General features: G+C 35.3%; 55 protein-coding genes and 2 tRNA genes (2 of these 57 running past the window's edge). 22 read left to right on the top strand and 35 right to left on the bottom strand.

Features of this window, described 5'->3' with window-relative positions:
* Window positions 1-635: the 5' portion of a 3-oxoacyl-ACP synthase III family protein gene (locus tag FQU23_RS08250; RefSeq protein ID WP_147673443.1), read on the bottom strand. The gene continues 373 nt to the left of window position 1, outside the view; only the first 635 of its 1,008 coding nucleotides appear in the window; it begins with the start codon at window positions 633-635; its stop codon lies off the left edge, out of view.
* Window positions 636-876: 241 nt separating this feature from the next.
* Here FQU23_RS08250 and FQU23_RS08245 point away from each other — a divergent pair, with 241 nt between their 5' ends.
* On the top strand, window positions 877-3,288 hold the full coding sequence (locus FQU23_RS08245; protein ID WP_147673442.1) for a prolyl oligopeptidase family serine peptidase: 2,412 nt from the start codon (window positions 877-879) through the stop codon (window positions 3,286-3,288).
* A 47-nt stretch (window positions 3,289-3,335) separates the two neighbouring features.
* Here the strand turns inward: FQU23_RS08245 and FQU23_RS08240 are convergent, their stop codons facing one another.
* From FQU23_RS08240 to FQU23_RS08230, 3 genes are all read right to left on the bottom strand, one after another.
* On the bottom strand, window positions 3,336-4,286 hold the full coding sequence (locus tag FQU23_RS08240) for an ABC transporter ATP-binding protein (protein WP_147673441.1): 951 nt from the start codon (window positions 4,284-4,286) through the stop codon (window positions 3,336-3,338).
* A 142-nt stretch (window positions 4,287-4,428) separates the two neighbouring features.
* Complete coding sequence (locus FQU23_RS08235) at window positions 4,429-5,124, bottom strand: OmpA family protein (protein WP_147673440.1); 696 nt, start codon at window positions 5,122-5,124, stop codon at window positions 4,429-4,431.
* A 29-nt stretch (window positions 5,125-5,153) separates the two neighbouring features.
* Entirely contained in the window at window positions 5,154-5,630 is a 477-nt protein-coding gene (locus tag FQU23_RS08230; RefSeq protein WP_147673439.1) for a lipocalin family protein, read from the bottom strand.
* A 182-nt stretch (window positions 5,631-5,812) separates the two neighbouring features.
* Between FQU23_RS08230 and htpG the strand changes: the two genes are divergently transcribed.
* The 4 genes from htpG to FQU23_RS08210 all read left to right on the top strand — a co-directional run bounded on the left by htpG (window position 5,813) and on the right by FQU23_RS08210 (window position 11,147).
* On the top strand, window positions 5,813-7,699 hold the full coding sequence (gene htpG / locus FQU23_RS08225) for a molecular chaperone HtpG (protein WP_147673438.1): 1,887 nt from the start codon (window positions 5,813-5,815) through the stop codon (window positions 7,697-7,699).
* Window positions 7,700-8,257: 558 nt separating this feature from the next.
* Window positions 8,258-8,851, top strand: coding sequence for a hypothetical protein (locus tag FQU23_RS08220; RefSeq protein WP_147673437.1), 594 nt, complete (start codon window positions 8,258-8,260; stop codon window positions 8,849-8,851).
* A 349-nt stretch (window positions 8,852-9,200) separates the two neighbouring features.
* Entirely contained in the window at window positions 9,201-10,658 is a 1,458-nt protein-coding gene (locus tag FQU23_RS08215; protein WP_147673436.1) for an FAD-dependent oxidoreductase, read from the top strand.
* Between the two features lie 96 nt (window positions 10,659-10,754).
* Window positions 10,755-11,147: a DUF2721 domain-containing protein gene (locus FQU23_RS08210; protein WP_147673435.1), complete on the top strand. Its 393-nt coding sequence runs from the start codon at window positions 10,755-10,757 to the stop codon at window positions 11,145-11,147.
* Window positions 11,148-11,216: 69 nt separating this feature from the next.
* Here FQU23_RS08210 and FQU23_RS08205 read toward each other — a convergent pair whose 3' ends face one another.
* The gene (locus tag FQU23_RS08205) at window positions 11,217-13,334 is read right to left on the bottom strand and encodes an outer membrane beta-barrel family protein (protein ID WP_147673434.1); all 2,118 of its coding nucleotides are present in this window, start codon (window positions 13,332-13,334) and stop codon (window positions 11,217-11,219) included.
* 144 nt (window positions 13,335-13,478) lie between these two features.
* Between FQU23_RS08205 and FQU23_RS08200 the strand changes: the two genes are divergently transcribed.
* From FQU23_RS08200 to FQU23_RS08170, 7 genes are all read left to right on the top strand, one after another.
* A complete protein-coding gene (locus FQU23_RS08200; protein ID WP_147673433.1) occupies window positions 13,479-14,852 on the top strand; it encodes a DUF1800 domain-containing protein in 1,374 nt (457 codons plus the stop codon).
* Window positions 14,853-14,876: 24 nt separating this feature from the next.
* A complete protein-coding gene (locus tag FQU23_RS08195) occupies window positions 14,877-16,043 on the top strand; it encodes a DUF1501 domain-containing protein (protein WP_147673432.1) in 1,167 nt (388 codons plus the stop codon).
* Window positions 16,044-16,113: 70 nt separating this feature from the next.
* A complete protein-coding gene (locus tag FQU23_RS08190) occupies window positions 16,114-17,013 on the top strand; it encodes an EamA family transporter (protein ID WP_147673431.1) in 900 nt (299 codons plus the stop codon).
* Window positions 17,014-17,103: 90 nt separating this feature from the next.
* Window positions 17,104-17,457: a DoxX family protein gene (locus FQU23_RS08185; protein ID WP_147673430.1), complete on the top strand. Its 354-nt coding sequence runs from the start codon at window positions 17,104-17,106 to the stop codon at window positions 17,455-17,457.
* A gap of 88 nt (window positions 17,458-17,545) precedes the next feature.
* The gene (locus FQU23_RS08180) at window positions 17,546-18,382 is read left to right on the top strand and encodes a sterol desaturase family protein (protein ID WP_147673429.1); all 837 of its coding nucleotides are present in this window, start codon (window positions 17,546-17,548) and stop codon (window positions 18,380-18,382) included.
* Window positions 18,383-18,494: 112 nt separating this feature from the next.
* The gene (locus FQU23_RS08175) at window positions 18,495-18,773 is read left to right on the top strand and encodes a DUF2805 domain-containing protein (RefSeq protein ID WP_147673428.1); all 279 of its coding nucleotides are present in this window, start codon (window positions 18,495-18,497) and stop codon (window positions 18,771-18,773) included.
* 243 nt (window positions 18,774-19,016) lie between these two features.
* On the top strand, window positions 19,017-19,736 hold the full coding sequence (locus FQU23_RS08170) for a DUF4369 domain-containing protein (protein WP_147673427.1): 720 nt from the start codon (window positions 19,017-19,019) through the stop codon (window positions 19,734-19,736).
* 140 nt (window positions 19,737-19,876) lie between these two features.
* Here the strand turns inward: FQU23_RS08170 and FQU23_RS08165 are convergent.
* The 6 genes from FQU23_RS08165 to idi form a co-directional block, all read right to left on the bottom strand.
* A tRNA-Thr gene (locus tag FQU23_RS08165) sits at window positions 19,877-19,950 on the bottom strand.
* 157 nt (window positions 19,951-20,107) lie between these two features.
* Window positions 20,108-20,181 (bottom strand) — tRNA-Thr (locus FQU23_RS08160).
* A gap of 78 nt (window positions 20,182-20,259) precedes the next feature.
* Complete coding sequence (locus FQU23_RS08155; RefSeq protein ID WP_132110308.1) at window positions 20,260-20,526, bottom strand: hypothetical protein; 267 nt, start codon at window positions 20,524-20,526, stop codon at window positions 20,260-20,262.
* A 246-nt stretch (window positions 20,527-20,772) separates the two neighbouring features.
* Entirely contained in the window at window positions 20,773-21,231 is a 459-nt protein-coding gene (locus tag FQU23_RS08150) for a peroxiredoxin (RefSeq protein ID WP_147673426.1), read from the bottom strand.
* Complete coding sequence (locus FQU23_RS08145) at window positions 21,231-21,641, bottom strand: 6-pyruvoyl trahydropterin synthase family protein (protein ID WP_147673425.1); 411 nt, start codon at window positions 21,639-21,641, stop codon at window positions 21,231-21,233. The genes FQU23_RS08150 and FQU23_RS08145 overlap by 1 nt, the downstream gene beginning before the upstream one ends.
* Window positions 21,642-21,671: 30 nt before the next feature.
* Window positions 21,672-22,199, bottom strand: coding sequence for an isopentenyl-diphosphate Delta-isomerase (idi, locus tag FQU23_RS08140; RefSeq protein ID WP_147673424.1), 528 nt, complete (start codon window positions 22,197-22,199; stop codon window positions 21,672-21,674).
* A 169-nt stretch (window positions 22,200-22,368) separates the two neighbouring features.
* Here idi and FQU23_RS08135 point away from each other — a divergent pair, with 169 nt between their 5' ends.
* On the top strand, window positions 22,369-22,830 hold the full coding sequence (locus FQU23_RS08135) for a GNAT family N-acetyltransferase (protein ID WP_147673423.1): 462 nt from the start codon (window positions 22,369-22,371) through the stop codon (window positions 22,828-22,830).
* A gap of 253 nt (window positions 22,831-23,083) precedes the next feature.
* Window positions 23,084-25,561 (top strand): ATP-binding protein, encoded by a 2,478-nt coding sequence (locus FQU23_RS08130; protein WP_147673422.1) that lies wholly within the window; start codon window positions 23,084-23,086, stop codon window positions 25,559-25,561.
* A 134-nt stretch (window positions 25,562-25,695) separates the two neighbouring features.
* Here FQU23_RS08130 and FQU23_RS08125 read toward each other — a convergent pair whose 3' ends face one another.
* Together FQU23_RS08125 and FQU23_RS16305 are read right to left on the bottom strand one after the other, a co-directional pair.
* Window positions 25,696-27,270, bottom strand: a complete 1,575-nt coding sequence (locus tag FQU23_RS08125; RefSeq protein WP_147673421.1) for an NAD(P)/FAD-dependent oxidoreductase — start codon at window positions 27,268-27,270, stop codon at window positions 25,696-25,698.
* 317 nt (window positions 27,271-27,587) lie between these two features.
* Complete coding sequence (locus FQU23_RS16305; RefSeq protein ID WP_262887280.1) at window positions 27,588-27,710, bottom strand: hypothetical protein; 123 nt, start codon at window positions 27,708-27,710, stop codon at window positions 27,588-27,590.
* A gap of 216 nt (window positions 27,711-27,926) precedes the next feature.
* Between FQU23_RS16305 and FQU23_RS08115 the strand changes: the two genes are divergently transcribed.
* Window positions 27,927-28,166 carry a hypothetical protein gene (locus FQU23_RS08115; protein WP_147673420.1) on the top strand — a complete coding sequence of 80 codons (240 nt, stop codon included), beginning with the start codon at window positions 27,927-27,929 and terminating at the stop codon, window positions 28,164-28,166.
* 61 nt (window positions 28,167-28,227) lie between these two features.
* Here the strand turns inward: FQU23_RS08115 and FQU23_RS08110 are convergent, their stop codons facing one another.
* Entirely contained in the window at window positions 28,228-30,423 is a 2,196-nt protein-coding gene (locus tag FQU23_RS08110) for a RecQ family ATP-dependent DNA helicase (protein ID WP_147673419.1), read from the bottom strand.
* A gap of 85 nt (window positions 30,424-30,508) precedes the next feature.
* On the opposite strand from FQU23_RS08110, the gene FQU23_RS08105 reads away from it, so the two are divergent.
* The 4 genes from FQU23_RS08105 (at window position 30,509) to lptB (ending at window position 33,543) form a co-directional block, all read left to right on the top strand.
* Entirely contained in the window at window positions 30,509-31,474 is a 966-nt protein-coding gene (locus FQU23_RS08105) for an SIS domain-containing protein (protein WP_165425744.1), read from the top strand.
* Complete coding sequence (gene tatC, locus FQU23_RS08100; RefSeq protein ID WP_147673418.1) at window positions 31,474-32,280, top strand: twin-arginine translocase subunit TatC; 807 nt, start codon at window positions 31,474-31,476, stop codon at window positions 32,278-32,280. Before FQU23_RS08105 ends, tatC begins: the two co-directional genes overlap by 1 nt.
* A 2-nt stretch (window positions 32,281-32,282) precedes the next feature.
* The gene (locus FQU23_RS08095) at window positions 32,283-32,627 is read left to right on the top strand and encodes a carboxymuconolactone decarboxylase family protein (RefSeq protein ID WP_132110288.1); all 345 of its coding nucleotides are present in this window, start codon (window positions 32,283-32,285) and stop codon (window positions 32,625-32,627) included.
* A gap of 175 nt (window positions 32,628-32,802) precedes the next feature.
* The gene (gene lptB, locus FQU23_RS08090) at window positions 32,803-33,543 is read left to right on the top strand and encodes an LPS export ABC transporter ATP-binding protein (protein ID WP_147673417.1); all 741 of its coding nucleotides are present in this window, start codon (window positions 32,803-32,805) and stop codon (window positions 33,541-33,543) included.
* A 256-nt stretch (window positions 33,544-33,799) separates the two neighbouring features.
* Here lptB and FQU23_RS08085 read toward each other — a convergent pair whose 3' ends face one another.
* The 3 genes from FQU23_RS08085 to FQU23_RS08075 all read right to left on the bottom strand — a co-directional run bounded on the left by FQU23_RS08085 (window position 33,800) and on the right by FQU23_RS08075 (window position 35,850).
* Window positions 33,800-34,168, bottom strand: coding sequence for a four helix bundle protein (locus FQU23_RS08085; protein ID WP_147673514.1), 369 nt, complete (start codon window positions 34,166-34,168; stop codon window positions 33,800-33,802).
* Between the two features lie 112 nt (window positions 34,169-34,280).
* A complete protein-coding gene (locus FQU23_RS08080; RefSeq protein WP_147673416.1) occupies window positions 34,281-35,144 on the bottom strand; it encodes a glycoside hydrolase family 25 protein in 864 nt (287 codons plus the stop codon).
* Entirely contained in the window at window positions 35,125-35,850 is a 726-nt protein-coding gene (locus FQU23_RS08075; protein ID WP_147673415.1) for a CDP-alcohol phosphatidyltransferase family protein, read from the bottom strand. Before FQU23_RS08075 ends, FQU23_RS08080 begins: the two co-directional genes overlap by 20 nt.
* Before the next feature lie 278 nt (window positions 35,851-36,128).
* On the opposite strand from FQU23_RS08075, the gene FQU23_RS08070 reads away from it, so the two are divergent.
* Together FQU23_RS08070 and FQU23_RS08065 are read left to right on the top strand one after the other, a co-directional pair.
* Window positions 36,129-37,115 carry a PorV/PorQ family protein gene (locus tag FQU23_RS08070; protein WP_147673513.1) on the top strand — a complete coding sequence of 329 codons (987 nt, stop codon included), beginning with the start codon at window positions 36,129-36,131 and terminating at the stop codon, window positions 37,113-37,115.
* A 319-nt stretch (window positions 37,116-37,434) separates the two neighbouring features.
* Window positions 37,435-38,601 carry a DUF4105 domain-containing protein gene (locus FQU23_RS08065; protein WP_317165190.1) on the top strand — a complete coding sequence of 389 codons (1,167 nt, stop codon included), beginning with the start codon at window positions 37,435-37,437 and terminating at the stop codon, window positions 38,599-38,601.
* A 285-nt stretch (window positions 38,602-38,886) separates the two neighbouring features.
* Here the strand turns inward: FQU23_RS08065 and FQU23_RS08060 are convergent, their stop codons facing one another.
* The 6 genes from FQU23_RS08060 to FQU23_RS08035 all read right to left on the bottom strand — a co-directional run bounded on the left by FQU23_RS08060 (window position 38,887) and on the right by FQU23_RS08035 (window position 45,599).
* Complete coding sequence (locus FQU23_RS08060; protein WP_147673511.1) at window positions 38,887-40,281, bottom strand: sugar transferase; 1,395 nt, start codon at window positions 40,279-40,281, stop codon at window positions 38,887-38,889.
* A gap of 471 nt (window positions 40,282-40,752) precedes the next feature.
* On the bottom strand, window positions 40,753-42,084 hold the full coding sequence (locus tag FQU23_RS08055; protein WP_147673414.1) for an O-antigen ligase family protein: 1,332 nt from the start codon (window positions 42,082-42,084) through the stop codon (window positions 40,753-40,755).
* Window positions 42,081-43,157, bottom strand: a complete 1,077-nt coding sequence (locus FQU23_RS08050; RefSeq protein ID WP_147673413.1) for a glycosyltransferase — start codon at window positions 43,155-43,157, stop codon at window positions 42,081-42,083. The genes FQU23_RS08055 and FQU23_RS08050 overlap by 4 nt, the downstream gene beginning before the upstream one ends.
* Window positions 43,158-43,161: 4 nt before the next feature.
* Window positions 43,162-44,025: a hypothetical protein gene (locus FQU23_RS08045; protein WP_147673412.1), complete on the bottom strand. Its 864-nt coding sequence runs from the start codon at window positions 44,023-44,025 to the stop codon at window positions 43,162-43,164.
* A complete protein-coding gene (locus FQU23_RS08040; RefSeq protein ID WP_147673411.1) occupies window positions 44,003-45,139 on the bottom strand; it encodes a glycosyltransferase in 1,137 nt (378 codons plus the stop codon). The genes FQU23_RS08045 and FQU23_RS08040 overlap by 23 nt, the downstream gene beginning before the upstream one ends.
* Window positions 45,140-45,386: 247 nt before the next feature.
* A complete protein-coding gene (locus FQU23_RS08035) occupies window positions 45,387-45,599 on the bottom strand; it encodes a hypothetical protein (RefSeq protein ID WP_147673410.1) in 213 nt (70 codons plus the stop codon).
* A gap of 681 nt (window positions 45,600-46,280) precedes the next feature.
* Here FQU23_RS08035 and FQU23_RS08030 point away from each other — a divergent pair.
* Complete coding sequence (locus tag FQU23_RS08030; protein ID WP_147673409.1) at window positions 46,281-47,030, top strand: hypothetical protein; 750 nt, start codon at window positions 46,281-46,283, stop codon at window positions 47,028-47,030.
* 144 nt (window positions 47,031-47,174) lie between these two features.
* On the opposite strand, the gene FQU23_RS08025 is transcribed toward FQU23_RS08030, so the two are convergent.
* The 12 genes from FQU23_RS08025 to FQU23_RS07980 all read right to left on the bottom strand — a co-directional run.
* The gene (locus FQU23_RS08025) at window positions 47,175-48,176 is read right to left on the bottom strand and encodes a glycosyltransferase family 2 protein (protein ID WP_147673408.1); all 1,002 of its coding nucleotides are present in this window, start codon (window positions 48,174-48,176) and stop codon (window positions 47,175-47,177) included.
* A complete protein-coding gene (locus tag FQU23_RS08020; protein ID WP_147673407.1) occupies window positions 48,166-49,710 on the bottom strand; it encodes a glycosyltransferase family 2 protein in 1,545 nt (514 codons plus the stop codon). The genes FQU23_RS08025 and FQU23_RS08020 overlap by 11 nt, the downstream gene beginning before the upstream one ends.
* Window positions 49,711-49,747: 37 nt before the next feature.
* Window positions 49,748-50,902, bottom strand: coding sequence for a glycosyltransferase family 4 protein (locus tag FQU23_RS08015; protein ID WP_147673406.1), 1,155 nt, complete (start codon window positions 50,900-50,902; stop codon window positions 49,748-49,750).
* 5 nt (window positions 50,903-50,907) lie between these two features.
* Window positions 50,908-52,302, bottom strand: a complete 1,395-nt coding sequence (locus FQU23_RS08010) for a UDP-glycosyltransferase (RefSeq protein ID WP_147673405.1) — start codon at window positions 52,300-52,302, stop codon at window positions 50,908-50,910.
* Between the two features lie 20 nt (window positions 52,303-52,322).
* Window positions 52,323-52,652 (bottom strand): polysaccharide pyruvyl transferase family protein, encoded by a 330-nt coding sequence (locus FQU23_RS16175; protein WP_245181085.1) that lies wholly within the window; start codon window positions 52,650-52,652, stop codon window positions 52,323-52,325.
* Window positions 52,653-52,696: 44 nt separating this feature from the next.
* Window positions 52,697-52,798, bottom strand: coding sequence for a hypothetical protein (locus tag FQU23_RS16390; protein ID WP_410503913.1), 102 nt, complete (start codon window positions 52,796-52,798; stop codon window positions 52,697-52,699).
* Between the two features lie 63 nt (window positions 52,799-52,861).
* A complete protein-coding gene (locus tag FQU23_RS16170; RefSeq protein WP_245181084.1) occupies window positions 52,862-53,143 on the bottom strand; it encodes a hypothetical protein in 282 nt (93 codons plus the stop codon).
* Between the two features lie 3 nt (window positions 53,144-53,146).
* Window positions 53,147-54,022, bottom strand: a complete 876-nt coding sequence (locus tag FQU23_RS08000) for an N-acetylneuraminate synthase family protein (protein ID WP_147673404.1) — start codon at window positions 54,020-54,022, stop codon at window positions 53,147-53,149.
* A complete protein-coding gene (locus tag FQU23_RS07995; RefSeq protein WP_147673403.1) occupies window positions 54,015-55,175 on the bottom strand; it encodes an acylneuraminate cytidylyltransferase in 1,161 nt (386 codons plus the stop codon). Before FQU23_RS07995 ends, FQU23_RS08000 begins: the two co-directional genes overlap by 8 nt.
* Window positions 55,176-55,248: 73 nt before the next feature.
* Complete coding sequence (locus FQU23_RS07990; RefSeq protein ID WP_147673402.1) at window positions 55,249-56,142, bottom strand: glycosyltransferase; 894 nt, start codon at window positions 56,140-56,142, stop codon at window positions 55,249-55,251.
* Window positions 56,143-57,282, bottom strand: a complete 1,140-nt coding sequence (locus FQU23_RS07985; protein WP_147673401.1) for a glycosyltransferase — start codon at window positions 57,280-57,282, stop codon at window positions 56,143-56,145. It lies immediately after the preceding gene.
* A gap of 85 nt (window positions 57,283-57,367) precedes the next feature.
* On the bottom strand, window positions 57,368-57,671 hold the 3' end of the coding sequence (locus FQU23_RS07980) for a hypothetical protein (protein WP_147673400.1). The gene runs 1,175 nt beyond the window's last position; only the last 304 of its 1,479 coding nucleotides appear in the window; its start codon lies off the right edge, out of view; its stop codon occupies window positions 57,368-57,370.

The raw sequence follows: 57,671 nt of genomic DNA, 5'->3' as shown, positions 1-57,671 counted from the left end.
GCAATAATATCACTTACCCATCTTGCTCCCATACCTGGTGCAATAAGCGCTAGTTCTTCAGCGTGCTGTCCTTCTGAATGTAGGTGCGTAGAAAGAATTCCTTTTGTCAAGTCTTCTTCTCTGCTTAAAACAGCAGCTCCAGCTCCATCGCCAAAAATCACCGATACACCGCGTCCACGAGTGGTCATATCTAATCCAGTTGAATGTACTTCGGAACCAATTACCAAAACGTTTTTATACATTCCGGTTTTAATATATTGATCAGCAACAGACAAGGCATAAATAAATCCTGAACACTGATTTCTAACATCTAATGCACCTACAGTTCTCAAACCTAAATCACGCTGCACTAAAACTCCTGGACCAGGAAAATAATAATCTGGACTTAATGTTGCAAAAACAACAAAATCAATATCTTCTTTAGCAACACCAGAGCGCTCGATTGCAATTTCGGCAGCTTTAACTCCCATTGAAGTTGTTGTGTCTTCTCCTCTTATAATATGTCTCCTTTCTTGAATTCCAGTTCGCTCTTGAATCCACTCGTCGTTAGTATCAATGAGTTTTGACAAATCATCGTTAGTAACCACATTTGAAGGAACATAATATCCTAATCCAGCTATTTTTGAATGGTACATATATTACTATTTTATTAAAAATAAGAAAGCAAATTTAAACATAGTTTAACTTCTAATTCACAAATAAATGATTTTTTATCTAATTATCATTTTAATAATTACTTTTAATTTTCCAAACCTAAAGAATATCTAAATCCTAAAACATTAAAAAAAAATATTTTTTGAGCCATGTAACTATTTTGATTTACTTTAGTCTAATTATAATTCAAATCAATTTACAAAAACTAAAACCAAATTAACTATGAAAATAAATGGGTATATAATTTTATTTTTATGCTTCGGACTTAATGCTTTTGCGCAAGAAAACCTGAGCTATCAAAAACCCTCCAAGTCAATTCTTGACTTAGTAGACTACGAGAGAGCACCCTCTGTAAGCATGGATACAAAAAAGGAGTACATGTTGTTAACCTACAGAAACACCTATAAATCTTTAGACGATTTAAATCAAGATGAAATGCGATTAGGTGGTTTAAGGATCAACCCAGTAACTAACATTTCAAGTACGGTTACCTACACTAACAACATCAAGCTTCGCAAAATCAAAGATAAAAATGAAATTCAAGTTAGTGGATTGCCTGCTAACCCACAAATTTCTAATATCTCTTGGTCCCCTAATGAGAAGAAAATTGCTTTTTCAAACACCACAAATTCTGGCGTTGCGCTATGGGTTATTGATATCGCTTCCGCGAAAGCGACTCAGCTAACAGAAGATAATGTTAATGCCAATCTTGGAAATCCATTTAGCTGGTATAGCGACAACGAAAATATTTTAGTGAAAATGCTCCCAAAAAACAGAGCCGCTTTATTAAACGATAAGAAAGATCTACCTACAGGTCCGATTGTTTCAAATGCAAGTGGATCGATTTCTCAAAACAGAACCTATCAGGATTTATTAAAAAACAAAACTGACGAAGCTAATTTTGAGAATATCGTAACTGCTGAATTGTACAAAGTAAACCTCAACAGAACTAAAACTTTATTCAAATCGGCGGATATGTATGCTGGGGAGAATTTTTCTCCTGACGGAAATTACCTAATGATAAGCACTATTCAAAAACCATTTTCATACATCGTACCTTTAAATCGTTTTCCTTCTAAAACGGTTGTTTATGACAAAGATGGAAAAGAAGTTAAAGTGGTTAACGAAGTTCCTTTATTCGAAATCATGCCAAAAGGTTTTATGGCTACCCGCACCGGTAAAAGAAGTATGAACTGGAGAAACGACGAAGCTGCGACATTGTACTATGTGGAAGCATTGGATGGAGGAAATCCAGAAAACAAAGTAGACTATAGAGACGAAGTATCTCAATGGAAAGCTCCTTTCGATAAAAATCCATCCCTTATCCTAAAAACAAAACAACGTTATGGCGGTATTATTTGGGGGAATGAAAACACAGCAATCGCATTCGATCAATGGTACGACACTCGTAATACTAAAACCTATTTATTCAACCCGTCAGACGCTACACAAACTCCAAAAGTAATTAGCGATAGAAACTCTCAAGACATCTACTCTGATCCAGGGAATTTTGAAACGATTAAAAATGCCTACGGAAAACAAGTGCTAGCAATGGAGAACAACAATCTTTATTTGTTAGGAAATGGCTTCACTAAAAGTGGACAGTTTCCATTTATAGATGAGTTAAACCTTAAAAGCTTAAAAACGAATAGGCTTTATACTTCAACATTTAAAGATAAAAAAGAAGATTTACTTTCTATTGAGGATTATAAAAAAGGAGAAGTTCTAGTTCGCATACAATCGAAAAATGAGTATCCTAATTATTACTTTAGAAACATCAAGAAAAAAGGACAATTAACTCCAATCACCACTTTTAAAAGTCCTTTTGAAAGTATTAAAAATGTTCACAAAGAAGTAATTAAATACAAAAGAAAAGACGGTGTTGAATTATCGGGAACTTTATACTTGCCTGCCGGTTATGACAAAGTAAAAAAAGAAAAATTACCGTTATTGATTTGGGCTTACCCTGCAGAGTTCAAAGACCGAAATTCAGCTGGACAAAGTGATCAAAACCCAAATGAGTTTACTTTTCCTTCTTATGGTTCATTCGTATATTGGGTAACTAAAGGATATGTAGTTTTAGATGATGCTGCTTTCCCAATTATTGGTGAAGGAACTACTGAGCCAAACGATAATTTTATTACACAATTAGTAGATAATGCTGAGGCTGCAATTAATGCTGTAGATGCTTTAGGATATATCAATAGAAAAAAAGTAGCCGTGGGAGGACATTCATATGGAGCGTTTATGACAGCTAACTTATTGACACATTCTGATCTTTTTGCCTGTGGTATCGCTAGAAGTGGCGCATATAACAGAACATTAACTCCTTTTGGTTTCCAGTCAGAACAACGTAATTACTGGGAAGCACCTGAAGTTTACAATGCGATGTCTCCATTCATGAATGCTAAGAAAATGAAGACTCCAATGTTATTAGTACATGGTGAAGCCGATAATAATCCGGGAACTTTCACCTTACAAACAGAGCGTTATTTCCAAGCGTTGAAAGGTTTAGGAGCACCGGCAAGAATGGTAATCTTACCTAAGGAATCACATGGTTATGCCGCCAAAGAAAATATCTTACACCTATTATGGGAACAAGATCAATTCTTAGAAAAGCATTTAAAAAACTAACTAAAAAAAACAAAGTCCCGAAATTTAAAACTTCGGGACTTTGCTTTTTAGGAAATCATTAAACTTACCTCTTGATTCAATTCTAAAGGAACATCGTGCTCAAAGAAAATCACTTTTCTATCAAAAACAGCTTTAATTAAATAATGACTTCCTTTAAAATAAGATTGTTTCACGATGGCTAATAACATTCCGTTGTCTACTACTTTTAATTGATGCGGATATAATAAAATAATTTGGTCTTCGTCATCGTCTTCCATCGAAATTAGATTTGATAATTTCAACTCATTTACTTCTCCAAAGAGTGAGGCCACATATTTATTGATAGGATTCCTATACAAATCATTTGAAGCGGCTTTATCCACCAACTGGCCTTGTTGAAGCACAATTGTCTCATCAGCAAACGAAAGCGCATCCGTGCTATCGTGTGTCGCAACAAGACAAGTAACCCCATTTGATTTTAGATAGGCGAACAAATTTCGGCGAAGCGCATTTTTCCTAAAATTATCAATATGACTAAACGGCTCATCGAGCAATAAAATTTCAGGCTCTAATGCTAGCACACGAGCCAAAGCTACACGCTGCTGCTGACCTCCGCTTAAGTATTTTGCTTTCACGTTTGCAAATTCAGTCATCTCAACGATTTCTAGTAATTCGTTTATTCGTGCGATTTTCCGCTCCGGAAAAGTATTCGAAAGAAACTTACCTACATTTTCAGCAACTGTAGTATAAGGCATCAAGTCAAAATCCTGAGATAAATACTTTATAAAAGGCATTCCTGGCACTAAATTGAATTTTGGCCCTAAAACCGCTGTTTCATTCCAGAAAATCTGCCCTTGTTGCAAATCATATAAGCCATAAATCAGTTTCAACAGCGTGCTTTTCCCGCAGCCACTTTCTCCAATTATGGCAATATTCTGGCCTTTTTCAATTGTGAAATTTATATTTTGAATAACGGTTTTCTCTGTATAACCGAATGTGATGTTTTTAACTTGAAGCATTTTATATGGACTGAAATTTTGAGACTGCAAAGATAGATTTCTTTGTCAAAAAGATTTTAATGAAAGTAAAATTTATGAAAAAAAGAAAGCCGTTTCGTTGTTAAAACGAAACGGCTTTCAATATATTTAAAACAATTTTGTTTTAGTTTCCTGATTCTTTTTTAGCATCTTCACGCATTTTATCATTTGCAGTAATAGCAAACTCAACACGACGGTTTTGAGTTCTTCCTTCAGCAGTTGCATTAGTAGCAATTGGGTCAGCAATACCTAAACCAGTAACATTAAATCTAGCAGAAGCTACCCCTCTACTTACTAAGTAATTTTTAACTGAAGCTGCTCTTTCTTTAGAAAGCTTTAAGTTATAAGCAGCAGCACCTGTGCTATCTGTATATCCAAAAATAGTAATATCAGTATCAGGATATTCTGCAAATACTGGAACTAATTTATCTAAGTTCGCTTTTGCAGTAGCAGTCAACGATGATTTATTAGTATCAAAACGTACTGCATTTTCATTCAATACTAATTGAATACCTTCACCTACTCTTTTTACTTCAGCTCCAGGAATTGCTTCATCAATTTGTCTGGCTTGTTTGTCCATTTTATTACCGATCACTCCACCGGCAACACCACCAACAACACCACCAAGAACAGCACCCATAGCTCCCTTACCGCCTTTCCCAACATTATTTCCTAAGATACCTCCGATTATTGCACCACTAGCTGCTCCAATTCCAGCACCTCTTTGTGTATTATTTGTATTTTTTAACGCTTCACAACTTGTAAATAACGTTCCCATTGCCATTATTAAACCTAATGTTAGTATAGAAATCTTTTTCATAATTCTTGTTTTTTAAAATTTATTTAGTTTTAGTTTACTTTTTGAAATTGGTAAACTACACTGATGCTTTTACCTCCAACATTTCCTTTATCTACTAATTGAAACGATGTTTCTGTTTGATTTTCAACAGCTAAAACATAACCTTCTCTTACTTTTTTTGCTTTAATATCAGCATCTAAGACTTTCAAAACAAACTCTCCACTTTTATTTACAAACCAAGTAATTGGTGAACTAAATGGTGCACAATCACTTTTTGTTAAAGCCATTGTTCCCTTGTTATTATTAGAAACTAATTTCCAATTACTTCCAACAAAACATTGCGAATCTGCGATTTCAAAAGAGTTCACTTTAATATATTCTGATCCAGGATAAGAAACAGAGCTAATTACCCAGTTCCCTTTCATTGCCACCTGAGACCCTTTATTTAATTTTGTGTCCGTAGCAGAAGTCGATTTACACGAAAATAACACTAAGGTTATTGCTGTTAAAAATAATATTTTTTTCATTTTGTTTTGGTTTTACAATTAAACTCCTACAAAGATACAATCCATTTCAGGAGTTTTAGTTGCAACATTTATGAAATTTGTTTCAAAATTAACAGTTACGACAATTTGTCACTATGGATAGTATTGGTATCTTATTTGAAAGATTGACCTAAGATTGTAAAACCATTAAAAAATATTTAAATATGACAACAGGAAAAATTAATGTTTCGGTAGAAAACATCTTCCCTTTAATCAAAAAGTTCCTATACAGCGATCACGAAATATTTTTACGTGAATTGATTTCAAATGGGACTGACGCAACATTAAAATTAAAACATCTTACTAATATTGGCGAAGCAAAAGTAGAATATGGCAACCCAACTATTGAATTAAAAATAGACAAGGAAGGAAAAAAACTTCACTTGATCGATCAAGGAATTGGTATGACTGCTGCCGAAGTAGAAAAATACATCAACCAACTAGCTTTTTCTGGTGCTGAAGAATTCCTTGAGAAATACAAAGACTCTGCTAAAGATTCTGGAATCATTGGCCATTTTGGTCTTGGTTTCTACTCTGCCTTTATGGTCGCTTCCAAAGTGGAGATTATCACTAAATCATACAAAGACGAGCCAGCGGCACACTGGACATGCGACGGAAGTCCTGAGTTTACCTTAGAGCCGGCTGACAAAACTTCACGTGGTACCGAAATCATTTTGCATATCGCCGAAGATTCATTAGAATTCCTTGAAGAATCTAAAATCAAAGAATTACTGAACAAGTACAATAAGTTTATGCCTATTCCAATTAAATTTGGAACAAAAACAGAAACTCTACCTAAACCAGAAGACGCTCCCGAAGATTACAAAGCAGAAACAGTTGAAGTAGATAATTTCATCAACAACCCAAATCCAGCTTGGACAAAATTACCTACAGATTTATCTGATGAAGACTATAAAAAGTTCTATCATGAATTGTATCCAATGCAATTTGAAGAGCCTTTGTTTCACATTCATTTAAATGTAGATTATCCGTTTAACCTAACCGGTATTTTATATTTCCCAAAATTAGGTTCCGACTTACAAATTCAGAAAGATAAAATTCAGTTGTACCAAAATCAGGTTTATGTAACTGACAATGTAGAAGGAATTGTTCCTGAGTTTTTAATGATGCTAAAAGGTGTTGTTGATTCGCCAGACATTCCTCTAAATGTTTCTCGTTCTGGATTACAGGCAGATGCAGCGGTTAAGAAAATTTCAAACTACATTACTCGTAAAGTAGCTGATAAATTGAAATCACTATTCACTGAAAACCGTGAAGATTTCGAGAAAAAATGGAATGACATTAAAATCGTTCTAGAATACGGAATGCTTTCTGAAGATAAATTCTACGAAAAAGCAGGTGCTTTTGTATTATACCCAACCGTGGACAACAAATACTATACGCTTGAAGAATTAAAAGAAAACCTTAAAGAGAAACAAACAAACAAAGACGGAAAACTAGTTGTTTTATATGCAGGAAATAACGATGCACAGCACTCTTACATCGAAATTGCACAAGAAAAAGGATATGAAGTGCTATTATTAGATTCTCCTATTATCTCGCATTTAATTCAAAAAATCGAAGGTGATAATAGCGATCTAACTTTTGTACGTGTGGATTCAGACCATATTGATAATCTTATCAAGAAAGACGAAGACGCTATTTCTAAATTATCTGAAGAAGAGCAAACTAGTCTAAAAACAGTTCTTGAAACTATCGTTCCAAAGCAAACTTACACCGTTCAACTGGATGCTTTAGACAGCCAAGCGGCTCCATTTATTATCACGCAACCAGAATTCATGCGTAGAATGAAAGAAATGAGTCAGTCTGGTGGTGGTGGAATGTTCGGAATGGGTAACATGCCAGAAATGTACAACCTTGTGGTAAATACTAATTCACCACTAGCAACTACTATTCTAAACACTACTGATAAACCAGCTCAAGAACACCTTGTAAAACAAGCACTTGACTTAGCTAAACTATCTCAAAACTTATTAAAAGGAGAAGCATTGACTGCTTTTGTTAAGAGAAGTTTCGAAATGATAAAGTAATATTAGCATAACCCCGCCAAAGGAATGGGCACTAAAGACCTGCGAGTACGAACTTGCGGGTCTTTTTTTTAGAGCAGAATGATTGGTCTTCATACATACTCCCTCCCGCTCCCGACGATTCGGGACACTTTATCTTTTACTTTATTAAAGAAAAAAAGTAAAAGGATGACGTTGCAATCGGGGCTAATTAGAACGTTTTGTTAATTATAAGTATATTTAGAAAAAGAAGTCTACAACGATATGACGGATTTCTATATCACAGTATCGGGAATTTTAATGTAAAAAGACACTGTGTCTCTCAGAGTTTCCTCCGAGAATCTTTGCGATACAAAACTGAGATGCGCTTTCATAAATAAACAATTTCAATGAAAATATATAGAACAAAAACTTATATGACTTATATGTTAAAAAAAACGCTCTACTTCCTCCCTGTATCACTGTAAAACAAAAACTATTTCAGTATCAAAGTAAATTTAATTGTAATTTTGAAGTTCATTGATCAGATATATAAAATTAGCACTACTTGTTAAATTAACTTATCAATAAAATTCCAAGCAAATGTGGTGGCAATATCTATTAGTTTTTTTTGGTGCGGTATTATTTGACATCGTACCTTTTCCTTTTGCTCCAGCATTTACAATAATGATGTTTTTTCAAATTCTATTTGATCTAAATGTTTGGGCCGTGATTGTCATTGGAGTATTAGGATCCGTTTTGGGTCGGTATATTCTTCTTTTGTATGCTCCATTAATGGCAGACAAATATTTAAAAGCATCAAAAAATGAAGACATTAAGTTTCTTGGAGACAAAATGAACGAAAATAAATGGAAAGGTGTTTTAGTGGTACTTGCATATTCTTTGTTACCGCTTCCTACCACACCCCTTTTCTTAGGTGCGGGTATTTCAAAAATAAAGCCCATTTATATCATACCGCCTTTTTTGGTAGGGAAATTCACTAGTGATTCCATCGCTTTGCACTTAGGGAAATTTGCCGCAGAAAACCAACAGAGTATTATTGACAACATTTTTTCGTGGCAGTCAATCGCTAGTTTTATATTGGGTTTTGCAATGTTATTTTGTTTATTTTTCATCAATTGGCGCACCTTAATTCATACTAAAAAATTAGCCTTTGATTTTAAAATCTTAAATTAAGCTCTTCCACCCAACCTTGCGAATTACTTCAATCAAAAATATTTTACCCAAACGATATCACGGATTTGCAAACCCTAATTTCGAAGATTTTAAGGCACGAAAAAACTCTGTGAATCTTTGCGAAACAAAACCGCGATGCGCTTCCATAAATAAACAATTTTAATAAAAATACATAGCACAAAAACTTATATGACTTATAGGTTAAAAAAAACGCTCTACTCCGTAACGTTGAAACAAAAACCTATTCAAGCTACCATTCCTAAAATAGATATTATCTTTGCCTAATTTCATTTCTAAAAACAGATATAATGACTCCAGAACTTCCTAACTATTATTTAAATAAAAAGAAGTGAAAAAGCTAAAAAGCACAACCACTGGCTGGACTATTTGTCCTGAATGTAAAGGACGTGGTAAAAAAAGCCGGAGAATCAACAAAAAAGTCCGACTCCTTTACCAGAAAGCACTAGAACAATTTGAAAATTCGAATAGTGAAGGCATAACTCCTGTCCAGCCAAAGGCACATCTAGATTCTTGCTTGAATTGCTCTGGCTCTGGCTTAATTCCTGCCAGAAATCCTCCTGAAGCAGACACAGAAAACTACCCACACCTTGCTATTATTGGTGGCGGAATAGGCGGCGCTGCTCTAGCTGTAGCTTGCCTACACCGTGGAATTCCTTTCACATTATATGAACGCGACAGCAGCTTCGAGGCTCGATCTCAAGGCTACGGACTTACTTTACAACAAGCGAGTAAAGCGATCGAGGGTTTAGGTATTTTTTCTTTAGAAGAAGGAGTGGTTTCTACAAGACATCTAGTTCATACCACTGACGGAAAAGTGATTGGAGAATGGGGAATGAGAAAATGGATGCAGAACGATGAAAAAAAATCTCCCAAGCGCACCAATGTGCATATCGCGCGACAGTCTTTGCGTTTAGCACTGCTGAAACAGCTCGGCGGACATGAGGCTGTGCAATGGGGACACCAATTAATAGATATTCATAAAGCTAAGGACGACGTTGTAAATTTAACATTCGAAGTAAACGGAGAAATTAAGAACACTAAGGCAGATCTGGTTGTAGGTGCTGACGGAATTCGTAGTTCAATACGGAAATTAATTATTGGTGACGACACAGCTCCTTTGCGTTATCTCGATTGTGTCGTGATTTTAGGAATTTGTCCTTTGGCAGCGCTCGAAGGTCTTGAAAGTCCTTTACTTGACTCGGCCACAGTATTTCAAACTGCCAATGGCAATGAGCGAATCTACATCATGCCGTATGATGCAGAGTCGGTGATGTGGCAATTGAGTTTTCCAATGTCAGAAGAACAGGCTAAGGCATTAAGTGCTCAGGGTTCTAAAGCACTTAAAGAGGAAGCCTGCCGCAGAACGCAATGGCACGATCCCATTCCGCAAATTTTAACGGCGACTTTAGAATCACAAGTTTCTGGCTATCCCGTGTATGACCGAGAATTACTCGATAAAGAACTGTTAGAAAAAAACGAACAAATAACGCTGATTGGAGATGCGGCGCACCCAATGAGTCCATTCAAAGGACAAGGAGCAAATCAAGCACTACTGGATGCACTGGCGCTAGCGCGAGCAATCACAAGAGAATGCCGACCTTTATCTAATTGGCGTGAAGCTGGATTGAGAGAAAGCGTTTTAAATCCCTTTGAATCCGAAATGTTAGATCGAAGCGCTATTAAAGTGAAACATTCCGCAGAAGCTGCTCAGTTCCTACATTCTGAGATTGTGCTCCATGCAGGCGACGAACCCAGAGGACGCTGCCTAACGAGAAAGAAGGAATAGCAATGAATGTAGAAAACCGATTAAATGAATAAAAAATCAGTTTTCGAAAAAAAATTATCGAAATTTGGTTATTCAACCCTATCAATAAATCAATAGATGATTCTAAACATAGAAACTCCAACCTTATTATTCTCAGCTACTTCACTTATACTTTTAGCGTACACCAATCGTTTTCTTACTATTGCGACTATCATTAGAAGCTTAAAGAAAACCTATGACGAAAATGAAAATAGGAGTATTTTAATCGAAATTAAAAACCTCAACCTGCGATTAACACTAATTCGATACATGCAACTTTTTGGGGTACTCAGCTTATTTCTATCGGTTTTTGCAATGCTGCTGTTGTTCTTTAATTTCCAAATTGCTGGCCTATACTTTTTTGGCTTTAGCTTATTAAGCCTACTGGTTTCATTAGCGCTTTCTTTTTGGGAAATAAGTATATCTGTAAAAGCATTACAAGTGCACTTAAGTGATTTGGTTCAAAAATAGTATAATTAACAAACAAAAAAGAGCTGTGAAAATCTATTTCACAGCTCTTTTTTATTCTAGTCAAACCAATTATTGAGTCAAAATCCCAGCATCTTCTTTCTTATCTGTATTTAATAAGTTAGGATTTTCTTTGGCCAATTTATTTTTGGTTGGAATCTTATAATTCAAGCTAAAGCCAAATTTCCTCGTATCCATTTTATTACTGATTAACAACGGAGTTTCATACGAATTAAATGCAGTTTCACTCGTATTCAACACATCATCCGCAAAGATTGACAATGTCAGTTGGTCTTTTAAGAACTTTTTTGATAAGTTTAAATCCAAGGCATTTCTGAATGGCTTTACCGCAATAAAGTAAAAATAATTCCCCTTCGGTATACTATAACTATAATTAGCTACGAATTTTATCTTTTGCGGAAGCACAAGTTGCGACATCAAGTTAAATATCCAGAAACCATTTGTGTCTACCTGAGGAATTTGGTGGTATTGATAACCCGCATACACATACATAAAGTTCATGGTATCTGGATTAACATTCATTTTCAATGTTTCTTCCAGCCCTTTGGTAAACAACATATAAGGAATTGGCATCCCAATGTTAAAATTATGAATTTTTATCTCTGGAATATTCTCGTTACTATTAATCACTAAATCATTATTAAGCGTCACTCTATTGATAACTTGATTCTTAGCCGAACTAATATTATAACTGATAAAAGCATAATCAAAGGCGCTTAACTTCACCTCATAATTATCAAAAATAGTAGGCTGCAGGTTTGGATTACCAGAGTAGTCAATGTTCGGGTTTTGATAATTTGTGTTATTAGGGTTCAAGGCTGATGTACTAGGCAGCGTGATCTTTTTATTATAATTCAAATTAAAATTAACCGATTTACTAAAATTATACTGCGCACTTGCATTTGGAAAAAAGCGGAATTGCTTGAATGCAGTTAGTTCAGCAGTGTCTGTTTTGCCTGAAATATTGTAATCTTCGGCGCGACCGCCCACAATAAAACTAAATTTGTCAAATGTAGTTTGCAGTTCTACATAAGATGCCGCAGTTCTTCGTTTATAATCTAAATTCGTAATTCCCTTACTTTCTGCATCGAAAAGTAATTCTTCATACAAACTCCCAAAACTTAACTTCCCTTCGTCCGATAACGGAACGGGCTGCGAATAGTCAAATTTAAAATTATACAAACTTTGGTTTGATCCATTCTCTAAGGTCGAAGCCGAACTATTAATCGGACTTAGTTCAAAATCATTACTATTGTTGTTGTAATTAAATTTAAACTCTAATTTTTTAGCCGCATTATCAAATTTTTTCTGATAAGTAACTACTGCATCTTGGCGCAAGCCAGTGCTTACTGAAGCATCATTAGTACTAAAACCAGGACCGTTTCCTAGAGTATAACTGTCATTATTATTGTGAGTTATATCATAATTCAATAACAAACGGTCTTTACCTATATCAAATGTTAATGCCGATTTTACAAAATTATTTCGCCCTATACGATCAGCATTTGTTCTTGACAGCAAGGTACTTGTACCGTTCTCTTCTTTCTCAAGCGAAGTCCAAATAGCACTTTCTCTATAATTCTGACCTACATTTAATTGCCATCCAAAATACTTATTCTTAGCGCTCAACAATAGACTGTTGTTCATTCTCCAGCGTAGGTCATCATAATTCGTAAAACTTGTACTGTTAGTATACGTAGCACTCAAATAATTCTTTGCGTTTTTATTAGTGATAATATTCAAAATTGCACCACCAGAAGTAGCGGGGAATTCAGCACCTGGTTGCGTAATAATTTCAATTTTTTCAATAGCATTGGCAGGCATTCCCTCCAGGAAAGCATTCAGCTCCGTAGTAGAAATATTCAACGGCCTTCCGTCCATAAAAACGTCCAGTTGTTTTCCTTGATACATCATTCCAGCAATATCTGAGGCAATTAAACCAGGTAATTTTTTAATTCCTTCTAAAACGGATCCCGTATTCAAACTGGCTTGGCCCGCAAAATCAAAGATGGTGCGATCTGCTTTTTGCTCTACCACTTTCTTGGTTTTTATAATTGCAACCTCATTTAATTCTGTTGTCTTTTCGGGCGTAGTCTCAGGAGTTGTTTGAGCAGAAAGCGTAGACAAACTTCCTATTCCCATCAAAGCAATCAAATATATTTTTTTCATTTTTTTTGTATCAGATATTCCATAAGTCAACGTTATCCTTTAGTTGTTACATTCTTACTGAAAATAGTTTTAATCAATTGGAAATTAAACCTTTTTAGATTTCGAACATCTAAATAAACACCCAGCTTATAAAAGTCATTTATTATGGATCAAAACGCATTATGGTCGCTACGATTAGGTTATTCGAATAAGGAAAATAGCAAAATTTCCCAAAAAGGAATACCTTCTTTTGTAGAGGATTCCTTCAAGGTTTCTTTTGATAAAAGCATTCCGGATTTTTTAAATGACAGTCCGAAAACGGTGGCCGAATTAAAGCAATTGCGACAGCTGTTTAAAAATGCTACTCCAGAGGAAAAAAAAGAAGCTAGACAAAAAGAAAATCAAACTTCGGAAGCCATGAAACAATGGTGGATAGAGCGAATTATCGATGCCGAATATCCACTCCAAGAAAAGATGACCTTGCTTCTACACAATCATTTTGTATCTACTTTTCAGAAAGTAAAAGTGAATTATTGGATGTTTCAACACAACCAAATAGTACGTAAAAATGCTTTTGGAAACTTCAAGACGCTAACCAAGGAAATACTAAAGAGCAACGCCATGGTGCGATATCTTGATAATACTGATAACAAAAGAGGGAAGATAAATGAGAATCTCAGCCGGGAACTACTGGAATTATTCACCCTTGGCATAGGAAACTACACTGAAGATGATGTAAAAAATGGCGCAAAAGGACTTGCGGGCCTAAATCTTGGCGAAGACGGAGCCCAATATCGAAAAGCATTTGAAGACAACTCAACGATAACCTATTTAGGAAAAACCGGCGTTTTTAAATCGGATGCTTTGGTAGATATTATTTTCGAACAAAAAAACATTCCTTATCTCATGACTCGCAAAATACTAGAATGGTTTATTTACGACAATCCAAAAGAAGAGTTAGTGCAGTATTACGGTGATTATTTTAGAAAAGTTGATTTTGAATTCAAACCTTTACTATTAAAAATATTCACGGAAGAAGCACTTAAAAACACCGCTGGTTCAAAAATTAAAAATCCTTTAGAATACAGCTTACAGCTGCTAGCTGAATTACAGTTAGAAAATGAAAAAAAGACGTTGATTACCAACTTTTTAAAACAGCAAAGTATGGATTTATTCAATCAACCCAATGTGAAAGGCTGGGAAGGTGGCAAATCTTGGTTGACTACACAAATCTATTTGCAACGCAACACTGTAGCCGATGCTTTTTGTCAAGGCCGCGTAGACAATAACAGAAAAATGGATGGGAAAAACCGGCCTCTTCAAAATAAAATCGTATCATTAAACTGGCAAAAGGGAACAAACAAAACCATCATAAAAGAACTTACGGACCGCTTGTTATTTGGCGTAAGCCCTGAAATACAAAAGGATCTTGAAACCGTTTTAAAATATGATTTTGATGCCAATGCACCCAATGCTGATCAAGCCGTTTTACGATTATTTAATACAATAATCAAAGAACCTGAGTTTCAATTAATCTAATAACGACTCCTAATATCACTAATTATGAACAGAAGGAACTTTTTATCCTTAACAGGTACTTTTACTGCAGGATCGTTGTTATTACCTGATTTTTTATTCTCTTTTAGCAAACAAGAAAGTCTAATTATAGGCGAGCAATGCGTTCTATTTATTCAGCTAAATGGCGGTAACGACGGCTTAAACACTTTTATTCCTTACCTCGACCCATTGTATTATCAAATGCGTCCAAAAATTGCACTTTCTAAGGATGATGTCATCGCTGGAAATAAAGAAATGGCATTTCATCCTGCTCTAAAAGGATTTGCACAAATGCAACAAAACGGCGATTTAGCAGTGATTCAAAACGTAGGCTATCCCGAGCCGAATCGCTCCCATTTTAGAAGTCAAGAAATTTGGCAAACCGCTTCTGATTCTACGGAATATATTAATGAAGGATGGCTGGGTCGCTATCTGGATTTGCAATGCGCCACCCACACTCCTACTGCTGGAATTAATATAGATAACATTGACAACTTGTCTTTAAAAGGCGAAGTGCCGAATGCCATTACTATCAAAGATCCTGAAAGATTTAAAGTGAAAAATAATACGACAGAGCCCAATGCATTATCGGAAAACCCCGTCTTAGATTTTGTTAGAAAAATAGCCAATTCAGCGGTAGAAGGTTCAGAGCAAATCCAGAAAGCGCTAACAAATGCCACTCAAGAAAATTCTTATCCGAAGACAGGATTAGGAAAAAACCTAGCGTGGATAGGCCGATTAATAAAAGGAAATCTGAATTCGAAAGTATATTATACTTCCCTTAATGGTTTTGATACCCATGATAACCAATTAGCTATTCATAGAAATAAACTATCCGAGTTAAACGATGCCGTATTTAGTTTTTACACCGACATGAAAAATGCGAAACTACTTCAAAACGTTACGATTGTTGTTTTTTCTGAATTTGGACGAAGAGTAAAAGACAATGGAAATGGCACAGATCACGGAACAGCAGCTCCAATGTTTGTCATTGGCGGAAGCAATAAAGGAAAAGTAATAGGTGATAATCCCAATTTATCCGACTTAGTTCAAGGGGATTTAAAACATCAAATTGACTTTAGGAGCGTGTACGCTACCTTGTTACAAGATAAGTTAAATTTTGCGCCAAGCTCCATTGGCATTAAGAATCCACTAATAAAAAATCTATTTTAAAAAATCATCCACTATCTAAAGTTGCGTTGCACTTGAAAGCTTACCTTTGCCCTTCAAAAAAAAATATTGAATGTCAAATAATCAGGTTTTAAAAGGAGTATTTCTAGTTGCATTTGGAGCTACGAGTTACGGTATGCTTGCTACTTTTGTAAAGATGGCGTATGATGAAGGTTATACAACTGCCGAAGTTACTACCTCACAATTTGTGTTGGGAATCATAGGGATACTGTTAATCAACTTATTCCAAAAAACAAAAAATAAAAATACAGCTGTAAAGGCTTCAAAACGAAATATATTTCACCTAATGCTGGCTGGAACTTCATTAGGAATGACGAGTCTTTTCTATTATTTGGCAGTAAAATACATTCCTGTTTCCATTGGAATTGTATTATTGATGCAAACGGTATGGATGGGAGTTTTACTCGAAATGATTCTTGAAAAGAAACTTCCTTCTACGCAGAAGATAGTTTCCGTAGCTATTGTTTTATTCGGAACCGTTTTAGCGACTAACTTAATAAACAATGAAGTTCAACTGGACTGGCGCGGTCTAATGTGGGGTTTTTTGGCTGCAGCTTCATTTACCACCACAATGTTTACCGCAAATCGTGTTGCAACTAATATTTCTTCTGCTCAACGCAGCTTATATATGCTGTTGGGCGGTGCAATAATCGTTTTTACATTTTCTATTATCACTCAAGTAACCCCATTTAATTTTGAAATTTTTCTAAAGTGGGGAATTGTATTGTCTCTTTTTGGGACTATTATTCCACCAATGCTTATGACTGCCGGCTTTCCATTAACGGGAATTGGACTAGGAAGTATTGTTTCTGCAATTGAGCTACCTGTTTCTGTGACAATGGCCTATTTCCTTTTGAACGAGACTGTAACCGTAACCCAATGGTTTGGCATAAGTTTAATACTATTAGCTATAATATTAATGAATATTAATAGCAATGGCAAAATAGCATAATTCTGTTTTTATATAAAATTATGAAATTCGACACCAAAAAGAATAATTAGTTGTAAATTCGCATCAAAATTCCATTTAATTTCCTTTATTATGAATTTACCTTGGCATCTTTACCTAATGGCTTTGATTTATACCATTGCAGGATTCAACCATTTTAGATCGCCTCGACTATACAAGAAAATTATACCCCCTTATTTCCCCAATCCTAAATTATTAAATATCCTAAGCGGTGTTGCCGAAATAATTTTAGGAATATCATTATGTATTCCGATGCTTTCCACATATGCAGCCTGGGGAATTATTGCACTGTTAATAGCAGTTTTTCCAACACATATCTATATGTACCAAGACGAAAAAGCAAGAATGGGACTTCCCAAATGGGCTTTATTACTGAGAATGCCAATGCAACTATTGTTGATCTACTGGGCTTATCTGTACACTTAAGACTTCTAATAAAAGGGACTTGACTATTAATGAATTAGGTTGTCATCGTATCTGAAAAATCACTATTTTTGATACATACCCTACTATCATGAATGAAATTGTTTCTTATTTTTCTACCATACCTTCTTCCCACAGAAGTTTGATTCTAGTTTGTGGTATTACTATTTTTTGGTTGATCGAAAATGCATTTCCACTTTTCAACTTTACTTATAAGAAATGGCATCACGCTGGAATTAATATATTCCTAACACTGACCACAATTATAGTTAATTTCTTACTTGCTTTCGTATTACTAATAGCTGCTGATTGGACTATTAAAAATGATTTTGGAATTCTTCAATGGCTTCCTGAAATACCATTATGGCTTTATATACTCATTGGTTTGTTATTACTGGATCTTATCGGAGCCTATCTGGTTCACCTTATCGAACACAAAACTAAATTCCTCTGGCGGTTTCACATCATCCACCATACTGATACCTGGATAGACACCACAACTGCTAACAGACATCATCCCGGCGAAAGCATTATTCGGTTTGCATTCACAACTTTGGGAGTAGTAATCGTGGGAAGTCCTATGTGGATGGTATTCCTGTATCAAACGCTATCTGTAATTGCAACTCAATTTAACCACGCCAATATTGCCTTGCCAAAAAAGTGGGATACTATTATAAGCTATTTCATTGTATCACCAGACATGCACAAAGTACATCATCATTATAAATTGCCTTATACGGACAGTAATTACGGAAATATATTCTCAGTTTGGGATCGTCTTTTTGGAACATTTAAAACATTGCCCAAAGAAGAAATTGTATATGGAATTGATACGCACATGAATATGGAAGAACATAATAAACTAAATAAATTATTGAAAATTCCTTTTCAAAAACAACGATCACCAGAAAAGAATTATACCCCATGAAAAAAAAATGCTTTTATGGTTATAACTAATTATATTTTTATTAATATTGTTCTATCTAATTTAGAATCAATTATATTAATCATTAAAAACAAATTGAATTAATTTTCAAGTGATGAAAAAGAGTAACCGCAAAGAATTAAACTGGGAACAAACAGAAAAACTTGTTACAATGGCCTTAGAGGAAAAAAACCCTTTTGAAATTATTAAAAAGGAATTTGGTCTGGTCGAAAAAGAAGTTTTGGAAATAATGAAAAAGAAAATGCCGGCAGAGAAATTTGAGATGTGGAAAAAGAAAGCTGCTGCAAATAAACCAAAACCAAAACCCGTTAAAATCGATGATTTTGATGAAGACTTGGATGGTAAATACTATATCAAAAACAAATTGGATTAACCGATAAAAAAACACTCTCCTGCAGAGTGTTTTTTTTTTACGAAAATTATAAATTAGTTGGTGCTGCGTAAATTTAGAACAATCAATCCGAGTTTGTTTTATATGCAAATCACTTTCACTTTCGCGAATCAGGCTATAAATCCCAATATAAAAATAGATTGCGATTTTTTTTAGAAAATTACCGCAAAGTAGCGACTAATCTTTCCAACTATTTTCTTTATTTTGCAGCAAAATATTTAACCAATGAAAAAATCAATCCTTGCATTCGTTTCACTGTTGCTTTTGGCATCATGTGCTAAAAATGAATCAAAAACCAACTTGCACATTACTGGAAATATTAAGGGACTAAAAAAGGGAACCTTATATATTCAAAGAGTTGTAGATAGCGCTCTTGTAGCAATAGACACCATTGCAATCGACGGCAGCTCTGCTTTTGAGAGTAATATCGATTTAAAATCACCTGAGATGCTTTATCTGTTTTTAGACAGAGGAGTTAGCAATTCATTAGACAATAATTTATTGTTTTTTGCTGAACCTGGAAATATCAACATTGAAACAAACTTAGATTCCTTCCTTTCGGGAGCTAAAATAACAGGGTCAAAAAATCAAGAATTATACGAAGAATATAAAAAAGTAAGCAGTCGTTTTAGAGATGACAACTTAACTTTATTAGAACAAAAATTCAATGCTCTTAAAAGAAAGAATACAAAAGCGGCAGACAGCCTGAGTGCAAGACAAGATTCTAACACAAAAAGAAGGTACTTGTATGTAACCAACTTTGCTATCAATCATAAGGATTACGAAATAGCGCCTTACATCACTTTATCTGACATCTACGACATCAATCTTAAGTATCTAGACACTATTCAAAAATCAATGACTCCAAAGGTCGCAGAGTCTCTTTACGGGAAGAAACTAACAGAATACGTAACTGCGGTTAAAGCTCAAGAACAAATCAATTAGATCCTTCCGCATTCCAACTTATATTAAATAGGCTCCTTCAATTAAGGCAGCCTATTTTTTTTATCTATAAATCAAATTACCCTTGAATCCTCTGCTAAAATAAAAAACCACCTAACAAAAGTTAGATGGTTTTCACAAAGAGCCGGCGGAGGGACTCGAACCCACGACCTGCTGATTACAAATCAGCTGCTCTAGCCAACTGAGCTACGCTGGCAATATTATGGCTGCAAATATAGTTCTGAATTTTTATTATCCAAATAAAAAAGAGTACTATTTATAATTATTTTTTATTAAAAGACATCAAAAACGATTCGCTCTCTGTTCTCTTTTTATAAAAAAACCACCTAACAAAGTTAGATGGTTTTACAATGAGCCGGCGGAGGGACTCGAACCCACGACCTGCTGATTACAAATCAGCTGCTCTAGCCAACTGAGCTACGCTGGCGTCTCATTACGGGTGCAAAGATACAGATGAATTCGTGTTTTCCAAAATAAATCTGTACTTTTTTATCGTTTTTTTCGACTACAATTCGTTGATTTTAGCAATCAATTGATTTGCAGTTTGTTCCAATTCAATATTGATTTGTTTGAAGTGTGCTTTTTTATCTTCTACTTTTTTAGCGTTCACTTTTGTGATCAAAGTATCAAATGCAGCAATAGCCTCATCAATTAAATTATTAGTTTCTGTTGTCGCTTTTCCTGTAGTTGAAATTTCAAACAAGTAAACTGCTTCAATAATATCTCCTAATACGTAGTTGATGTCTTTTTTTAAATTCTTAATATTTGCCATTTTATTTTTAATTTTAATTTGCGTCTGCAAAAGTACATATAATCTTTCTATTACCGACTATGAAATGTAAATTTCTAAAATAGAAGCTTTTCCAATAGCCAGCTAATCATTTCGCATAGCTGTAATCACAACTGCATTTTTATTTTTTGTTTTCGAAATAAGAATTCTATATCAATATCTGAAATTCTCTATCTATAGTCATTTACACACTAAAGGATAAGCAATTATCTCTAATCGATTAGTACTTTAATAGTCCCCCTTTTTCACAGCTTCCAGCGCTTTTGGAATATGATTTCCGGCCTTAATACTATCAAAAATCATTATTATTTTTCCTTCCTTATCAGCCACATAGGTTACTCTTCCAGGAATCAATCCAAAAACATAGGATGGAACCCCAAAAAGCTTCCTGATTTTTTTATCCCCATCCGACAAAAGAATAAACGGCAATTTATAGTGCGCAGCAAACCTTTGATGAGAATCGACACTATCACTACTAATTCCGATAACCTCTGCTCCTAGGTCTTTAAAATCTTCATATTGATCCCTAAAGCTGCAGGCCTGAGCAGTACATCCCGGAGTATTGTCTTTTGGATAGAAATAAATCACCAAGGGTTTATGACCTACTAAATCTTGACTATCAAAATCATTTCCATCGGTATCTTTCGCTTTAAAATTTGGTATTTTGTCTCCTATTGCTAACTCCATTATTCTCCTCTATAAGTTACAAAATTGCGAGGCGTTTCATATAGCACTACTTCCAAATCAAATTCTGCATTAATCCTCTTTCTTATTTTATTCCAAATCACCACTACAATATTTTCGGCGGTGGGATTGAGATTTTCAAATTCAGGAACATCAACATTAAGGTTTTTATGATCAAACTGATCCTCTACTTCTTCTTTTATAATATCCGATAAAATTTTTATATCCATCACATAACCAGTCTCGGGATCAATCGAGCCAGTAACGCCTACAATTAAATCATAATTGTGCCCGTGATAATTCGGGTTATTGCATTTTCCAAAAACAGCATCGTTTTTCTCGAAAGTCCAATCCTTGCGATACAATCGATGTGCCGCATTAAAATGTGCCTTTCTACTTATAGTTACTCTCATGTTGCGATTTTAGATTTAGAATTCTACTTCTTAAATTTTATGTTCTTCTAAGAAATGATAGAATTCGTCGAAAATAATTTTAAACCAAACCGTGTAGAGTTCAGGATGCACTTGCATATCATTTTTCACGGCATCAATCCCCATCCATTTCCAATCCTCTACTTCCTCTGGATTTATCACTGGCCTTTCATTGGAATACCCAATCATAACATGATCCAGTTCATGTTCGGTTAGACCATTATCAAATGGAGCTTTGTATATAAAATGAAAAAGTTCTTTGAGCTCTGTTTTAAAACCCATTTCTTCAAACAACCTTCTACTACCCGCCTCAATATTAGTCTCGCCCTCTCTTTGATGACTACAACAAGTGTTTGTCCACAACAATGGCGAGTGATATTTATGATGCGCACGCTGTTGCAGCATGATTTCATTATTACTATTCAAAACAAAAACCGAGAAAGCACGATGCAACAAAGCTTTTTCATGCGCTTCTAACTTAGGCATCAATCCAATTTGCTCATCGTCCTTATTAACTAATATTACATTTTCTTCTATCATAATTATTTTTAGCATCACAAAAATACAAAAAAGTTAAGCAATAGTAACTCCTTTAACGTTCTGTTTCGAATTGTTGAAGATACAAGAATACCATGTCATTTCATCTTCATTCCATGAAAACAAATGCTAAATTCTTTCCTACATTTGATATTTTAAAACCATAATCATAATGAGCCAGATAAACATTCGCAAAGCCACACTCGAGGACTTAAGCATACTTCTTGAATTCGAACAAGGAATTATATCTGCCGAACGTCCTTTTGACCGCACATTAAAAGAAGATCCAATTTCTTATTATGATATTGAAAAAATGATTACGGCAATTGATGTAGAAGTGGTTGTTGCCGAAATTGAGTCTGAAATTGTAGGCTCTGGTTATGCTCGAATAGAAACTGCAAAAACCTATTTGAAGCATGACAACTATGCTTATCTGGGATTTATGTACACAGACCCTAAACATCGAGGAAAGCGGGTAAACGCAAAAGTTATTGAAGCCTTAAAAGAATGGTGTCGTTCCCATAAAATTACAGAACTTCGATTAGACGTTTATAACAACAATCCATCCGCAATAAGAGCTTATGAGAAAGTGGGTTTTAAAAAACACTTGCTAAATATGAGGGTTCAATTATAACAGCTATTTCACGAATAAAAACAATACTGAAAAGCATATAGCTTAATTAGAATTTCAGCCAAAAAAAAACACATGCTACATGCCATTATTCCCAGCTAAAGCATAGACAAATCCACTCTGTTTTTTCCAAAAAATATAAAGACTAGCAAATCGTTTTTTATATATCTTTACCTGATTTTTTCTCAAAAAAAGAATCATAAATTATTTCGATTTAAAATCACAAAAACACCCCAAGTCTCTAATTTAGTATTCTATGGAAAGTCGCGATTACATCAGCCTATTTGAGCAATCTCCAGCATTATTAGTAGTGCTAGACCCACATTTTAACATCGTCACTATTTCTGACGCCTATTTAAAAGCAACACTAATCGAAAGGGAAAATGTGATAAACAGAAACATTTTCGATGTGTTTCCTGAGCATCCTAACGATAAATCTTCAGCTGTACATGCTGCTTTACAAATTTCTTTGAATCGAGTTTTAGATCAGCAAGTTGCCGATAAAATGGAGATTCAAAAGCATGCTATTAGAAAACCGCAGTCAGAAGGAGGCGAATTTGTAGAACGTTATTGGAGCGTGCTCAACTCGCCATTATTAGATGACGATAAAAATGTGAAATACATCATTCAGCATATTGAAGATGTAACCAAAAACGAGGAATTGATTGCTAATAACCTTAAACTGAAAAATCATATTGAGCTGTTAGCTGAATCATACGAGTACGCCGAAGAAATAATTGCAACAATCGACGAACCTTTTTTGATACTCAATAGTGAGTTTAAAATCAAATCGGCTAGTAAATCTTTTTACAAAAAGTACAAAATTACGAAAGACGAAGCCGAAGGAGTTGCTCTATTTGACCTGAACAACAAGCAATGGGACATACCAGGTTTGCGTTCACATATAGAAAATATTCTCATATGTAAAACAGCTTCCGAAGACCTAGAAGCTACCCATCCTTTTTATGGCAATGGAGATCAAACAATAGTATTTACTGCGAAAAATATTTTTCAAAAAACACATAGCGAGCAATTAATCCTACTGGCAATAAAAGACATTTCTGAAGTACGCCGATTATCAAATAAACTTCAATTAAAAGAGAAAAAGACATTAGATAAACAGCTTGAAACCGAAAAAATAGCGCTCAAAAAAATTGAAGATAGCGAAAAACGCTATAATATGATGCTTACTAATTCGCCTTATTCCATAGCAATATTGAAAGGAAAAAACATGGTAGTTAGCTTAGCAAATGCAAGTATCAAGGAAATATGGGGAAAAGGGAATGACGTAGAAGGAAAAGAGTTTACCACTATATTACCCGAAATTAAAGACACACAGTTCCCCGCACTACTAAATGAAGTTTACACCACAGGAATTCCTTTTTATGGGAACGAACTTTTAGCACCTTTAGTTCGCAACGGTAAAACAGAGGATGCTTATTTTAATTTTGTCTATCAGCCTTATCAAGAAGCTGATAAAACTATTTCTGGAGTTACCATCATTGCTTACGAAGTCACCGCACAAGTAATAGCAAAAAACGAATTAATTGAATCTAAAATTAATGCCGAGCAAAAAACTTTAATTGCAGAAGAAGCCGTTAGGTCAAAACAGCAATTTTTGTCGAATATGAGCCATGAGATTAGAACTCCTATGAACGCGATTATTGGCTTCACTAATATCATTTTAAAAACGGAGCTAAACAATTCTCAACAAGAATACATCACTGCAATTAAAGAATCAGGTGACGCCTTAATAATCCTGATTAATGACATTTTAGACATTGCAAAAGTCGATGCAGGAATGATCACATTTGAAACGACCATTTTCAAACTTACAAAGTCAATTTCTACAACTTTGCATCTTTTCGAACAAAAGATTTTAGAAAAAAACATAGCTCTAATCCATAATTACGATCCCGCAATACCTAAATATTTGATTGGAGATCCGATGCGTTTGCGCCAAATCATCTTGAATCTAATGAGTAACGCCATTAAATTTACTTCAAAAGGCGAAATAAGTGTAAATGTACGCCAGCTTAGTCAAGACAGCGAATCGGTTACAATCGAATTTATAATAACCGATACTGGAATTGGTATTGCCAAAGATAGGCTCGAACATATATTTAAAAATTTCGAACAAGCTACCAAAACAACTAGTACTTCCTATGGCGGAACAGGACTAGGCCTTGCTATCGTTAAACAATTAGTGGAACGCCAAGGCGGAACGATAATCGCATCTAGCGAGCATGGCGTAGGATCCTCTTTTGGTTTTAGAATGAACTTCAAAAAATCAAACCGACAAGAATTAGTAGCTAATGACGAACTGGGAACAAGCTCTTTCGACACTTATAAAGAAGCAATTACCAAAGGAACAAAAGTACTCGTTGTTGAAGACGTAGTATTAAACCAACTATTGATAAAAATAATATTGTTGGATTTCGGATTTGAAATTGAAATGGCCGACAATGGAAGAGTCGCTGTTGAATTGCTCGAAAAAAACGAATATGATATTATTTTAATGGACTTACAAATGCCTGAAATGAATGGCTTTGAAGCTACAGCACACATTCGTAATATCTTAAATTCTCAAATTCCTATCATCGCTCTTACTGCCGATGTCACTAATGCCGATGTCGAAAAATGCATCGCCGTTGGTATGAATGATTATATATCCAAACCAATTGACGAAAAATTATTGTTCGATAAAATCAGTAAGCATCTTGTTAGAGTTTAAGTACGTTTATGAATTTAGGATAATCGAAAATTTGAACGATTGTAAACTAACGCAAAAGTTAAGAAAAACTCAGTGCTAAAATAGCATACCTCCGTAATAAAATAAAAACAACAAATCCCAACCTCGATTTAAGTCTAAATCGAGGTTTTTTTGTTTAAACTTTCTCCAATCATCAGGGCACATTTCTCACCATCAATAGCAGCCGAAATGATTCCGCCCGCATAACCTGCTCCTTCTCCACATGGATACAAGCCTTTTATCTGAAGGTGCTCATAAGAAATAGGATCTCTCGGAATTCGCACTGGCGATGACGTTCTTGATTCAGGGGCATGTAATATCGCATCATTAGTCAAATAGCCACGCATCGATTTCCCAAATTCAGAAAACCCTTCTCTTAATATCTGAGTTAAAAATCCTGGAAAAACTTCACCCATTTCTACTGATGTAGTTCCGGGAACATAAGATGTTTTAGGGATTTCTGAAGAAACTTTACTATGCGTAAAATCAATCATCCTTTGCGCTGGTACTTTTTGCGATTCCCCAGCCAGCTGCCATGCTTTTTGTTCGATGCTTTTTTGAAACTCCATTCCAGCAAGAGCGCCAAATTTAGCAAATGGCTTAAAATCTTCTAATTTTAATTCAACTACAATACCTGAATTTGCGGTAGCTTGATCTCTTTTTGATGGAGACCAACCATTTGTCACCACTTCGCCAGGACTCGTCGCACAAGGCGCAATCACGCCTCCAGGACACATACAAAAAGAATATATTCCCCTACCTCCTACTTGCTTTACAATACTATAAGGAGCCGGCGGCAACAGCGCGCCACGATAATCACAGCTGTATTGAATACTATCAATTAAGGATTGTGGATGCTCTGCTCGTACACCTAAAGCAAAAGCTTTGGCCTCTATAAATATTTTTTTTCTATCTAATAACTCATAAATATCTCTGGCAGAATGTCCAGTGGCCAAAATCATTTTATTAGCCAAAATCGTTTCTCCTTTTTGAGTTACGATCCCTTCCACTTCATTGTTTTTTACTAGAATATCCGTCACTCTAGTTTCAAACAAAACTTCGCCGCCACATTCGATAATTTTCTCTCGAATATCCTGAATAATTTGGGGCAATTTATTTGTTCCAATGTGCGGATGTGCTTCCACTAAAATATCTGGAGTAGCTCCATAAGCCACAAATAACTCTAAAATACGGAGTACATCTCCTCTTTTTTTGGATCTCGTATATAATTTTCCGTCGGAATAAGTTCCTGCGCCTCCTTCACCAAAACAATAATTAGAATCTTCATTTACAAGATGATCAACATTGATTGCCTTCAAGTCACGACGACGGCCACGAACGTCTTTACCTCTTTCGATCACTATTGGTTTTAAGCCCAATTCAATAAGTTGTAAAGCTGCAAAAAGTCCTGCTGGTCCGGCACCAACAACAATTACTTCTTGAGCAGCGGCCACATTTCCGTAATCAGGAAGTTGAATTTTATTTTCTTCCAAAGGCTCTCCTTTCAAATACACCTTTACTTTCAGATTGATTTTAATTGCTTTTTGGCGCGCATCAATAGAACGCTTTAAAATGGAAACATGCTGAATTTCTTTTGGAGAAATTTTTAATAATTTTCCAACGTGTTCTTTTAGCAAAATTTCATTTGCGGCAATTTCTGGAGATACTTGTAATAGGTGTTCTTGAGGCATTTTTTTTGGGTTATTCTATTTTCAGATAACTGATTGTAGGCTAATTAAATTAAGGAAATAGTCGATAAATAGTTTCTCTTTTGACAAATCTTGCCATTTGGATAGTTTCTCCATCAAAATAAAACCCCAATCTGTATTTGCTAATTCTCATTCTAAAAGCTTCAGGATGAACTTTTAGTTTTTTTTTATATTAGTTAAATCATTAAGATTTTCAGCTTTTTTAAAATTTTCAATCGCTTGAAATAACTGTTCCTTCAGAGATTGGTTGTTGAGTTTTTGAATATCTTTTAGAAAAGATTTTAAGTACTCAACTTTCATTATTTTAAGATTCTAAAAATCTCCTCTTCACTTACTTTATCAGTCAAATCTGCTTCCTGCATTAATAATAACAAACCTAAATCTTCTTTTTCGTCGTCGGTCAATTTATCAAATCGTTCCAATTCTTTATTTTTGACATAAGATTAAACCGCATTTTCTGTCAATGCTTTAACACTTAAATTTTCAAATACTGAAATAAATTTTAATTTCGTAAGGGTTGTCTGATCTAAATCGATTAATTTTTTCATATCAGCTTATTTTAATACAAAGATATACAATATATGTTTTGGATACAAAGTATCAATTAGTTTGATAAATTTGCAGAACAAATTATTACAATGAGACAAATTAAACTAATATGGGATTTCCGTGGTCCTGCCTCCGCAAAAACTGCTGAGCATCACGAAATTCACTTAAAAGAATACATCGCGATTGAAAAATTACCCGTAAACATTACAGGTTTTGAAATTCAAGGCGAGATGCAAGCGATTGCTTTTATGGTCGTTACTGATGAAAACATGATACAAGTACGTGATGCCCTGAAACCGCACCGCGGACAAGTTTATGAAGAAAGTTAGCAGTATTCAGTGATCGGTGATCAGTTAGCAGTATATCTGAATACTGAACACTGACCACTTTCTAATTAGCCACCTCACTAATGAATTTAATTCGCATCAAGCGCAATTCATCAATATCGTAATCACCTTCAAATTCTTTCAGGGCATCTTCAATTTTATCGGTTGTCGATTCCATAAAATAAGTATGAATTTCCTCTTGTTGGTCATCATCAAGCATTTCGTCAATCCAATATGCGATATTCAATTTCGTCCCTGAATAGACAATTTGCTCCATTTCCTTAAGTAAGGCCTCCATAGTCAACCCTTTTGCTTTAGCGATATCATCTAAAGACAATTTACGGTCAACATTCTGAATTATATATAATTTATTGGCTGAATTAAGCCCAGTCGATTTCACAACCAAATCATCTGGACGCACAATTTCATTATCTATTACGTAACGATTTATTAATTCGACAAATTCACTACCGTATTTCTTTGCTTTTCCTTCTCCTACTCCATGAATGTTAATCAACTCCTGCACCGAAATCGGATATTTTAAAGCCATATCTTCTAAAGAAGGATCTTGGAAAATAACAAATGGCGGCACTCCCAACTTCTTAGATGCTTTTTTACGCAAATCACGTAGCATTCCCATCAAAACTTCGTCAATAGCTCCAGCAGATTTTGACGCACTTACGATTGCTTCGTCTCCAGCTTCATTATATTCATGATCTTCAGACATCATAAAGGAGCTTGGACTCTCAATAAAAGCCAATCCTTTCTCGGTGATTTTTACAATTCCATAAGTTTCTATATCTTTGGATAAATAACCCTCTACGAGAACTTGTCTCAATAAAGCCATCCAATATTTTTCGTCAAAGGCTACACCGCAACCAAAAAATGATTGCGAGTCGGTTCTATGCGCTTTTATGACCGCATTAACTCTACCAATTAGCGTAAAAACAATTTCCTTCGACTTATATAAATGCTTAGTATCTCGCACTACCTGTAGCAATTTAACCACCTGATCTTTGGCTTCTACTTTTACTTTTGGGTTTCTTACATTGTCATCCATATCAGCGCCTTCACCTGTAGCACTGTCGAATTCCTCACCAAAATAATGAAGTAAAAATTTTCTTCTCGACAACGAAGTTTCCGCATAGGCAACCACTTCCTGTAACAAAGCAAACCCAATTTCTTGTTCAGCCACAGGTTTACCAGACATAAACTTTTCTAGTTTTTCTACATCTTTATACGAATAGTAAGCCAGACAATGTCCTTCTCCACCATCCCTACCGGCACGTCCCGTTTCCTGATAATAACTTTCCAGTGATTTTGGAATATCATGATGAATTACAAAACGAACATCCGGTTTATCGATTCCCATTCCAAACGCGATTGTCGCCACAACCACATCTACATCTTCCATAAGAAACATATCCTGATGTTTTGCCCGCGTTTTAGCATCTAATCCAGCATGGTATGGCACAGCACTAATTCCGTTGACCTGCAATACTTGAGCCACTGCCTCCACTTTCTTACGGCTAAGGCAATAGATGATTCCTGATTTTCCTTTATGCTGTTTTATAAATCGAATGATATCTGATTCTATATTTTTTGTCTTTGTGCGTACCTCATAATAAAGATTAGGCCTGTTGAATGATGCTTTAAAAGTCGTGGCATCACACATATCTAAGTTTTTCAGAATATCTTCTTGCACCTTCGGAGTAGCCGTCGCGGTAAGACCAATAACGGGCACGTCTCCTATTTGCTTGATTATATTCTTTAGATTCCTGTATTCTGGCCTAAAATCATGACCCCATTCAGAGATACAATGAGCTTCATCAATGGCTACAAAAGATATAGTTACGTTTTTAAGGAAATTGACATTCTCCTCTTTCGTCAACGATTCTGGAGCAACATACAACAGCTTCGTCAAACCCGAAGTGATGTCCTTTTTAACTTGAGCGATCTCGGTTTTTGTAAGGGATGAATTTAAAACATGAGCAATCCCTCTTTCTGAAGACAAACTTCTAATGGCATCTACTTGGTTTTTCATCAAGGCAATTAAAGGAGAAACAACAATAGCGGTTCCTTCTTGAACTAAAGCCGGAAGTTGATAACAGAGCGATTTCCCACCGCCTGTAGGCATAATTACAAATGTATTTTGTTTATTGAGTAAACTTTTAATAACCTGTTCCTGCAGCCCCTTAAATTGGCCAAAGCCAAAATATTTCTTTAATTCTTTATGGATATCAATTTCGTTTGAATTCATTCTTTATTATATGGTATTTTGTATAAATTTGCACCATATAAAGATACAACTTTCTTTTACACTCACAAATTTTAAACATTCTGTTTTGATATCTAAAGAAAACATATTGGCTCTAGCCAAAAAAACCATTTTATCTGAAAGCGAGTCAATTACAAAACTAACTGATTTTCTAGACGAAAATTTCGCAGATGCAACCCAGGCAATCTATAATTCTAAAGGCAGATTAATCGTAACCGGCATCGGAAAAAGTGCAATCATTGCTCAAAAAATGGTAGCCACATTTAATTCTACTGGTACACCATCCATGTTTCTTCATGCCTCCGAAGCCATTCACGGTGACTTAGGAATGCTTCAAAATGACGATATTATTATCTGTATTTCAAAAAGCGGAAACAGTCCGGAGATAAAGGCCGTTGTCCCGTTTCTAAAACGTTTTGGAAATACACTAATCGCCATCACCGGAAACATGACTTCATTTCTTGCCAAAGGATCTGATTTTGTATTAAACACTACTGTTGATGCCGAATCCTGTCCTAATAATCTGGCTCCTACAAATAGTACTACAGCACAATTAGTAATGGGCGATGCTGTTGCAGTTTGCTTAATGGAAATGCGAAATTTCAAACCGGAGGATTTTGCCGTTTATCATCCTGGCGGTGCTTTGGGTAAAAAATTATTACTCCGAGTGCAAGACATGCTGGAACACACTTTAAAACCAATGGTTTCTCCTGATGCGCCTATTAAAAAAGTCATTTTCGAAATCTCAGAAAAACGCCTAGGTGTTACAGCTGTTATTGAAAACGATACCGTTATCGGCATTATAACTGACGGTGATATTCGAAGAATGTTGAATGAAAGAGATTCTTTTGCCGAGTTGACAGCGAAGGACATTATGACCAAAAATCCAAAAGTAATTCAATCCACAGATATGGTTGTTGACGCATTGAATATTCTCGAAGACTTTTCGATCACTCAATTAGTAGTGGTGGATCAAGGCGAGTACAAAGGCGTTTTACATTTACATGACATTTTAAAAGAAGGAATAGTATAATGGCAAAGAAAAATCAAAACGAAATGTCGTTTTTAGATCATCTTGAAGATTTAAGATGGTTACTAGTACGCAGCACGATCGCAATAATTATTATGGCTATCGCCACTTATTTTTTTAGTGGCTTTTTGTTCGACACTATAATCTTCGGACCTACAAGACCTACATTTTTCACCTATCAATTTTTCTGTGAACTATCGCATTCCTTGGGATTTGCAGATAATATTTGCATCACCGAAATGCCCTTCATCATTCAGAATACCTCAATGGAAGGACAGGTAAATGTATTTATCTGGGTTTGTATTCTTGCAGGATTTATTTTAAGCTTCCCTTATATCTTATATGAAATTTGGAAGTTTATTAGTCCAGCCTTATATATGAATGAAAAGAAAAATGCCAAAGTATTTATCTTTTTCTCTTCGCTACTTTTCTTTTTCGGAGTCATATTTGGTTATTTTGTGGTAATTCCCATGTCAATAAACTTTGTCGCGACCTTCACAGTCAGTGAAATTGTATTAAATCAGTTTACACTAGAATCTTATATTGGAATGGTAAAAACATCCGTGTTGGCGAGTGGACTGTTTTTCGAACTGCCCATTATCATCTATTTCTTAACAAAACTAGGTTTAGTAAGCCCAGCTTTCCTAAGAACATATAGAAAATATGCAATTGTACTTGTACTTATTATCGCTGCGATCGTAACACCTCCAGATGTAGTAAGTCAAACTATTGTCGCAATCCCAATGCTACTAATCTACGAAGCAAGTATCTTTATCTCAGTATTTGTATCTAAAAATAAAAAAGAATAATTATGGCTGATATTATCGAAGAATTTAATGAATATCGTTCTCGAATGAACGAAAAATTACTAGCTGACAACAACAAAATAGTGAAACGTATTTTCAACCTAGACACTAATGCGTATGCTGCCGGTGCGCTTGATGTAAAAACGAAAGAACTACTAGGTTTAGTGGCTTCGGCTGTACTTCGATGTGACGATTGTGTAAAATACCATTTAGAAACCAGTCATAAAATTGGTGTAACCAAAGAAGAAATGATGGAAGCAATGGGAATCGCAACCTTAGTGGGCGGAACTATCGTAGTACCACATTTGCGTAGAGCCTATGAGTTCTGGGAAGCACTTGATGAAAATTAGCATAATTTAGTTTTCAGAAGTTAAAATCCAAAATTGAAGTTAAAAGCTAAAGCCAAATAAACGAAATTCGTTTCTTTGCAAGGATTAAAAATGGTTCTCGATGTATCTCACAAAAAAGCGGTACACTTAAACTGTCGATCACCTAATTAAACGCTTAACGTTTAAACCAAAGCACATGATATTAAGAGCCGAGAATTTAATAAAAACATACAAAGGACGAAGCGTCGTAAAAGGCATTTCGGTAGAAGTAAATCAAGGTGAAATCGTTGGTCTTTTAGGGCCAAACGGCGCCGGAAAAACAACTTCTTTTTATATGATTGTAGGATTGGTAAAACCCAATTCGGGCAATATCTATCTTGACGATTTAAATATCACCGATTACCCTATGTACAAACGAGCACAGCACGGAATTGGATATTTAGCGCAAGAAGCCTCTGTTTTTAGAAAACTAAGCATCGAAGACAATATCTTAAGCGTTTTACAACTTACTAAACTAACTAAAGAAGAGCAAGTTGCCAAAATGGAAAGCTTGATTGCCGAATTTAGCTTAGAACACATCCGCACAAACCGTGGTGATTTACTCTCTGGAGGAGAACGTCGTCGTACCGAAATTGCCAGATGTTTAGCAACCGACCCAAAATTCATCTTACTTGACGAACCTTTTGCTGGTGTCGATCCCGTAGCCGTAGAAGACATTCAGAGGATTGTAGCGCAATTAAAAAATAAAAACATCGGAATACTCATCACAGATCATAACGTTCAGGAAACCTTAGCTATTACAGATAAAACCTATCTTATGTTTGAAGGCGGAATCTTAAAAGCCGGAATTCCAGAGGAATTAGTGGAAGATGAAATGGTTCGCCGCGTCTACCTAGGACAGAATTTTGAATTGAGAAAGAAAAAGATCGAGTTTTAAAAGAGTGGTCAGTTAGCAGTGGTCAGTGGTCAGCTTTGAAAGAGTATTCAGTTAACAGTGGTCAGTGGTCAGCGTTAAAAGAGTGGTCAATTAACAGTTAACAGAGGTCAGCTATGAAAAATGGGCTGTTCAATTAATATGAAACTGATCAGTGAATACTGAATAATAGTAACTAATCACTAGACACTGATTACTGATCACTGAATACTGATCACTAAATACTGAATACTGACCACTGATCACTGATCACTAGTCACTAAATATCCACTCCAAATTTCTGCGGATTTAAAATCATATAATTAATTAGTTTCCCAACTTCATTACTTTCATTTAACAATTCATCAAAAGCACTCTCAGAGATATAGTTGCACTTAAATGAAAATTCTAACCACACTTGAGTTTCTGAATTTTCGGCATCTGAATCTGTTAATTTACTATGAAAATTTTTGGGATAGACTCTTTTCCTATAGGATTCTGCAATATTAGCAGGAACACTCCTTGCCGAACGCCTAATTTGATCCGTTAAAGAATACATTTCTTCCTTTGGAAATAGTTTTGTTACTTCAAAGATTTTCATCGCTAATGAAAATGATTTCTTGTAGGCTAATAAGTCTTGAAATTTCATCATTTATAATATTATTTTAAACTGATTACTAATCACTGAATACTGATCACTGAACACTGAACACTGAACACTGATTACTGATTACTGATCACTGACCAATGCTCACTAAAAACTACTCCACAGTAATAAACTGCAGCTGTTGCAAATCACCATTATAAATATTCACATCTACATTGCCTTTTATTCCTGGGACACCGGCTTTTTCAGTAAACTGCCAAAACAGCCAATCTTCCTCCATACTTTCACGGTAAAAATTATAATTGGCGATCCAAAAAAGGTAATCACTGAATTCTTCTTTTAAAAAATCATCATAGTAGCTTTCGCCAGTGTAGATAATCGGTTTTACTTTATAATGATCCTCCACTCTTTTCAGCCATCTTTTTAATCCAATTTTTAATCGCTCGACAGACTGATTTTCAGGTAGTTTTTCAATATCCAAAACTGGAGGTAAATCTCCTTTTCCTAAAGACACCGTTTTAATAAAAAGTTCAGCTTGTTCTATGGAGTTTTCGTTAGGACGATAGTAGTGATATGCACCACGAATCAGTTTATTTTCTTTGGCACCAAGCCAATTCTTCTCAAATTTCTTGTCCAAGCGGTCTTTTCCAACAGTAGCCCGAATGAAAACAAAACGTAAAGGATATTTACTTTCTATAGTATCAACATCGGCCCATTTAATTCTCCCCTGGTACTCAGAAACATCTATTCCCACCGCCTTTCCTAGATGATTGTCTAGAACTTGGTAATTTCGAACATCAGAAATTCGCTTGTCCTCTGCCTCTTGTCGTAAAACTTTATCTGACTTAAAACTAAAATAATAGGCAAGACCATTTCGATAATGATACCCTAGGCCAACAAGAAGAAGTATAAAAAATGAAACTATTGCAAAGCGTGAAACCTTACCAGAAAAAAAAGAAGCTTTCTTTTTAGCCTTACGCCTTACTGGCGGCTTCCTTTTAACGTTTGCTTTTCTCAACTAACGAAAATTTATTGCTCACAACTGACAGCAATACATATCCAATGATAACCATTGGGATTCCTGCAAATTGGAAAAAAACCAGCAATAAAAACGAAAGGAGCAAAAAGACAATTTGAAGCGCATTGTCCTTGAGGTTGAATTTTTTAATCTTTAGAGAAAACAACGGAATCTCGGCATTCAAAATGTAAGCACTAAACAGTGTAACACATAATAAAACCCATTGACTTGTTAGGATTTCGAGAACCAGCAAAGAATCTGAATATTTTAAAACTAGGGGTAAACTTAATATAAAAAGAGCATTGGCAGGCGTTGGCAATCCAATGAAGGAATTTGTCTGGCGGGTATCGATATTAAACACAGCGAGACGGTAACAAGAACCCATGGTGATAATAAAACCAAGATAAGGCAACATATAGTGCGCCGAAATATCTTGCTGACTTTCCGATAGCATGCGAAACATAACATATCCCGGTACAAAACCGCTCGTAACCATATCAGCTAGGGAATCCAATTGTAAGCCTAGCGGACCTGAAACTTTGAATAATCGAGCAAAAAAGCCATCAAAAAAATCTAAAAAGATTCCAAGACACACAAAATAAAAAGCCATTTCAAAATCGGATTTCGTCACAAAGACCATCGCAATACAGCCACAAAGCAGATTAAGTAATGTTATTGAATTAGGGATGTGTTTTTTAATGTTCATTGCGTATCGAATTTTAAAGTCTTATCGGACAAATTTAATATAATAAGTGAATGCAGCAGCCGTTTTTTATAGAGATTATCAACAGTAAAATTTGCAAGACGGTTTATTTAATAAAAGAACCAACTAAGCTCAGCAAAATATTATATTTTTGATAAAAATTAAATTCCGCTTTGGCTTCATAAAAAACAGCACGATTGAAAAAAATTCAGTTCTTTTTATTGCTTTTGGTTTGTACCGCTAATTATGGTCAAGCGGTTAGAAAATATTCCAATGAGTTTATGAATATTGGTGTCGATGCGGCAGCCTTAGGAATGGCAAATGCTGTTACAGCTTCGACTGCCGACGTAAATTCTGGCTACTGGAATCCCGCAGGATTAACCAAATTAGAAGATAGTCAACTGGCTTTGATGCACGCTAGTTATTTTGCAAATATCGCCCAATACGACTACATTGGCTACGCCAGTCCCATTGACGACCGCAGTGCTTACGGTATTTCGTTAATCCGTTTTGGTGTCGATGATATTTTGAACACTACCGAATTAATAGACAGCGACGGAAATATTGATTACAACAGAATTAGCCTTTTCTCCACCGCTGATTATGGTTTTACTTTTTCTTATGCTCGAAAATTAACCGTTCGCGGATTTCAATACGGTATAAATGCTAAAATAATAAGAAGAGTAATCGGGAAGTTTGCTGATTCTTGGGGATTTGGATTTGATGTCGGGCTCCAATTCGAAAAAAACGACTGGCAATTTGGCTTAATGGTTCGCGATATTACCACGACCTATAATGTTTGGAATATAGACGAAAAAGAATATCAAAAAATTGCTGATGCTGTACCAGGACAGAATCAAGAACTTCCTGAAAGCACAGAGATCACAGCTCCAAAAGCACAGCTCGGACTTTCAAAAAAGTTCATTATTCGCTACGATTACAGTATTATGGCTGCCGCCAATGTCAATATGCGCTTTGCTAAAACCAATGATGTATTCTCTTCTGATTTTGTGAGTGTAGATCCCGCCTTAGGACTCGAATTTGGATATACCAATCTTGTTTTTGTACGTGCGGGCGTAGGTAATTTTCAAAATATCGAACAACTAGACAACAGCAAAAAAGTAAGCTTCCAGCCCAATATCGGTTTAGGTTTTAAATACAAAGGCATCCAAGTGGATTATGCCTTAACCGATTTAGGAAATCAAAGCGCGGCTTTGTATTCAAATATCTTTTCATTAAAAGTGGATTTATCGCTTTTTAGGAATTAAGATCTTAAAAAACTGTTTCGCAAAGATTCACAAAGGAATTAAAGAGATACACAAAGTAATGTGTTTTTGAAAGCATTATACTGGAGAGGACACTAATTTAAAAATAACTGTTCGCCGTATTGCTTTTTAGAAATTGCGCAATTTTAAAAAACTGTTACGCAAAAATTCACAAAGGAAATGAAGAGATTCGCAAAGTAATTTATTTTCGAAAGAATTATAAAAGAGAGAATATTGTTTTAAAAACGTCTGTTCGAGTGTCACGCTTTTTTGCGTGATGTATCGAGAACCGTTTTTAAATCCATGATTGAGTTAAAAAAAAATGAAAAATATCAAAATAACAAACCCAATGAATAATTCATTATTTCAAAACATAGTATTCGCTGTCCTGTTAATAGTTACAATGAACTACGGCTTTGCTCAAACCCCAATATTATCAGAAAACGCCCGTGTTAGTGTTTTAACCTGCGGAACTGGTAATGAATCCTATTCGCTTTTTGGACATACCGCCATTCGCATTAGCGATCCAAGTCAATCTATCGATTTGGTGTACAACTATGGTGCTTTCGACTTCAACACACCTAACTTCGTCGCTAAATTCACAAAAGGAGACTTGCAGTATTTTGCCATTACACACCCATACACCGACTTCATAAACCAATACAACTACGAAAAAAGATCCGTTTATGAGCAAGAATTAAATATTCCCAATAACCTAAAACAAAAGTTATTTGAGAATCTGAATACGTCTTTAGCCTCTGGAGACAGCTACTACACTTATAAATTCATCGATAAAAACTGTACCTCTATGGTAGTAGATATTATCAATAAAACCCTCGACACAACCGTTATTGTAAAAAACACCGACACAGATATTACCTACAGATCCATTCTCTATCCTTATTTTGACGGTCATTTTTATGAAAAACTGGGAACAAGTATCATTTTCGGGAAAAAAGTAGATAAGCTAGGAACGCATATCTTTTTGCCTTTCGAATTGAACAAAAACCTAAAAACGGTCCAATTCAACAATCATCTTCTTAGCAAGGAGAACAAAACGCTTCTTGAGTTTAATGAAGCTCCGCCAACATCCTGGTGGAATAATGGCTACACCTACTTAATTCTTTTAGGATTTATAATCCTTATGAATTCCAAAATAATAAACCAAGTATACCTTTTATTTATGGGTATTTTAGGCATCTTCTTTTTGTTTGTTGGTTTCTATTCGAACCATCACGAACTGGCCTACAATTACAATATCTTATTATTCAACCCAGCTTTGCTACTACTAATCTATTTCTGGCATAAAGAAAACAAGAAATGGACCTTCAACTTCACTTTATTCAACTTGCTTTCTCTAGTAGTCTATTTATTCATAATGATCAACAAAGTCCACTTATTAATCGTGTCCCCCCTTATTATTAGCAGTGCAATCATATTGGTCAAATTAGCCCTAAAAAACAAAAAGAAGACTCCAATAATTATCTAGTTAAAGCTATCTAGTACAAAGATTAAATTCATCAAATAGCAAAACAAGACATAACGACACCTATTTTCATAAAAAAATGTAGCTCGCAGCTTTTACAGCATACCACAGGTAAAAAAAATCCGTTTAATCAGCCTCATCCGCCGTCCATTATTATTCTCTAAAATCTTCTAGAGAGCACTTCAAATAATTTAAACAAAATTAACCAGTATTATTTCCGAATTAAATCAGCCGCTTTATAAATAATTATTTTTTGAAATTGAAATTTATATTGTCATTGACCTTTAACTACTGCCCTCTATAAAACAATACCGTTGTAATTGTGCGCAGTGCAATATTCAAATCCAGATAAAAACTTCTGTGCTTGATATAATAAAGATCGTATTGCAGCTTAATCAGACTATCATCAATTGATTCCCCATAAGAATAATTGACTTGTGCCCAGCCAGTAAGTCCCGGTTTTATAATATGTCTCGTCTCGTAAAAAGGCATTATTTCAGATATTTCTTTTACAAAAAAAGGACGCTCCGGGCGTGGCCCTACTAAAGCCATGTCACCCTTCAATATATTTAGAAACTGTGGAAACTCGTCGAGACGGGTTTTGCGCATAAAATTTCCAAATGCGGTTTTTCTAGGATCTGCGGCTGTCGAAAAAACTGCCTTATCACCTTCAGAAGTATTCTTCATACTTCTAAATTTTAAAATCGAGAAAACAACTCCGTCCTTACCGATACGTTCCTGGGTATAAAACAACTCCCCCCTATTACCGATGGCATTGCCCAGTATAATAAATGGTATAAACAACACGCATAAAAGAAGTCCTACAATTGAAATAACTATTTCAAAAAATCGAACAATGGACAAATAAAATTTATTTTGATTGTTTCGGCTAAACGGAAAAAAACGATAAAAATCCCTTTCGATATACTGTACCGGAACGCGATGTGTCTTACTCTCATAAACCTGAGTGTATTCCCGGACTATTATTCCCGATTCTAACAGCTCAATCAATTGCTGGTACAATTCAGAAGTTATCCCTGCGGTATCTTTCGAAGCAATCACGACTTCAGAAATGGCATTTTTTTTAACATAGGAAGCCAAATCTTTTTTCTGTATCGCCTCCATATTTTGATAGGATCTTAAGTCACTATTCTCGGTAGCATTAGCACTCACATAGCCAACAATTTTATAATGCGGATCAATATTCTGCAGTCCTAAAATCAACTCTTCTAATTGTTCCTGCTCACAAATCAACACTGCGTTCTGAAGAAAGCGATTGCTAGCTAGAAAGCGAACATAAAACAGCCTCCAGAGAATCAAAGTGCTAAAAATAATCGCGTAAAAAACTAAAATCTGGATTCGGTTTGAGGGGAGTTCCGGTGAAAAAACAGGTGTCAGCAAATAGACCAAGGCGGTAGTAGATGCTGTTAAAAAAGTGCTTTTAAAGACGGCTAATTGGTTGCTGGCAACCTGCAGATTATACATTTCGAAAATAGCGCCAAAAACACTGAGATAAAATGCCAGAAAAACAATCCAATATCGGTTAGTCACTGCCGCTTCCAAATAGTTCAGCCCAAAAAAAGTCCCAACCAAATACACGGCGATTAAAACAAAAACAACATCAAACAGACGAAGGATCAACTTCCGCTCTGAGATTTCAAAATGCATCTTGGACTTGGACATTACTTTATGTAGATATTCCTGCAATTTAGCAATTTTATTGTGCAATCAACATAAAACCACTTATTTCTACAAACAAAATAACGCTGATTACCGCCAAAACAAAACACCACTTTTTTTTAGTAAAACTGGACTCACTAAGCCGTTTCCTATAAATCTCAACGATACACAAGCCATTGACTTACAACTACAAACCCATTCACATTGACTTTACATAGAAACGAATGAGAAAGAGAGCGACTCTTGATTCGCAACGCCTGTTCGACCTTAGGTCTCGGCTAACAAAGCTATGTTAGGCTTTTAAAAAGTGAAACGCCTCTAAAAATTAATTATATCGATGTAATAATGGATAAATAGCTACACTATAGATCAAAACAGTAATAATGTATGCTCCATTTTTTCTCCTTTGCACACTAAAAAAACTGAACACTGACCACTGCTTCTCACTTCTCACTTCTCACTCCCTACTATCACTCACTTTCTTATTCCCCCCAATTGCACATTCAACAAAGACAAAGAATACACAAAAGCCGGTATAGCCGTTCGCATCGCAGCATGATTTATCGTCAAAAACCAGAACGCCACAAAACACAATAAAAACATATTGAACTTATTTTCTAGGTACAGCACCAAGGGCGTGATAATCAAAATCAATAAACCAACGATACCAAATGATCCGTGCTCCGCCAGCATCCGCGTAACTTCATCATGAGATACAGCAAAATTTCCAGTTACCACCTCGCGAACTTCAGCGCCTTTAGCAACCCCAACCCCAAAAACAGGATTATCCAGAAACATATCAATTTCAGTGGCCGCTATATCCCCTCTACCGCTAAACTGGTTTGGTTTTTCCCTTCCTTTGGCGTCTTGATTGGCATATCTGTTTTTAATTAAGCCACCTGTCTGTACAGAGGTATAAGTCCAAGTCACCATCATCGCCAAAGCAATAACTACCATAATATAATGCAGTTTTACTTTCCCTCTAAAATTAGATTTAAGATACAAGAAGGACAACAATAAAACGATCATCAGGAAACCCGTAATCATCCCGCCACGAGAGAAGGTAACCATCCCTCTAAAACTAATGTTTAAAGCGATAATCAAATTGAGTATCAACATAAATTTTGATCTGGACTCTAATATAATCCTTGAAAAAAAAATAAACATCCCCAACCCTAAAAAGGTAGCCACCTGATTAGGTCCAAATCCTCCCGAGGTCTCAAAATTAGACTGGGTACCTGTAATTACATCCCTAACATTTGGAGTATATAAAGTCAAATAAACGGCGCAACTGAGGATAGGAAGTCCTATGCACAGCAACAACGAATTCATCTGCTCCAATGAAATTTTTCGTCTATAGGTATACAAAGAGGTCACTGCCAGACAGACTGGCCCAGAAATATTAAAGGCAATGGTCTTCCTAATATTAGTATCAAAATTCAAAACAAAACTGGAAATAACCACACCGGGAACTAGCAATAATAAGAAGAGCCAATAGGGAGTTGCGCCTTTGGAGAAACCGCTAAAATACATCCCCATCAAAATAAAAAACATCACCCCGTACTTAGAAAACTCATAACTAATATTTCCTCCTGTCATTCGCAATAACACTTCAGCGCCTGCTATATAAGCCGCCGCCATCAAGGCCTCATTATTACGGTTTTGGGTTTTTATTACAAAATAAGCCCCAACTAAAAACATCGAGTACCCATATAGCTTAGCGGCGAAAGGAACTACGAAAATCCCAATACCAATCGCCACATGAGATAGAATTAAATACAAATAGAATTGTTCTTCTTTTTTCATTTACTATGCTGTTGCAACCACTTTAAATATTGTTTTATAATCTTTTCTTCTGAGTAACTATTTAAAATTGCTTGATAAAGTGCGGCTCCAAAATCATCTCGAAGCGGCTCATTTTCTATCAGTTTAACTAAGGCTGCACAAAACAACTCTGCATTTTGTGGAACTACAAAACCATTCTCACCGTTTTGAACCACCTCAGGTATTTCCCCAACAGCTGTAACTACCACCGCTTTTTTACCCCTTCCATATTCGAGCAAAGCAACGGGCAAGCCCTCTGATTTAGATGTTAAAACACAAATAGCTGCTTGCTGCACTATGTTTTCAACATCATTTTTACTGCCATAAATAAAGACTCGGTCTTTCAGGCCATATTCCACAATCAGCTTCTTAATTTCAGCCGAATAGGCATCTTCAAAATCTTTTCCCACCAAATGAAACGTCCATTCGGGATGTAGTACTCTAAGTATCTTCGCAACTTCCAATAAAAGTAAATGATTTTTTTGCGATCTTAAATTAGCCAAACATACTATCCGTTTACCTACCTCCCCTTTTAAAACGGTGTTCCGTTTAATCCCGTTTTCTTTAGTTGCGAAATTAGCTAAATAAATAGTATTCTTAAAATGCATCTTTTGCTCTACCCACTGTTTTAATTTTTGATTGACACTAATCACTCCTTCAAAAAAAGGAAGTGACAATCTAAGAATAAATGTAGGTCTTAAATTCAAAAACTCACTTTCCCCATAATGATCATGCCATAATACTCTTACCGAAGGATGAACTAACTTTAAAAGAAAAGCTAAAAAGAAAGAGCTGCTGTGTGCATGAACTACAGACACTTGGTTTTCCACAACATAGCTTTTTAAAACGAATAGTGCTTTCAAATCAAAACTTCTTTTCTTATTTAAAAACAAATAAGAAACTTGTGCCTTCAGTTGTCCTTTCAAATCACCTTCTTTTCGAGTTGTTACAAGTCCTGAAAAAGAAATCACTCCTGCCAAGGCATTCGCATAATTGACTGCCATCCGTTCGGCACCACCAGCATCAAGAGAGTCAATGAGTTGAAGTATGCGCATTAGACTATTTTTTTTTTAGAAGAATATTAATACTACCGGCCATTAGTTCTTGCTCATTAAACTTGCTAAAATCTTCATGAATGGCTAATTCACTGAATTTTTTATACTCTTCTGTATTAGTATTAATCGCACTATGTTCAAGAGAAATAATTTCGAAATCACCCTTAAATATTTCTAAGTATTGCGGAAGCCTTAACCTGTTATGGTAATCAAATTTTGTTTGAATATCATCCCAGTCTTCCTGACTATATTTTAAAAAATCTTGTAGGGAAAGTGATGAGTCAGTATAAGAGCGATGATCACTGGGCGAAATTAAATGCAGTATGTAACTTCCCGACATCAAAGCGCAATTGAAAAACTCATGCATTTCAATAATGCTTTCGACAGGCACATGCTCTAAAACAAATCGTGACACCACTAAATCAACATCATCTAAATTACCATCACATATACTTGTTTTAGGGAAATAGGTCAATGTTTTATGCAAAGGGTACTTTGCTCTACTTTCTATTTCAAAGGTCTCAGAATTACTATAGTAATCATTAACTTCCTTTATTTCTTTTGTATTATAATGCTCGTTGATGTCATACGTATCAACCTTTCTTGCTTTACCTTCTAGAATTAATTGATAGGGTAAAATAGGCAGCCAACCTGAACCCAATTCTGCGATTTTCATATTTTCTAAACTAAGATTATTTTTCTCCAAAATTCTACAAATAGTAGTATAGCTTAGCTTTGTTGATTTAATTTTATCTTCAAATGTTTGTTTACTTCCTATATCTTGTAAAAGATGATATAGAGAATATCCTAAGCCGTCAGGAAAAATTGAAAGTATTTTAAATATTCTAGTTTTTAAACGATGATTCATTCAATATTATTTTTTTTATTTCTTGTTCAAAAATATCAACTGTATATTTTGTTGACCAATTTATGGCTCCTTGGCTTTTCAAATCAAAATCAACTTGATTTTCAATAATTAATTGCACGATCTGGGCGTCCTTTTCTAAATCCATAGTTAAAATAGTACCCCTATTGCCATAGTCCAACATAAAAGGGACACAAGAAACAGAAGTTGCCAAAGGTACACAACCCCAGAACATGCCTTCAGCTATCGCTTTCGGCCAACCTTCGCTTTTTGAAGGTAAAACTACAAAATGACTGTCTTGATAGGCCATTTTTACCACCTCTTGATTTTGATTTCCTTTAAAAAAAACAATTTCAGCTAAATTATGCAAAGCAACATAGCGCTCTAAGTGGTCTCGTTCTATTCCTTCACCAAAAACAGTTAACCTAACATCAAACCCTTTTTGAGCTAGTTTTTCGACTAATTGAATTGCATACAAAGTATTTTTTCCAGCTACCAACACACCCACAAAAACGAAATCAAGTGTTCTTTTGAGATCTTTAGTTTTTATTGATTTTTTATCGGCTTCAGCATAGGTTGCTGTAAAAAATGGAACTATATTTTTAGACTGATTTTTCCATTCGCCATAAACCAGCACCTGCATATTACGTGTTATGAATATATTCGATAAAATCCATTTTTGAAGTTTATATGTCCATGGCTGCTTAGCTTTTGGATCCCAATTTCCGGCATATTTAGCTGTCTTTGGTTTAGCTGGAAAAAGGATTTGAACTAAACACCCTAGTAATCCAATATTTCCCGGACAACGCAAATGAATGTGATCGGCTTTTTGCATCGCTTTATAAATCTGCCAGCTTATTTTGGGTATTTTATAAATCGAAAGCAAAATCGTTTTTAGGCTTAAAACATCAAAGCCTGCAATGGGCATCAATTCAATGTTTTCGTGCTTATAACTGGCGTCAATAGGGGTTTTGGCAGACTTCGCTATTGGCGCCACCAGAATCACTTCATCCGCATTCCTGATCCAACTGTTCATTTCCCGCACATAGGGTGCATAGGCAAAATATTGTTTTTTTTGCAGCAGATGGGGCACATGAGTGATGATGGCAAAAATCATTGGCTGATATTGGGTTGGGAATTCGTATTTCTATTGGTAAATATATTACTAAATATACTGATTATCAAGACCACAATTCATTCTAAAACAGATTGATCTGATGCAGTACTTCGAGATTGGGCAGAGATTGAACAGATTTTGGCGAATATCTATACCCCATTTTATGGCTTGATCGATTTATTGGCAGAACCACCCATTATCGCATTTCACTACTTTTTACCCACAATAATATGGCTTGCTACAGTTATTAAGATGCTTTTTGCACGTCGAATTTAGACAAGACTCCCAATACCTCCTCCAGATTTAAACCATAATAATGGCAATATTCCTTTATAGTCACTTTCTGATGCGGTTCTTTGTTGAGGGCTCTTTTCAAGTTTTGAATTTCCTTACGGGCATAGCTTTCACTTTTATCGGTGAGCATCCTGATATCGTTTGGGTAAATTACTATTCTTTTCATTTTAAACAGCTTACACAGCCTTTTATTTTACATCGAATATAAAATTAGAGAAGCTTCGAGTATAAACAAATTTTACTTATTAACAATGCTTTAGCGTACAATTTCCCCTCCTTTCACAAACAATGCAAAACAAACACAAAGAGCATCATTTTAAATTTTAGCACGATCACCACTAAACAAGAAATGATACAAAATGATACAAAGGCAAATTATTCCATTTGTTGATAAGTTATTAGAGCCTTCGATAAAAATGGGATAACCATCGGTGACCGATCACAGTAAATCTAAAGCTAAAATGGTATCCCTTGTATCTATCGCTCAGGGATCAAATATATTTATACCTTTTTTTTGTTTTGGCAACTTCCTAAATGTATTTGCTTTTTATAGCGGTTTGTTGCAAGTATCTTGCGGGATGGTTGCGGGTATCTAGGGGTGTCTCAGATGGGGCGTCTTCCAAAATAAAAAAAGTGATTCTCAAACAGGAGTTAGTAATGGGTCAAAAGTGATCCAAACGGTAAAAACAGCCCTAGTCCGTTTTAGCAGTAAAAACCATAAAAAAAAAGCAGTTACAATCCAATACCTTTAAATGTTTCCAAAGCGCTCCCAACGGTACCCAGTCTTTGTATGTCTGAAAAAAGCAGTCTAGTTTTGGTCCAATATAAATCCATAAAAACAAAAAAAATGGGAAAACTAAAAGGCATTATCAAGTTAGAAGGAACGTTTGACGGTTTGACTTTTTACAAGAGTCCCGATGGTTACATGGTGCGAACCAAAGGCGGAGTGAGCAAAAGCAGAATCATGAACGATCCTGCTTTTGCCAGAACGCGAGAGAACATTAATGAGTTTAGAATGAATGTGCAAGCGGGCAAGCAATTGCGCAATTCGATTGGGCCTTTGCTGAACCGGGCCAAGGATTCGAAGCTATCGAGCAGGATGTTCAAGCTCATGAGCGACATCAAGAATTATGACAGCAGTTCGATACGCGGGCAGCGGGCAGTTCACAAGGGAATTGCCACCATCGACGGCATGCTGCTTTTAAGGGGATTTGACTTTAATGCAAGAGCCCGATTACCGACAGTGCTTCATGCTCCTTATTCGGTGGACACTGCCACGGGAACGATAGCCATTCCGGACTTTGTTGCAGGCGAGCAATTGTCAACTCCCGAAAGTGCCAGCCATGTGAGTTTTCGTTCGGCATTTGTGAATCTGGATTTTGAGACCGGTCTTTTCGAGACTAGTTATAGCCCTGTCAGTAATTTGCCCATTAGCCTTACTGAGAGTTCATTGAATTTGGTTCCGGCAGGAATTCCGGCGGGAATAGGCAGCCAATTGCATCTGTTGTCTATTGAGTTTTATCAGGAAGTCAATGGCGTGCAGTATCCGCTAAACGTTGGTGCCTTTAATGCCTTAAACATAGTGGAGGTGATTTAAATGTTATTGGTTTCAGTTTGGCTGTTATCCGTTTACTGCCAGCTCATAGCTCAGCAGCTGATTTTGGACGGAAGACTGGCTGCAAAGGATTAAGCGACCCCGCTGAAAAAGCGGGGTTTTGTTTTTGACTTAGCTATATGCTCTTTAATTAGTATGTTGTGGTTTATTAATAAACAAACTCCACCAGCCTACTGTTCGTCCTAAAGCTTCGCTCCAAGCCTCTTTTTTCTTATCCGTACTTACTATATTACTAAATCGTACCAGTATCAAAAGTATCGTGATAGCATGCCATTTGAATTGATCTTTCCACATGGGATTGGGGTTCTTGATTCGCCAAACGTACCAGCCATTTCGAACCACCATTTTCCCGTATAGGTATGGATCAGGTCTTCCTGATTCATCATGAAAATGATTTAACTGTACTTTCGTATTAATTACATTTGTCCCAAACTCTAAGGCTCTGATACTAAAATCAGCATCTTCATACAGCCCATATCCTTCAAAATAAGCAGAAAACCGAATAGAATCGAAAACTTTTTTTCGAAAAGCAAATGACATCCCTACCAACAAATCCACTTCATAGATTGTAGCAGTCAAAGGAAACCCACAGGTTCTCCCATGAGAATAATCAGGCATCTTACCTGGCAGAACATTTGACTGCAAACCCAAATAATTACGAAGCACATTTCGCTGTCCTTCCTTATACACAAAACCTTCAAATTGAAAATACTTGTATTTATTGTACTTTCTATGTGCTTCAATTGGCTTCCATCTATTTTCATTAATCGCAACCCCGCCCACTCCTGACACAAAATCATTTTGTTTGAATGTTTGAATCAATTCTTCAAAATAATTAGGCAATAATTCGGTGTCGTCATCCAGAAAACAAACAACATCTGTATTTTCACCGACCCTTTCAATCCCATAATTTCTTTGCCTGGTTAAGCCGCGATGCTCTTTTGGAACATGGAAATAAGTCAAATTTTCGAATGCTTGCTCTTCCAAAATCAAGGCTGCCCCTGAATTTGTAGACCCATCAATTACTAGAATCTCATTTGGATACCATGATTGCTGCTGAACCGATTGCAATAATTGAAGCAAGGGCTTGGGACGCATATATGTGCAAATGATCAGACTAAATTTCATTTTGTTCCTTTAACTGATTAGCCCAGAATACGCTGGAATTCCATTGTTTTTTAAAATTTGAATAATATCGATAAGGATTCTTAATTTTTTGATGTTTAAAATATTTTAAAAACAAGATTGTTTTATAACCCAATATTTGTTCTTTCGTTTTGTGTAAAATATAGCTTAACATTACTGTCGGCGATGGTTTTGGCTGTATTAAATCATTTTGCCATTGTAAAATAGGTTTCGTCCTGAATCCACCTATTGGAGCTTTTAAATGTAAAATATGCGGTTCCGGCAGATAAATAACATCTTGTCCCAAATTACGTAATTGCATTCCAAAATCAACATCTTCACCATATCCGAATTCTAAACTTGTATTAAAGCGTATGTTTTCTAATAGGTCTTTTTGGACAAAACTATTACCTGCACCAAAAGTTGACCATTGCTTAATTTTTAAATGAACTTTAGATTCATGATTTTGTATATAACTGGTTGTTGCCACAAAAACGCCATATTGCCTTATTCTTGACATCACATCAGCTAATAGTGTTTCTTCAAACCGATTATCATCATCAGCTAGAAAAACCCACTCACTTACCACCTCATTCAATGCCACATTTCTGGCGTTGCAAACTCCTGCTTGGTGGGTAAAAATGTGTTTTATTTCAAAAGGCCAACTTTCAGTTTTCAGATAGTCCAATTCACTTGCGGTTCCTTCCTGCGGATTTTGTTCCACAACAATTACATGAACTGGCAAATGAGTTTGTTTGGCTAAATCTTTTAAAACATCATACAAATAATTCTTTCTACCAATTGTGGGAATGATCACATCAATTGTTCCTAACGCTACTACTTTTCTTGAAGATTGAATTTCTATTGAAGTAAAATCAATATGCAATTGATTTCTATTTCTAAATAATACACTTCTAAGTAACGAAAATAAAGGGAACTTCTTTTCATAAACTAATACATTAAAAAATAACAAAAAAGCCCAACGTGTACGATAATGCTGCTTTACAAATTGAAATAGCTTCGCACTGCTGCCACATTTACGGGAAAGAACAACTTCATTTTCAAGCAAAAGTTTTGGTTCCGAATAACAAAATAATCCTTCAGGCATTCCTACTTTAGCTACCGAACTTAAAAAATAATTAAAATCTCCTTTGAAAGATAAACTCCTCTCAAACTGTAGTAAAACAGAAGAATGAATTCCCCCAACATCACTACTCATTCGCCAAGTGGGAAAAGCTATATTTCTATTGATTTTAATAAAAGGGGATTCTTCTACATAACCAATAGCTTCGGGTAAATAACCCTCTACAGTAGTGCAATAAGAGGTCATTATTTTGTGATGGTGAAATATGGAGTCGAAAGCTGTGGTATTCAAAGACACTTGGAGTTCAATAGCGCACCATACCAGCAAATCATTTGGATATAACTTTGCTAACCGAAGTAAAATAGAACCAACAGCATTTGAAGAAAACATTAAGTCTTCACTATCTCGAATTATTTTTACAACTTGATTATTCTTATGGTAAACTACAATCATATTTCGATATATTCTTACTAACTCTTAGCTTCAAAGTTTATACATTCCCAGCAATCACTTGCTGATAAAAATTGATATTCTCTGCGCATTTTTTCTCAATATCAAAAACCTTTTCAACTTGTCGTCTTGCTTTTCTTCCAATTTCTAAAGACAAGTATTTATTCTCAAGTATTTGAATGATTTTATCAGCATACAGGTCATGATTTGATGGATGAACCAAAAAACCACTTTTTTCGTCTTCCATCAACTCTTGAGCCCAACCAATATTACTATTCACTACAGCTTTTTGCATCGCCATGGCTTCAATAGTAACCATGCCCAAGGTTTCGGCATAGCTGGGAAACACACATACATTGGCCTTTTGTATGTAGGCTTGAACACCTGCATATTGAATCTGCCCTAAATAAGTCACTTTGGAGCGCAGTTCTATAGGAAATTCTTGTTCGAGCATTCGCCAGGTTGAATCCTTTCCCGTTTTAATATCGGCAGAGTCTCCCCCTATCAGCACTAAATGCGCGTCGGGCTGTTGCGTCACCACTTTTTTAAATATTTCAGCTAATTCAAAAACGCCCTTTTTTCGGATCAGGGTACCTACATATAAAACCAACCCCTGTTCAAAAACTTCGGGTTGTTCGTTTTTAAATTGCAATAAATCTAAACCATAGTGGATGGTTTGTACTTTTTCTTGTGTTAGGCCAAACAAATCGGCAGAAAGTGTTCCCGCAAATTTTGTAGGTGCAATATAACCTTGTGCATTTCGAACAGCTAGGGTTTCAAACCAGCGATTTTTCCATTTTTGTTTGCGTTTTTCGAGTTTGCAAAAATAAGTATCACTACCATGAAAACGAATTACTAATGGAATCTTGAAACTCATAAAAGCTGTAATCCCAGTCCAATCAGCTGCTTCCATCAGATCGATCTTATTCGATTGTATAATGGCGTTACAATAGTTTTGAATGTGTTTTCGATAAAAAAACCATTTCCCAAAAGCAAATCTTTTATCAGCTATCAGATGGAATGAAATTCCCTTTTCTTCAAATACCTCTGACTGCTTCTGTCCATAAATAAAAACAGTAACTTTCACCTCTTGTTGTACTAAAGCCTGTGCTAAATTCTTGATACTAGTACCTATTCCAGCAGCATGGTGGACTTTATAATGGGGATATTCGGGTGTAAGAAAAGCAATGTGCATGATGATTATTTCAAGATAGTTTCAATTCCTTCCCAAATTTTCTCTGATGCTTTAGTGGGTTCAGTTCCCACCACTATATTAAACCATTTTTTACCAACAAGAACATTGGAACTTTTACCGTCTAAAATAGACTTCACTATTGGCGTCAATTCTTTTTTATCATACACAAATAAAGCCGCTTCTTTACTGGGCATCGAACGGAAATGGATGTATTGGTAGTTTTGACCAATATCTCTAATTCCATTTTTCAATTGGGGTTGCTCATAGTTAAAAAACAAGCACGATTTATTATGTGCGACAAAATCAAACACCATAGAGGAAGCGATGTTTCCCACAAACTCCGTATGATGGCAAATATTAGCTTGTAAGGCAAAATCTTCCTTGGTGGGCATAATTTCATTCCAACTCGTCCCAATAGGTCGCCATAAAGGATCTATAGAGACAATTACATCCCTATATTTTGTTAGGACTGAGTTATAACGTGTCGTAAAATCGACTGGGCACTTTCTATAAATGACTCCTAACTCATAACCTTGTTGATTCAATTCACGCACTGAAAGCGCCAAATCTTCAAGATAATACTGATCTAAAGGCGAAGTCACAATATCATCTCCAGAGAAACAGATGTATCTTTTACCCGCATCTAAATTATGTCGCTTATAAAAATCGGATTTGCTTTGTAATAAGCTGCTATCAAAATGACTTTCAAATTGAGGTGTTCCCGTTACCATTATTTGTTCTGGTCCTACATAAGTGCAATATTGTAGCAATTCCATTTTCATATAATCACTCCAAACGAAGTAATAGTTGGGCTCTATTAAGGTAGTCGCTTTAGGTAAATTATCCCAAGAAAAAATAAAAGTTGCGGTGGGAATCCCTAAATCTTGAGCAGCTAATAGCGGTGCAATCGCTTGCGTAGGTCTGGGATTAGTACAAAACACAATGTCGGGTTGATGCTTTTGCAACTGTTTTTTACAATACGCATACTTTGTTGTCGAACGTTCTATTTCTTTAATTCGTTCTCTAATCATTTTTACACCCTTTTCATTTGATTTTGTAGCTACAAGATAATCTACATATAAACTTTTGAATGCGTTTTTAATTCCCCTATAAGATTGTGGAAAATTATAGGTATTATAAACAATTTCCTTATATTTTTTATCAAAAAGATTTAACTCACATCGTTTTCTGGCACGTGTAAATATAGTGGTTAGCGGATGCAACTGGTGGTTTTCGATTTTGAGTTCTTCAAAACCCAATTCGCTTTTAATTTGAAAAGGTGTATTGTTCCAATACGTAATGTCATACCCCAATGCAGTTCCAATGGCATTAAAATTCGTTAAAGCGAAATTCCGCAATCCGACTCCATCGGGTAAAAACACAAAGACTTTTTTACTCATTATAATACTACTTATATTATTTATTTAAAAGGACATACGTCCATCAGATCGTCTCTTAAATTTTCGATAACTGCTTGACTAGGCAATGTAGGATATTTTTTAAATAATTCTTCTAGCTCACCTTCAGAAAAAGCAGTTGTTTTTATTTCCGATAGGTATACATCCATTTGAACCGATTCCATATAGTCGTGATATTTAACATCGTCCCCAAATACCTTATTTGAAAATTTCTGCCATACAGCCGGAATACCGTATGCATGAGCTACAATAATTCCATGCAAAGAAGAAGAAATAATGCGTTCACATTGCAAAAACTCGATTGTCTTACTTTCAATATCATTGGTTATCATATCAATTAGATGCACCTCTGTATCATCAATAAACCATTCTTGAACTATTTATAATCGTTATAGTGCGGTACCAACCCGTATTTGTATTTCTTTTCAACTTTCGAATTAAAATACCTGGGCAATAACAATGCAGGATCACCATACACTTCAGGAACTTCAAATCCTGAATTCAAAAGGAATTGGCGAGTTTGAGGTCCGCGAACTGCTAACTAAGTAGCATTTTTAATTTTTGCTTTCTTATCGATAATACCGCTTCCCCAAACGATACATTTAGGATTCACATTAGAAAGAATGCTGCCAATGGTCACATAAATTGGACTGCACCAATCGTATATTGAAAATTTCTTCGGCCACGCAAATTGCACTTTCTTAGCTGATATTTTTTCGACCAGGTATTTACCCAAAAGATCTCCATAATTTTCTCTGGATTTGCCTTGGATAATTTTTTCATTCCACCAAAAAAGTCGAATTCTATTTGAAGATCGTGTCAATTATTATGCTTTTTTGTTCTTTAATTTATCACGTTGTACTTGTTCAATAGGCAATATATCAGTTTTTTTAAAACTTAAAGCACTATGAACGGCATTCAAATCACGTGAAAGTTTTCGCAAACCCATAGGTTCTAAGGAAGCGGCATGATCAGTTCCTTTCCACGTTCTGTCTAAGGTATAATGTCTTTCGATGATATTGGCTCCTAAAGTGTATGCTGCAATATCTACCGCAATTCCTAAATGATGCCCGGAAAAGCCTATGTATTTCACTTTGCCACCATATTTTGCTTTTAATAAATTAATGTCCAAAAGACAGACATCTTCAAAAGGAACCGGATAACCAGAGGTGCAATTATACAGTACCAAATCCATGTTCCTTCCCTTTTCAATAAAATAATTCACCAAAATTTCTGTTTCATTTTTGGTGGTCATTCCAGTAGAAATATGAATTTCGCCTCTATAATTATCACATAACCAGCCTAGCATTTGATAGTTGTTATTACAAGCCGAAGGTATTTTAATAAATTCAGGATTTAAAGAAGCAATTTCTTTGGCTGATGTAGTGTCCCAAACTGACGTTGAATACGTAATTCCGATTACGTTGCAATATTCTTGTAATTCGCGATGTTGATCCACATCAAATTCTAGATATTCTCGATGTTCGCCATAAGTATCTCCATAAGAATTAGTCGAATTGGGATGAGGAGCGTAGTATTGCTCTTCGGTTAATAATTCTTTATTATTTCTTTTTTGAAATTTAATAGCATCTACATTGCAGAAAATCTTGGCGATTTTTATTAATTCCTTGGCAATATCCATGTCTCCTTTATGATTACAACCAATTTCGGCGATGACATATGGTTTATGATAATTATTCATATCTTTTGTTGTACTTCATTAATATCTCACTAACTTCTCTTATCGCACCATTAGCTGAATTATGTGTTAAAATATAATCTGCATGTCGTTTCACCACTTCTGTTCCATTAGCCGGACAAAAAGACCAACCTGCACTGCATATATTTGCCAAATCATTGACATCATCTCCCACATAGGCAACTTGGTCATAGCCTATCTTTTTATCTTTAAGGAATTGGGATAATAACGCATACTTATCTTTGACTCCAAGGAAGATATGATTTATTTGCAATTTTTTCATACGTTCCCCAACTAAGGCTGAATTTTCGGAAGTCATTACAACCACTTCAACCTTGTTTTCTCTTAGTATTTCGAGTCCCATTCCATCACGCATATCAAATTTTTTCATAAGCTCTCCTTCGGCTCCAAAATATACGCAACCGTCCGTAAAAACGCCATCAACATCCAGAACTAAATAGTCGATACGGTTATGACTTTTCCTTTTTTGTAAGCGTTGTGCGAGTAGTTGTTCGACGATTTCCCAATCTGTATTACTATCAATTTCTACATAACTAGCCTCGTCCATTTCGACCAAACCTATTTTACCACTGAGTCGGTTTTTAGATTTCGAAAAAACAGTTTTTGTGGTGGCGTAAACAGCTCCATTTTCGACCAAAAGACCTTGAAAGTCTTGACGTCTCGGTCTATTAAAAGGATCGTAATTTTGTGGCGTTCCATCTGGATTCCATGTAAAACGATGAGTTTTGACTACTGTTAAAGAGGAATCGTTATTTTCCTTTTCGATTTTATCTAAGACGGCATTGATATCACTCTCGGTGGTAAGCGGCGACGTGGCTTGCAACAAGCATAAAATATCAAAATCATGGTTTATAGCGGTGGCAAACTCGATCATCACGCTTTCGGTTGATGCGGTGTCGGTTGCGTTTTCGTCACTGCGGAGAAGCCCCTTTATTTTAGGATTCCAAGAGTATTCCTTTTCAATAAAACTCAAAATTTCGGTGTCGTCTGTGAATACATACACAGCATCCAAATTCGAAAAAGCAGCTTCCGATAGTGCCCAAGAAAACAAAGGCCTACCTAGTAGTTTCTTTTTGTTCTTGCCTGGTATTCCCTTGGAATCTTTGCGTAATGGGAGTATTGCTATTTTTTTCATTTATTATGCTTTATTAAAAATCAAATTTAGTGATTTGCTTTTTTTTTAGATTTGCTTATAATAATTCTTAAACTTAAGGATTCCAATAAATTTTAGTTAGTGAAATTTTTTCATAATTATCTAACTCCTGTTGAGTGAATCGATTTCTATTTTTTAAAATTTTGGGGATTGCTAAAAGCAAATTAATTAGAGCCCAACAGATCGCTACTAGTGCTCTGTAATCTCCTTTTAAAACTTTTAATTTAAATTGCATGAAGATTGAATATGCCATTTTCCTTGGAACTAACCTACTGGGATAAAATAGAAAATACAAATACCATCCTGATCGCAAGGAACGTTTTAGTCGGAGCATGTAATCTTTATTCTTTTTTCTGGCTTTTAAATCAACACGATGATGTACTAAAACATCTGGCACATAATGAATTTCCCAATTTTTCTTGAACAAATGATAAGAGGCAAAATTTTCTTCACCATAAAAAACAAACCATTCGGGATAATTTGGAATATTATGCCAACTTTTCATACGCCATACATGACCGCATCCTACATATCCTTGAACTCTTTGCGCTTTTTCATTAGTTTTTGTAGCTGATGGTAATGTAATACCCCAAAATATACGAAATGTAATAAGTCCGCACTGGGGGGTGTTTTCAAAATAGGTACTTATCTTTTTTATTGGAAATTCGGTAACAAAATGTGCGTCATCATCCAAAGAAATGGCATATAGTGCTTTTGAATCATTTAGCATTTTGTTCCTACAAAACAAATAGCCTTTAGAAACCTCGTTTCGTATTACATTAATATTTGGATAATTCTCAACCACAAACTTATAAGTTCCATCTGTTGAACCATCATCAAATACAACACATTCTACTGTTAAGTTATCAATCAAATAACTGATCTTATTTAAGGTGAGTTCTAAATCTGATCTTCGGTTTTTAGTACATATAAGAATTGATACTTGCATTTAGAGTAGATTAACGTTATGATACAAACCTACAATTTTAGGTTGGAGTTTCGCTCTATTAAAATGTGCATCAACATAATTTACATTATATCGTTGTGCTGCTTCTCTCAATACTAATCTAGTTAATCCTTCGGTAATTAAACGTGCTATTTCGGTAGTATCAAAAGGATCTTCTATCAAAAAACCATTTACACCATGAGTAATAACCTCTTCAGATACACGACCCGGATTGGATTGTATCGGAAATGCGCCCATACCCATGGCTTCCAGTAAACTGTTAGGCATGCCGTCAGATACACTGTTTCCTACATACAACATAGATTTTCCCATTTTTTGAAGTAATAATTGATTTGAAACAAAAGCATTTCTTGAAATAATTTCTACTTTTTTATGCTTAAAATAGTTTGATTGTTTCAAATGATTTACCACATTTTCATCAGCACTATAGATTAAAAAATCAATAGATGAATCTAAATCAATGAATTCGATTGCTTTAATAACCACTAAAGCTTTACCTATTCCGTCATCGTAGCCCTTAATACAAATGGTTTTTTTATTGGTTGTGGGTTGAATAAATATATTCTCAATTTCAATTCCTCCATTACCTGGAAAAGTCCCTAAAAAAGTATTAGTAAACCCCAACTCTTTAGCAATTTTATGATCTCGAGCGCAATCTGTAATTAAATAATTAGTTCGTTTAAGGAAAGTCTTTGCTTCTACCTCCGTAACTCCTAAGTTTTTAAAATTAAACAAATCACTCCCCCAAGAGGAATAGATAAAAGGAATCTTGTTTTTATTCATTACCGATAAAATAGGTAAGCCAGCTAACTGCATTTCAAAACAATGTACAATATCAGGTTGAATTTCCTTGATTTTTTTATCAAATACAACAGCTATATCTCGTTCATTTATTTTTCGAATAAAAGTATACCATTTAGAGTAATTAGATTTAATTTTATTTCTAAATGGAAAATCCCAACGCAACTTCCATCCTTTGATTTGATGAACCCAATTGATTCTCTCCACCGCTAGACCACCATCAGTACTGTCAAACCAATACACTTCATGACCTGAATCTTTCAACTGATTGACCCACTGAAAAAAATGATGATTGGGAATGGATACCATTAGGATTTTCATTTGAATTAAATTTAATGATGATTAGTGTATAAAAAAGTACTTGCAAAATTTCATGAATTATGTTAACGACTACTATAGTTTTCCATTACATCAAAATTGGATTTACAATATTATGATTTTCTGGTGTATAGATTACCCCTTTTATTTGATTATAAAGATGAGAAAACTGTGAATTAAAACTACTACTAGATTGATCAATAAAATAAATCAAATTATTATCAATATACTCTTTATATATTTGTTTTCCAATTGAACTTATAATGATGGAAGGAACTCCCATCATTTTAGCTTCAATTACACTTCCTGAGAAAGCAGTAATATGAATAACTGTTTTACTCATAATTTCTGGCAAAGGGACTTCCTTTGCATCATGAATGTCATATTTGCTT

This window comes from Flavobacterium sp. XN-5, from assembly GCF_008033395.2.
Classification (GTDB): Bacteria; Bacteroidota; Bacteroidia; order Flavobacteriales; family Flavobacteriaceae; genus Flavobacterium; species Flavobacterium hiemivividum.
This window is presented reverse-complemented; position numbering and strand designations above follow the sequence as displayed.

What these genes read in the sequence shown, in the direction of transcription:
- FQU23_RS08245 (WP_147673442.1), top strand. Translation starts at nt 877, where the DNA reads ATGAAAATAAATGGGTATATAATTTTATTTTTATGCTTCGGACTTAAT.
- FQU23_RS08240 (WP_147673441.1), bottom strand. Translation starts at nt 4,286, where the DNA reads ATGCTTCAAGTTAAAAACATCACATTCGGTTATACAGAGAAAACCGTT.
- FQU23_RS08235 (WP_147673440.1), bottom strand. Translation starts at nt 5,124, where the DNA reads ATGAAAAAGATTTCTATACTAACATTAGGTTTAATAATGGCAATGGGA.
- FQU23_RS08230 (WP_147673439.1), bottom strand. Translation starts at nt 5,630, where the DNA reads ATGAAAAAAATATTATTTTTAACAGCAATAACCTTAGTGTTATTTTCG.
- htpG (WP_147673438.1), top strand. Translation starts at nt 5,813, where the DNA reads ATGACAACAGGAAAAATTAATGTTTCGGTAGAAAACATCTTCCCTTTA.
- FQU23_RS08220 (WP_147673437.1), top strand. Translation starts at nt 8,258, where the DNA reads ATGTGGTGGCAATATCTATTAGTTTTTTTTGGTGCGGTATTATTTGAC.
- FQU23_RS08210 (WP_147673435.1), top strand. Translation starts at nt 10,755, where the DNA reads ATGATTCTAAACATAGAAACTCCAACCTTATTATTCTCAGCTACTTCA.
- FQU23_RS08205 (WP_147673434.1), bottom strand. Translation starts at nt 13,334, where the DNA reads ATGAAAAAAATATATTTGATTGCTTTGATGGGAATAGGAAGTTTGTCT.
- FQU23_RS08200 (WP_147673433.1), top strand. Translation starts at nt 13,479, where the DNA reads ATGGATCAAAACGCATTATGGTCGCTACGATTAGGTTATTCGAATAAG.
- FQU23_RS08195 (WP_147673432.1), top strand. Translation starts at nt 14,877, where the DNA reads ATGAACAGAAGGAACTTTTTATCCTTAACAGGTACTTTTACTGCAGGA.
- FQU23_RS08190 (WP_147673431.1), top strand. Translation starts at nt 16,114, where the DNA reads ATGTCAAATAATCAGGTTTTAAAAGGAGTATTTCTAGTTGCATTTGGA.
- FQU23_RS08185 (WP_147673430.1), top strand. Translation starts at nt 17,104, where the DNA reads ATGAATTTACCTTGGCATCTTTACCTAATGGCTTTGATTTATACCATT.
- FQU23_RS08180 (WP_147673429.1), top strand. Translation starts at nt 17,546, where the DNA reads ATGAATGAAATTGTTTCTTATTTTTCTACCATACCTTCTTCCCACAGA.
- FQU23_RS08175 (WP_147673428.1), top strand. Translation starts at nt 18,495, where the DNA reads ATGAAAAAGAGTAACCGCAAAGAATTAAACTGGGAACAAACAGAAAAA.
- FQU23_RS08170 (WP_147673427.1), top strand. Translation starts at nt 19,017, where the DNA reads ATGAAAAAATCAATCCTTGCATTCGTTTCACTGTTGCTTTTGGCATCA.
- FQU23_RS08155 (WP_132110308.1), bottom strand. Translation starts at nt 20,526, where the DNA reads ATGGCAAATATTAAGAATTTAAAAAAAGACATCAACTACGTATTAGGA.
- FQU23_RS08150 (WP_147673426.1), bottom strand. Translation starts at nt 21,231, where the DNA reads ATGGAGTTAGCAATAGGAGACAAAATACCAAATTTTAAAGCGAAAGAT.
- FQU23_RS08145 (WP_147673425.1), bottom strand. Translation starts at nt 21,641, where the DNA reads ATGAGAGTAACTATAAGTAGAAAGGCACATTTTAATGCGGCACATCGA.
- idi (WP_147673424.1), bottom strand. Translation starts at nt 22,199, where the DNA reads ATGATAGAAGAAAATGTAATATTAGTTAATAAGGACGATGAGCAAATT.
- FQU23_RS08135 (WP_147673423.1), top strand. Translation starts at nt 22,369, where the DNA reads ATGAGCCAGATAAACATTCGCAAAGCCACACTCGAGGACTTAAGCATA.
- FQU23_RS08130 (WP_147673422.1), top strand. Translation starts at nt 23,084, where the DNA reads ATGGAAAGTCGCGATTACATCAGCCTATTTGAGCAATCTCCAGCATTA.
- FQU23_RS08125 (WP_147673421.1), bottom strand. Translation starts at nt 27,270, where the DNA reads ATGCCTCAAGAACACCTATTACAAGTATCTCCAGAAATTGCCGCAAAT.
- FQU23_RS08115 (WP_147673420.1), top strand. Translation starts at nt 27,927, where the DNA reads ATGAGACAAATTAAACTAATATGGGATTTCCGTGGTCCTGCCTCCGCA.
- FQU23_RS08110 (WP_147673419.1), bottom strand. Translation starts at nt 30,423, where the DNA reads ATGAATTCAAACGAAATTGATATCCATAAAGAATTAAAGAAATATTTT.
- tatC (WP_147673418.1), top strand. Translation starts at nt 31,474, where the DNA reads ATGGCAAAGAAAAATCAAAACGAAATGTCGTTTTTAGATCATCTTGAA.
- FQU23_RS08095 (WP_132110288.1), top strand. Translation starts at nt 32,283, where the DNA reads ATGGCTGATATTATCGAAGAATTTAATGAATATCGTTCTCGAATGAAC.
- lptB (WP_147673417.1), top strand. Translation starts at nt 32,803, where the DNA reads ATGATATTAAGAGCCGAGAATTTAATAAAAACATACAAAGGACGAAGC.
- FQU23_RS08085 (WP_147673514.1), bottom strand. Translation starts at nt 34,168, where the DNA reads ATGAAATTTCAAGACTTATTAGCCTACAAGAAATCATTTTCATTAGCG.
- FQU23_RS08075 (WP_147673415.1), bottom strand. Translation starts at nt 35,850, where the DNA reads ATGAACATTAAAAAACACATCCCTAATTCAATAACATTACTTAATCTG.
- FQU23_RS08070 (WP_147673513.1), top strand. Translation starts at nt 36,129, where the DNA reads ATGAATATTGGTGTCGATGCGGCAGCCTTAGGAATGGCAAATGCTGTT.
- FQU23_RS08065 (WP_317165190.1), top strand. Translation starts at nt 37,435, where the DNA reads ATGAAAAATATCAAAATAACAAACCCAATGAATAATTCATTATTTCAA.
- FQU23_RS08060 (WP_147673511.1), bottom strand. Translation starts at nt 40,281, where the DNA reads ATGTCCAAGTCCAAGATGCATTTTGAAATCTCAGAGCGGAAGTTGATC.
- FQU23_RS08055 (WP_147673414.1), bottom strand. Translation starts at nt 42,084, where the DNA reads ATGAAAAAAGAAGAACAATTCTATTTGTATTTAATTCTATCTCATGTG.
- FQU23_RS08050 (WP_147673413.1), bottom strand. Translation starts at nt 43,157, where the DNA reads ATGCGCATACTTCAACTCATTGACTCTCTTGATGCTGGTGGTGCCGAA.
- FQU23_RS08045 (WP_147673412.1), bottom strand. Translation starts at nt 44,025, where the DNA reads ATGAATCATCGTTTAAAAACTAGAATATTTAAAATACTTTCAATTTTT.
- FQU23_RS08040 (WP_147673411.1), bottom strand. Translation starts at nt 45,139, where the DNA reads ATGATTTTTGCCATCATCACTCATGTGCCCCATCTGCTGCAAAAAAAA.
- FQU23_RS08035 (WP_147673410.1), bottom strand. Translation starts at nt 45,599, where the DNA reads ATGAAAAGAATAGTAATTTACCCAAACGATATCAGGATGCTCACCGAT.
- FQU23_RS08030 (WP_147673409.1), top strand. Translation starts at nt 46,281, where the DNA reads ATGGGAAAACTAAAAGGCATTATCAAGTTAGAAGGAACGTTTGACGGT.
- FQU23_RS08025 (WP_147673408.1), bottom strand. Translation starts at nt 48,176, where the DNA reads ATGAAATTTAGTCTGATCATTTGCACATATATGCGTCCCAAGCCCTTG.
- FQU23_RS08020 (WP_147673407.1), bottom strand. Translation starts at nt 49,710, where the DNA reads ATGATTGTAGTTTACCATAAGAATAATCAAGTTGTAAAAATAATTCGA.
- FQU23_RS08015 (WP_147673406.1), bottom strand. Translation starts at nt 50,902, where the DNA reads ATGCACATTGCTTTTCTTACACCCGAATATCCCCATTATAAAGTCCAC.
- FQU23_RS08010 (WP_147673405.1), bottom strand. Translation starts at nt 52,302, where the DNA reads ATGAGTAAAAAAGTCTTTGTGTTTTTACCCGATGGAGTCGGATTGCGG.
- FQU23_RS16175 (WP_245181085.1), bottom strand. Translation starts at nt 52,652, where the DNA reads ATGATAACCAATGATATTGAAAGTAAGACAATCGAGTTTTTGCAATGT.
- FQU23_RS08000 (WP_147673404.1), bottom strand. Translation starts at nt 54,022, where the DNA reads ATGAATAATTATCATAAACCATATGTCATCGCCGAAATTGGTTGTAAT.
- FQU23_RS07995 (WP_147673403.1), bottom strand. Translation starts at nt 55,175, where the DNA reads ATGAAAAAAATAGCAATACTCCCATTACGCAAAGATTCCAAGGGAATA.
- FQU23_RS07990 (WP_147673402.1), bottom strand. Translation starts at nt 56,142, where the DNA reads ATGCAAGTATCAATTCTTATATGTACTAAAAACCGAAGATCAGATTTA.
- FQU23_RS07985 (WP_147673401.1), bottom strand. Translation starts at nt 57,282, where the DNA reads ATGAAAATCCTAATGGTATCCATTCCCAATCATCATTTTTTTCAGTGG.